Raw genomic sequence first — 54,001 nt, 5'->3', positions numbered from 1 at the left:
AGGTGGTCCGCTACGCCGACGCGCGGGCGCAGGTGCGGGCGGAGGCGGCCGCCGAGCACGGGTGAGCGCCTCCGCGCGTGCTCGGCCGCCGCGCCGGGAGCGGTGCGTACCCCGGCCCGACCCGGCGTCCTGACGAGGAGGGCGGCCACCGTGCACGCACGGTGGCCGCCCTCCCGCGTGCGGGTGAGGCCGGTGCCGCGGCCGTGTCGGCGCCGGACGCCCCGCGCCTACGCTGCGTCCGTGATCGCGCCGCGTGAAGAGGTCGTCCGCCGGGCGGCGCGGACCTTCCTGCGCGGCGACCGGATCGACACCACGACCCTGGCCGCCGACCTCGGCATCTCCCGGGTGACGCTGTTCCGCCGCGTCGGCAACCGCGACGCCATCCTGGGCGAGACCCTCTGGTACCTGGCCGAGCGGCAGCTGCAGCAGGCCGCCGAGGCGTACGACGCCCGGCCCGAGGGCGCCGAGCCCGCCGGCCGGCTGCGCAGCCTGGCGATCATCGAGGACTACCGGCACGCGCTGGGCACTGCGGCGCCGCTGCACCGCTTCATCGACGACGAGCCGACCACCGCGATGCGCATCCTCACCGACCCGCGCGGCCGGGTGCAGCCGCGGCTGGTCGAGGCCTACACCGCGCTGTTCGAGCGCGACGTCGAGGAGCGCGGGCTCACGCCGGAGGTGTCGCTGCCGGTGCTGGCCTACGCCGTCGTCCGGCTGGGGGAGTCGTTCCTCTACTCCGACGTCGTGGTCTCCCGCGACCCCGACCTCAAGGCCGCGACGACGGTCGTCGACGCGCTGGTGACCGGCGTGCTCGGCGTCCGCGGGGACTGAGCGCTCAGCCCAGGCCGAGGTCGCGGCGCAGCTTCGCGACATGCCCGGTGGCCTTCACGTTGTAGGCGGCCCGCTCGATGCGGCCCTCGGCGTCGACGACGAAGGTCGAGCGGATGACGCCCTGCACCTCCTTGCCGTACAGCTTCTTGGTGCCGAAGGCGCCGTAGGCGGTGAGCACGCGCTTGTCCGGGTCGGACAGCAGCGTGATGCCCAGGCCCTCCTGCTCGCGGAAGCGCTGCAGCTTCTCCGGCGGGTCGGGGGAGATGCCGATGATGTCGAGCCCGGCCTCGGCCAGCTCGCCGGCCGCGGCGGTGAAGTCGACGGCCTGGGTGGTGCAGCCCGGGGTGAGGGCGGCGGGGTAGCAGTAGACGATCACCCGGCGGCCGCGGCGGTCGGCGAGGGAGACCGGGGTGCCGTCGGCGTCGGGCAGCGTGAAGTCCGGCGCCGGGTCACCGGGCGCGAGGCGGACGGGTGCGGGCGCGGTCTCGGTCATGCCCGGCATGATGCCGTGCCCGCCCGACGGGGGAGGGGAGCAGGGGCGTCAGCCGCGGAGGAACGACAGCCGCACCTGCCGCTCGGGGTTGTCGCCGTTGGGGTCGACCAGGCAGATCCGCTGCCAGGTACCCAGCTGCAGCCGGCCCCCGAGCACCGGCACGCTCAGGTGCGGCGGCACGAACGCCGGCAGCACGTGGTCGCGCCCGTGGCCGGGGCTGCCGTGCCGGTGGCGCCAGCGGCCGTCGCGGGGCAGCAGCTCGTCGAGCTGGGCGAGCAGGTCGTCGTCGCTGCCCGCGCCGGTCTCGATGACCGCGAGCCCGGCCGTGGCGTGCGGGACGAACACGGACAGCAGGCCGTCGTCCTCCTGCCGGACGAAGTCCTCGCACTCGCCGGTCAGGTCGACCACCACCGGCTCGCCGCCGGTCCGCACCGTCCGCAGCTCCGATCGCACGGGCCGATCGTGGCATCTCGCCCGGAGGGCGGCGTGCCGACGTCGATAGGCTCGGTGCCCGTGACCCGCCCCGACGGCCGCGCGGCCGACCAGCTCCGCCCGGTGACCATCACCCGCAACTGGCTCGACCACGCCGAGGGCTCGGTGCTCGTCGAGTTCGGCCGCACCCGCGTGCTGGTCGCGGCCAGCGTCACCGAGGGCGTGCCGCGCTGGCGCAAGGGCTCGGGCCTGGGCTGGGTCACCGCCGAGTACGCGATGCTGCCGCGCGCCACGCACACCCGCGGCGACCGCGAGTCGGTCAAGGGCCGCATCGGCGGGCGCACCCACGAGATCAGCCGGCTCATCGGCCGCTCGCTGCGCGCCTCGATCGACCTCGCGGCGCTCGGGGAGAACAGCATCGCCGTCGACTGCGACGTCCTGCAGGCCGACGGCGGCACCCGGACGGCGGCGATCACCGGCGCCTACGTCGCCCTCGCCGACGCCGTCGCGTGGCTGGCCGACCGCCGGAAGCTGGCGAGGAAGACCGCGATCGTGCAGTCGGTGGCGGCGGTGAGCGTCGGGGTGATCGACGGCGAGCCGCGGCTGGACCTCGCCTACGAGGAGGACGTGCGCGCCGGCACCGACATGAACGTCGTCTGCACCGGCGAGGGCGGCTTCGTCGAGGTGCAGGGCACCGCCGAGGGCGCGGTGTTCGACCGGCCCACCCTCGACCGGCTGCTCGACCTCGCCGTCGCCGGGTGCGCCGAGCTCACCCGCGTCCAGCAGGAGGCGCTGCAGCGATGACCACCCGCCTGCTGCTGGCCACCCGCAACGCCGGCAAGCTCGCCGAGCTGCAGCGGCTGCTGTCCGACGCCGTCCCGGGGGTCGAGGTGGTCGGCCTGCGCGACGTCCCCGAGTACCCGGAGGCCCCGGAGACCGGCGCGACGTTCGCGGAGAACGCGCTGCTCAAGGCGCGCGAGGCGGTCCGGTACACGGGCCTGCCGGCGGTGGCCGACGACTCGGGCCTCGCCGTCGACGCGCTCAACGGCATGCCGGGGGTGCTCTCGGCGCGCTGGTCGGGCCGGCACGGCGACGACGCGGCCAACACCGCGCTGCTGCTCGGCCAGATCGGCGACGTCCCCGACGAGCGGCGCGGCGGGGCGTTCGTGTGCGCCGCCGCCCTGGTCACCCCGGACGGCGCGGAGTCGGTCGTCGAGCGGCAGTGGCGCGGCCGGGTGGTCCGCGAGCCGCGCGGCACCAACGGCTTCGGCTACGACCCGGTGTTCGTCGCCGACGGCCTGCACCGCACCGCCGCCGAGCTCGAGCCCGCGGAGAAGGACGCCCGCAGCCACCGCGGCCAGGCCTTCGCCGCGCTGGTCCCGGTGATCGCGCAGGCGCTCGGCGCGGCCTGACCGACGCGCCGCGGCGGCACCCCCGCGCCGCCCCGACGACGTAGGGTCCACGCCCGCGGCGGGCGGGGGCCCGCGGGAGGGGAGCGGGGTGCGCGCGGACGTCAGGGCGTGGAGGGTCGGGCTGCGGCCCTCGCCGGTGGGCTACCGCCGCTCGGAGGTGCTGCGCGGCGGGCTCGGCGCCCTGGCCGGCATCGCGCTGGCCGCGCTCACCGCCCACACGGTGCCCGGCGGGCCGGCCGGGCTGCCGTGGATCGTCGCGCCGATGGGCGCCACCGCGGTGCTGCTGTTCGCCGCGCCGGCCAGCCCGCTGGCCCAGCCCTATCCCGTGCTCGCGGGCAACACGGTGTCCACGCTGGTCGGCGTCGCGGCGGGCAAGCTCCTCGACGACGTCACGCTCGCCGCGGCGGTCGCCGTCGGCGTGGCGATCCCGCTGATGATGGTGCTGCGCTGCGTGCACCCGCCGGGCGGCGCGTGCGCGCTGTTCGCGGCGGTCGGCGAGGCGGCGGTGGCCGACCACGGCTGGGCGTTCGCGCTGTGGCCGGTCGGCGTCGACACGCTCGTGCTGCTGCTCGTGGCCGCGCTGGTGAACAACCTGACCGGGCGGCCCTACCCGCACGTGCCCGAGCCGCCGCGCACCGGCCCCGAGGCGCCGCCCACCGAGCGGGTCGGCCTGCAGGCCGAGGACGTCACGGCGGCGATGCAGCGGCTGGACCGCGGCCTGGACGTGCTGCCCGGCGACGTGCTGGCGCTGGTCCGCGACGCCGAGGCGCACGCCCTGGACCGCCGGCTCGGGCAGCTGCGCGTCGGCGCGCTCATGGAGCGCGACGTGCGGACCGTGCAGCCCGACGAGACGCTGTACCGCGCGCGGATGCTGATGAACCAGCACGCGGTGAAGGCGCTGCCGGTGGTCACGCCCGACCGGCGGGTCGTCGGCATCGTCACCGTCCACGACCTGTTCAACCTCGACGTCGTGGACTTCGACCCGGTCGCGAAGGTCATGACCAGCCCGGTCACCACCGTCGGCGCCGACACCCCGGTCTCCGAGCTGGTCGGGCTCATGGCCGACCGCGGGCTGCGGCACCTGCCGGTGGTCGACGCCGACGACCGGCTGGCCGGGATCGTCACCCGCGCCGAGCTGGTCGCCGTCCTGCACCGGGCGCTGGTCGGCTCCTGAGCTCAGGCGGCCGGCGGCGCCTCGCCACCGGCGTCGGCGGCCGCCCCGGTGCCCGCCTCGGCCTGCGGCTCGGTGCCCGAGCCGCTGTCCGAACCGGAGCCCGAGCCGGTGTCCGAGTCGCTGCCCGGGTCGCCCTCGGACCCGCTGCCCGAGTCGGTCCCCGGCGCCTGCGTCGACGGCTCGGCGGGCGCGGACTCCTCGGCGCCGCCGGTGTCCTCGCCGGTGCCGTCCCCGCCGTCCTCGTCGCTGCCGCTCTCGGTGGCGGGCGCGGACTCCCCGGGCGGCGTCGCACTCTCCCCGGCGTCCCCGGGCGTCCCCGTGGCCGGCGCCTCGGTCGTCGGCGTGGTCGGGTCGGAGTCCGACGGCGTCACGTCGCGCGAGGACGAGGCGTTGGACAGCTCGCCGATCGTGGTGGACGACGAGGAGTCCTCGGTCCCGCCGACCAGCGCCGACACCGGCTTCTGCCCGATCAGCTCGATCGCGGTGACGATCCCCATCGCCAGGACGAACACCGCGGCCGCGTACGCCGCCACGCGCGGCCAGCGGATCCGCCGGCGCGGCGCCGGGGCCCGCCGCGGGTCCAGGTGCGCGGGCAGCTCCCGGGTCGCCGTCTCGTCGGCCGCGGACCCGGCCGCGGGCATCGCCCGGGTCGGCGCCTCGCCGGCCGCCGGGGCGGGGCGGGTCGCCAGCTGCTCGCGGGCCTTGCGCAGCTTCTCGCTCGTGCGGTTCAGCGAGGTGCTGTAGAGCGCGGAGCCGACGGTGCTCACCACGCTGACCAGCGCCGCGCCGATCACCGTGCCGGCGACGCCGAAGAAGGAGGCGAGGACCGCCGCGGACACCGCGGCCAGGGCGCCGGCCGCCACCTGGGTGACGGTGAGCGACGTGCGGGGCTTGTCGGGGACCGGCTCGGGGTTCGTGCCGGGGGAGGGGCTGGTCTCGGTGCGCGGGGAGGTCATGGGCTCCGACGGGTCGTGTCCGGAGGACTGTGTGCAGGGGAAGAGGGCCGGCCCCGGGGCACCCCGTCGTGCGGCCGGCCGGTCGCCCCGAGGCTACGTCGGCTTCGCCGCGCGTGCAGCGGCCCTGGACGGAGTTCAGCGTGCTGACCTGCGGAAAGACAGTTGTGTGATCCGGCCCCGGCGGTCGCCCGCGTGAGGCCGCACCGGAGCGGGCACCCCGTCCCCGTGCGCGTCGACCTCACCGCCGTCCGCGGGCTCCGCTTCGACGACGGGACGCCGGTGACCGCGGCCTCGGGTCTCGCGCCGCTGGGCGACGGCTGGCTCGTGGCCCAGGACGACGCCACGTCCGCGGCCTGGCAGCGCCCGCGCGGCGTCGTCCCGGTGCGGCTGCTGCCGCCGGTCGAGGGGCACGACCGGTTCTCCGAGGCGGCCGGGACCAAGTCCCTCAAGCCCGACCTGGAGACGGCCTGCCCGGTGGAGGCCGACGGGCGGCCCGCGGTGCTGCTGCTCGGGTCGGGGTCCACGCCGCGGCGCACCCGCGGGGTGCTGGTCGTCCTCGACGGCGACCGGCCCTCCGTCCGGGCGGCCGACCTCGGGCCGCTGTACGCGGCGGTCGGCGACCGCCTCGGGGTGCCGGACGGGCAGCGGAACCTGGAGGGCGCCGCCCGCGTGGGCGACGTCCTGCGCTGGTACCAGCGCGGCAACCGCGCCGCCGGGGTGCCGAGCGCTGCCCTCGAGGTCCCGCTGGCGCCGCTGGTGGGGGCCGTGCTCGGGCGCGGGGACCCCGCCGCGGTGCCGCTGGGGCCGGTGCACGTCCTCGACCTCGGCGAGGTCGCCGGCGTCGGGCTCGCGGTCACCGACGCCGTCGCCCTGCCCGACGGCCGGGAGCTGCTGTCCGCGGCGGCGGAGGACACACCGAACGCCGTCGACGACGGCCCGGTGGTGGCCACCGCGCTGGTCCTGGTCGAGCACGGGCGGGTGCTGGCCGTCGCGCCGGTGCCGGAGGTGGACGGGCGGGTGGCCAAGGTGGAGGGCCTGGCGCTGCGCGGCGTGGACGGCGACCGCGTGGACCTGCTGGCCGTGGTCGACGCCGACGACCCGGGGCTCGCCTCGCCGCAGGTCGAGCTCACCGTGACCCTGAGCTGACCCGTCGCGTGCGGGAGAGGGGAGTCGAACCCCTACGCCCGAGGGCACCAGATCCTAAGTCTGGCGTGGCTGCCGTTACACCACTCCCGCGTGGCCGCCGAGTCTAGGGCGCATCGCCCGCGCGGGTGCCGCTGATCGCCGGAACGGGCCGGTCGCCGCGGTGTCTGGCAGGCTGTCGCCGTGCCTCGCGACCCTCGAGAGATCCAGCTGGAGATCGACGCCGCCCGTGAGTCGCTGGCGGCCACCCTGGACCAGTTGGCGTACCGGAGCAGCCCGACGCGGCTCCGCGCCCAGGGGCAGGCCGCCGTCGTGCGCTTCCTGCAGTCGACGGCGGGGCGCGCCACCGTCGGCGCCCTCGGCCTGCTGGTGACGCTGGTCGTCGTCCAGAAGGCCCGGCACCGCAACGACTGAGCCGCACCGTGCGCCCGCCGCGCCGCGACCCGGTCGGCCCGGGTCAGGAGTCGGTCTGGGACTACCCGCGCCCGCCGTCGGCGGAGGTGACGCCGCGCCGCGTCGTCGTCGAGCTGGGCGGGCGGGTGGTCGCGTCGACCGGCCGCGCGGTGCGGGTCTGCGAGACCAGCCACCCGCCGGTCTACTACGTGCCCCGCGAGGACGTCGCCCCCGGCGTGCTCGAGCGGGCCGCCGGCTCGTCGTGGTGCGAGTGGAAGGGGCGGGCCACCTACTGGGACGCCGTCGTCGACGGGCGGCGGTACCCGGCGGTGGGCTGGTCCTACGAGGACCCCACCCCGGGCTACGAGCACCTGCGCGGGGCGGTGGCGTTCTACCCGAGCCGGGTCGACCGGGCGCTGGTCGACGGCGAGCAGGTGCGCGCGCAGGCGGGGGACTTCTACGGCGGCTGGATCACCGCGGACGTCGTCGGCCCGTTCAAGGGCGAGCCGGGCACGCTCGGCTGGTGAGCGTCAGGCCCGGCGGACCAGCGGGAGCACCACGGTCTCGAGCACCGCGTCGGCGTAGGCGGCGTCCACCGGCTCGCGGGTGACCAGCCAGCGCTGCACCAGCAGCGCGGTGGTGGCCTCGGCGGGGATCGACTGCGGCAGCCCGGGGCCCACCTCGCCGCGCGCCTGGGCGCGGGTCCACACCTCGTCGTAGGCCCGCCGCCAGACGGCCAGCGGGCCCTCGCGGAACGCCTCGATCAGCGCCGGCTCGTGCTGCATCGCCGCGAGCAGCGAGCGGGTCGCGGCCCCGACCGGGCTGGCCATCATCTCCACCATGCGGTGCACGAGCTGGCGCAGGTCGCCCTCGAGGGACCCGGTGTCGGCGGTGACCGTCCAGGCCCGGTTGAGGTCGGAGACGGTGTCGACGACGAGGTCCTGCTTGGTGCGCCAGCGGCGGTAGATGGTCGCCTTCCCGACGCCGGCCTCCGCGGCCACGGCGTCCATGGTCAGCGCGCCGTACCCGACCTCCCCGAGCAGCCGGAGGATGGCCGCGCGGATGACGTCGTCACGGCTGGGGTCGCGCGGGCGGCCGCCGCGGCCATGGCGCGTCGGCGGCTCGGTGATCACAGCAGCCATGGATCGACAGTAGGGCCTCCGCGCCGCGTGCAGACCGGTCGGCCGCGCGGCATCCTGAACGGTCGGGACCCGTCCGCGCGCCTGCCCGCACCGGCCGGGCCGGTCGGTCATCCTGCTGCGCGTGGCGAGTCCGATCGGTGCGGCGCGGCGGCGCGAGCAGTGGCCCCTGCCCGAGGCCGCGACCCGCGTGCTGCTGGCGACCGCGGAGGAGAACGTGCTGCCCGCCGTGGCCGCCGCCGCCCGCGCGGCCGGGCTGTCGGTCTTCGCCGCCCCCGGGCTGCTCGACCTCTCCGACGAGCGCGACGGCGTCGGCGTGGAGGTCTTCTTCGACCGGCTCTCCCGCGCGCTGACCGGCGCCGAGGCCGAGGCGGTGCGGGTGGCCACCGACCCGGCCAACGAGTACACCGCGCTGACCCTCGGCCTGCTCACCGCGCCGACCCTGGCGCAGGAGCTGGCCCGCCGCGGGGTGACCGCCGAGGCCGGCGTGCTCGCCGAGGCCGAGCTGTGGTCGGCGTACCAGCCGATCGTGGCGCTGGCCGACCGCGCCGTCGTCGCCCACGAGGCGCTGCTGCGCGGCGACTCCGACGGGCGCACCGTCGACGGCGGGGACCTGTTCTTCGTCGCCGAGTCCGCGGGCTGGCTCACCCGGCTGGACCGGGTCGGCCGGGAGTGCGCCATCGCCGGCGCCGCGGGCTGGCTGGGCGGCGCCGACCTGTTCGTCAACACCCGGCCCACCTCGGTGCTGCACCCCGACGCCGACCTCGCCAGCACCGTCGAGGCGCTGGAGGCCGCGGGGCTGGAGCCGCGGCAGCTGGTGCTGGAGGTGGGGGAGCGGGCCGCCGTCGCCGACCGCGGGCACCTGCTCGCCGTCCTCGAGGCCTACCGGGAGCGCGGCTGGCGGGTGGCCCTCGACGAGGTGGCCGCCGGGTGGTCGAGCCGCTCGCTGCTCGACGTCGTCCGGCCCGACGTCGTCAAGCTCGGGCGGGCGCTGGTGTCCGCGCTGCCCGACGACGGCGCCCGCGCGTCGGTGCGCACGGTGACCGAGCACGCGCACCGGCTCGGGGCGGTCGTCGTCGCGGAGGGGGTGGAGACCGAGCAGGTGGCCGCGGAGGTGGCCGCGCTCGGCGCCGACCTCGCGCAGGGCTGGCTGTTCGGCCGGCCCGCCGCGCCCGCCGCCGCGGTCCAGCCGGCCGACCTCAGCCCAGTCCCCATCCCGTGAGCACCGGGCGCGCGTGCTCGTGCCCGAGCACGCCGTAGGCGCCGGCCGGCAGCGCGAACAGCGCCCCCGCGGCGGGCTCGAGGCCCAGCCAGCGCGCGGTGAGGACCCGCAGCACGTGCCCGTGCGCGACGAGGGCGACGTCGCCGTCGTCGAGCCGGGCCCGCGCCCGGTCCAGCACCCGGTCCACCCGCTCGCCGACCTGCTCGAGGGTCTCGCCGGGCGTCTCGCCCGCCACCACCGGATCGCGCCAGACCGACCACTGGCGGCCGAGCTCCTCGCTGATCTCAGCGGTGGTGCGGCCCTCGTAGCCGCCGTAGTCGAGCTCGACCAGGTCCTCGTCGACGGCCGTGGCGGTCAGCCCGGCCAGCTCGGCGGTGCGCCGGGCGCGCTGCCGGGGGCTCGTCCACACCTCGACGACGTGCCGCTCGGCCAGCGCCGGGGCCAGGGAGCGGGCCCGCTCCTCGCCCTCGGGCAGCAGCGGCAGGTCGGTCACGCCGGTGTGCTGGCCGCTCCTGCTCCACTCGGTCGCGCCGTGCCGCAGCACCAGGATCTCGCCCATCGCCGTCCTCTCGTTCGCGTGTCGCCGGTCACATCGTCGGCGCGCCGGGAAGAGCGGCGCGGACCGCCGTGCTGGCGGGGTGCGGGACCCCGGGCAGCCGGCCCGGGGCACACGCACCGGGAGGGTCCATGACCGCCACCGCACCTGCCGACACCTTCGCCATCGGCGGCGACCTCGCCGTCCACCGGCTGGGCTACGGGGCCATGCAGCTGCCCGGGCCGGGTGTCTGGGGCGAGCCGGCCGACCGCGACGCCGCCCTCCGGGTGGTCCGCGCCGCCGTCGAGCAGGGCGTCGACCTCATCGACACCGCCGACTCCTACGGGCCGTTCGTCAGCGAGCTGGTCATCGCCGAGGCGCTGCACCCGTACCCGGAGGGCCTGGTCATCGCCACCAAGGCCGGCCTGACCCGCCAGGGCCCGGGCATCTGGACGCCGGTCGGGCGCCCGGCCTACCTCAGGCAGCAGGTGGAGCTGTCGCTGCGCCACCTGCGGGTGGAGCGCATCGACCTCATCCAGCTGCACCGCATCGACCCCGAGGTGCCGCTGGCCGACCAGCTCGGCGCGTTCAAGGAGCTGCAGGACGAGGGCAAGGTCCGCCACATCGGCGTCTCCGAGGTCTCGGTCGAGGAGCTGCGGGCGGCGCGCGAGATCGTCGACGTCGTCAGCGTCCAGAACCTCTACAACCTGACCAACCGGCAGTCGCAGGACGTCCTGGACTACGCCACCGACCACGGGATCGCGTTCATCCCGTGGTTCCCGATCGCGACCGGCGACCTCGCCGCCCCGCACAGCCCGGTCGCCGACATCGCCCGCGAGCTGGACGCCACCCCGGCGCAGGTCGCGCTGGCCTGGCTGCTGCAGAAGTCGCCGGTGGTGCTGCCCATCCCGGGCACGAAGTCGGTGGACCACCTCACCGAGAACATGGGCGCGGCGCAGCTGACGCTGTCCGACGAGGACATGGCCCGCCTGGACGCCCTGGCCTAGTCGCACCCCCGTCGTGGCCCGGTCCGCCGCGTGCGGGCCGGGGCACCTGCGCGTCCGGCGTCAGCGCCAGCGGTCCAGCGGGACGGGGACACGGCGGCGGGACGCCCCGGCCGGTCCCCGCAGCGGGTGCGCCGCGGCGCGCGGCCGGCGGGCGTCCTCGAGCGCCGGGGCCGGCAGGTCCGCCGCGGCGGGCAGCGCCCCGACCGGCAGGGGCTGGGTGGGGCGCGGGTCGGTCACGGACTCCGGTGCCGGCCGCGGCAGGGGGCGCACCGGGTCGGCGCCGGTGAGCGGGCCGTCGAGCTCGAGGACGCCGGCGAGGCCGGCCTCGGCCACCTGGCGGCGGGTGGCCGCGGGCGCGCCGACCACCCGGCACCGCCGGCCGGCGGCGGTGAGGGTGTCGCTGAAGCCGGCGAGGGTCCGCAGCGCCGCGCGGTCGTGGAAGCGGACGCCGGCCACGTCGACGACGACGCTGGGGGTGCCGTGCTCGGCGGCGCGGGTCAGGCCGGCCGCCAGGCGGGGGAGGGTCGGACGGCCGGCGTCGCCGGTCAGGCGGACGACGACCTGGTCCGGTGCGGGCACGACGGCGACGGAGAGGTGCACGAGGGCTCCCGGGGGGAGGACGCGGCGCCGCTGGTTCGGGTGCCGTCCGTGACGCTAGTGCGGCTGACCGTGACCGGCAACGGGGTGTGTCCGGATCACGACGTTCCGTCCGCAGCCGTCCGTAACACCCTCCGCTGGGTGTTGCACCCCCGGCTCGTCGGGAGGCCGCCCCAGGCGGCACCATGGAGGCGTGGACGCCGAGGACTTCACGCAGATCCGGGACGCGGTGCGCCAGCTGGTGCGGGAGGTGGTCGTCCCGCGCGAGGAGGAGATCGACCTCGACGACCGCATCCCCGAGGAGCTGCGCGGCGCGGCGGCGGAGATGGGCCTGTTCGGCTACGCGCTGCCCGAGGAGTACGGCGGCCTGGGCGTCTCCATGAGCGAGGACGTCGAGCTGGCCTTCGAGTTCGGCTACACCACGCCGGCGTTCCGGTCGCTGTTCGGCACGAACAACGGCATCGCGGGGCAGGTGATCGCGAAGTTCGGCAGCGAGGGGCAGAAGAAGGCGTACCTGCCGCGGCTGGCGGCCGGCGAGCTGATCGGCTCCTTCGCGCTCACCGAGGCCGAGGCCGGCTCCGACCCGGCGGGCCTGCGCACCAGCGCCCGCCGCGACGGCGACGGCTGGGTGCTCAACGGCGCCAAGCGGTACATCACCAACGCGCCGCTGGCCGACCTGTTCGTCGTCTTCGCCCGCACCGACCCGGAGGAGAAGGGCGGGCGGGGGATCTCCAGCTTCGTCGTCGACGCGAAGGCGCCCGGCGTCTCGCTCGGCCCGAAGGACAAGAAGATGGGCCAGTCGGGGGCGTGGACCTCGGAGGTCTTCTTCGACGGCGTCCACGTGCCGGCCGACGCGCTGATCGGCGAGGAGGGGCGCGGCTACTCGAAGGCGCTCACCGTGCTGTCCCGTGGCCGGCTGCACATCGCGGCGCTGTGCGTCGGGATGGCGCAGCGGGTGCTCGACGAGTCGGTCGCCTACGCCGCCACGGCCAAGCAGGGCGGCGCCCCGATCGGCCGGTTCCAGCTGGTGCAGGCGCTGATCGCCGACATGCACGCCGAGACGCTGGCCGGGAAGGCGATGGTCCGCGAGGTGGCCGCCCGCTACGACTCCGGCGAGGACACCTCGATCGGGCCGTCGTCGGCGAAGCTGTGGTGCAGCGAGATGGTCGGCCGGGCCACCGACCGCGCCGTCCAGGTGCACGGCGGGCTGGGCTACCTGCGCACCACGCCGGTCGAGCGCTTCTACCGCGACGCCCGCCTCTACCGGCTGTACGAGGGCACCAGCGAGGTGCAGCGGGTGATCATCGGCGGTGGGCTGCTGCGCGCGGCCGGCATGCCCCGTGGCTAGGCCCTCCGCGGAGGAGCGGGCCGCCCGGCGGGTCGCCGTCGGGGAGCTGGGCGAGGCGCTGCGCGAGCTGGTCGACGCCGCCGTCCGCACGGAGGTGCCGGAGGCCGAGCTCGAGGCGGCCGCCGCCGTCGCGCGGGAGCTGGCGGCCCGGCTGCGGGTGGCCGGCCGCGGCCTGCACGAGATCGCCCGCGTCGACGACCCGGAGACCGGCGAGCGCTGGTACAGCCCGGTGTACGGGCCGGGCAGCCCGGTGGCGCCGCCGCTGGTGGCCACCGACACCCCCGACGGGACGGCGACCGGCCGGGTCACCGTGGGCAAGGCGCACGAGGGGCCGCCCGGGCTGGTGCACGGCGGCGTGGTGGCCACGCTGCTCGACCACGTCCTGGCCCGCGCGCTGCGCGCCGCCGGCCGCGGCGGGCTGACCGCGACCCTGACCGTGAGGTACCGGCGCCCGGTGCACCTCGGGGTGCCGCTGCTGCTGACCGCCGAGATGGGGGAGACCGTCGGCCGGCGCACCACCGCGCACGCCCGGCTGGTGGCCGAGGACAGCCCCGAGGTGGTGCTCGCCGAGGCGGAGGGGCTGTTCGTGGCGCTGCGCGCGGAGCAGGCCGCGGACGTCTTCGCGGCCACCGGCCGCTCGGTCGGCGCCTGGACGACGCGCGCCTGACCCGGAGCCGTCCCGCGGCTCAGGCGGTGCGGGGTCGCCAGGGCTCGTGCTCGTGCGCGAGCCAGACCAGCTCGGGGTCGAGCGCACGCACCAGCAGCTGGCCCTCGGTGTGCGGCTCGTCGAGCTCGCCGAACCGGACCGCCGTGTCGCCGCCGATGACGATCGGACGCCCGCCGGTCTCGACGACGACCACCTGGGTGCCGGGTGTGTGGCCCGGCGCCGGGACGAGCCGGAGCCCGGGGAGCAGCTCGAGCTCGCCGTCGACCGGCACGTACCGCACGCCGGGCGCGTCGACCCACTCGCGGATGGTGTAGCCGTCCTGGCTGCGCGCGTCGTCGAGCTCCCGACGCTGGACGTAGATGGGCTTCCCGGTGAAGAGGTGGTTGCCGCCGCAGTGGTCGAAGTGCAGGTGCGTGTTGACGACGACGTCGATGCCGGCCAGGTCGACGTCCTGCTCGCTGAGCGGCCGGAGGTGGGGGGCGAGGTCGGCTCCGGCCGGGTGCAGCTCCGTCATGCCGGTGTCGACCAGCACGCGCGCGTCGGGATGGTCGATCACGTGCACGTAGACCGGCATCCGCTCGCCCTCGGCGAGCAGGTCGGCGACGAGGACCGGCGTGGTGGTGACGGGAGCGGCGGCGTCCGTCGTGGACCGACCGCCGGGGTGGTGGGGGACGTGGGTCATGACGAGCTCCTCCGCCGTCTGCACGGCTGGTGGGTGAGGTCACGCTCATGCGTAGACGGCGCGAGCCGTCGTGACTCATCGGTGCGCTCAGCGGCCCGTTCGGGCCGACGGCCGAGCCTGCGCCGATCCGGTGCCGGGCGGTCAGTGCCTGGTCTCGTACCTGGTCAGGAGGACGCCGTCGGGGAACGTCCGGGTCTCCACCAGGGTGAGGTCCACCCAGTTGTCCAGGGCCGTGAAGAACGGCGTGCCGCCGCCCACCAGGACCGGGTGGGTGACGAGCGCGTACTCCTCGATCAGCCCGGCGCGCATGGCCGCCGCGGCGAGGGTGGCGCCGCCGATGTCCATGGGGCCGCCGTCCTCGGTCTTGAGCCGGGTGATCTCGGTGACCGCGTCGCCGGTGACCAGGCGGGCGTTCCCGTCGACCGCGCTGATCGTGGAGGAGAACACCACCTTCGGCATGTCCCGCCAGCGGCGGGCGTACTCGACCTGCGCCGGTGTGACGCCGGGCTGCTGGTCGGCGGTGGGCCAGTGGGAGCTCATCGCCTCCCACAGGCTGCGCCCGTACAGCGCCGTGCCCGTCGCCCCCACCCGGTCGGACCACCACTGGAACAGCTCGTCGCTCGGCACGCTCCAGCCGAGGTCGTCGCCGGGCGCGGCGATGTAGCCGTCCAGGCTCACGTTCATGCCGAAGGTCAGTGTCCGCATGGCGTCATGCCTCTCGTGAGTCGGTGATAGGCGTGCGGACCGGCACCGCGCGGGGAAGTCATCGGTCAGGCCGCGCGGGTCGCCGCCGGGGTCAGCACGGCGGCGGGGTGGTCGCGGCGGTGAGACCGGACGGCGTCGTGACGACGACGGTCGCGTCCGGGGCGGGCCGGTACGTCCAGCCGGGAGCCTGTGCCTGCCGCGGTGGTGCGTGGTGCAGCAGCCGGCGAGGTCCGCTGCCGACGTCGGGCCCTCGGGGCCGGCGCGGACGTGGTCGAGCCCGCCGTTCCTGGGACGCGGCGGCGGCAGCCGGGGAACCGGCAGCGCCGGTCGCGGGCGCGGACGTGACGGTCGAGCGCGGTGCCGGGCCGGTAGCCCCCCTCAGCCCGGGCGGTGGTCCGGCACGTTGGCCGGGTCGCCGGCCGGGTCGTGCTCCTTCCCGCCGGTCGCGGACAGCAGCGGGCCGGGCCCGCCCTCACCGCGGCCGAGGGCGGCCACGAACTGGCGCAGGACGTCGTCGCCGCGGTAGGCGGGCTGCCAGTCCAGCTGGGTGCGGGCGCGGGCGGTCTCGAGCACCGGCGACTGCAGGGCGAGGTCCAGCCAGCCCGGCTCGGTCGGCACCAGGCGCGCGTGGAAGGCCGCGCTCAGCCCGGCGCGCAGCACCGCCGCCGGCACCGGCACGCGCACGGTGCCGAGCGCCCGGGCGATCCCGTCGGCGTCGAGGGCCGGGTCGGCGGAGAGGTTGAACGGGCCGGGCGCGCGCCGGTCGAGCATGCGGGTGATGGCGTCGGCGACGTCGTCGGCGTGGATGAACCCGACCCGCAGCGACGGAAGGGGCAGCGGCAGCCGAGAGGCCACCTGCCCGGGCACGAGCCGGGCGGCGCCGAGCAGCAGCGGCCCGAGGAAGTAGCGGCCGATCTCGCTGGCCGCCTCCGGCTGCATGACCAGGGTCGGGCGGACGACGGTCAGCGTGACGTCCCGCCGCCGTCCGACCACCTCGCGCACCACCCGCTCGGCCTCGGACTTCTGCCGGCTGTACTGCGAGCTCGGGATGCCGGTGACCGGCCAGTCCTCGGTCACCGGCCGGTCCCCGCCCCCGGCGGCGTAGGCGCCGAGCGAGGACATGTGCACCACGTGCCGCACCCCCGCCGCCACCGCGGCGCGCACCACCCGGCGGGTGCCGTTGACGTTCGCCTCGTGCAGCTCGTCGGGCTTGCGGCCCGGCTGCAGCACCCAGGCCAGGTGGACGACGGCGTCGACGTCCTCGAGCAGGTTGGTCAGCGCCTGCTCGCTGGAGGTGTCACCGAGGTCGGCGGTGTACCAGGTGACGGCGTCGTAGGGGGCGGTGTCCGGCGGCTGCCGCCGGGCCAGCCCGCGGACCTCGGCCACCCCGCTGCCCGGGGCGGTCAGCCGCCGCAGCAGCGCCGTCCCGACGTTGCCGCTCGCGCCGGTGACGGCGACCCGGAGGCCCTTCAGGTGGTCGCGGGGGAGATCAGCCATGCCCCGCCGCTACCCGCGCTGCCGCGAGGCAACCGGGGCGGCCGGCCCGGACGGGGCCGTCGCGCCGGAGCGCAGCTCCAGCGACACCGCCGCGACGGCGAGCAGCGCCCCGGCGGCCACCCAGAACCCGGTCGCGGTGCCCAGGGCGTCGGCCAGCCGCAGCACCAGCAGGCTGGCGAGCAGGCCGCCGACCTGCAGCGTCAGGGACGACGCCGAGAGCGCGGTCGCCCGCTGCCCGGCGGCCACCCGCGCGTGCAGCGCGTCCTTCCACAGCGGCCAGGCCGCGGCGTTGCCCACGTGGAAGACGGTGAACAGCCCGCCCAGCGCCAGCGGCCCGCCGAGGGGGACGACCGCGACGGCGAGCGCGCCGAGCAGGGCCAGCCCCGCCGTCGCCGCGCCCGCCGACCCCCGCGCCGCCCGGCGGGCGAGCGGCGCGAGCAGCGCCCCGACCCCGGCCGCCGCGTACGACACCGCCATCACCACGCCGAAGACCGCGGCGCCCTCGGCGTCGTCGCCGGTGAGCGCGGCGACGTGCAGCGGCCCCACGAGCTCCAGCGTGCTCAGCGTGCAGCCGACCAGCAGCGAGATCGCCAGCAGCCGGCGCAGCACCCGGTCGCGGACGACCAGCCGAGCGGTGTCCCGGACGACCGCGGGCACGTCCCGCACGCCGGCGCGCAGGGCGGCCGCCCCGGCGTGCCGCGCGGTGCCCACCGGGACGACGAGCGCCGCGACGGCGGCCACCGACAGCAGGGCCACCACGGTGGCGGCCAGCACCGGCAGCACGAGCACCGCGTCCCCCGAGCCCACCGCCACCAGGGGCAGCAGCCCGCCGAGCACCGCGCCCAGGCACAGGCCGGCCCCGTCGGCGGCGCCCGCGCGGGACAGTCCCGGGGTCACGTCCGCGGCCGGGTCGGCGGCGTGGACGGCGTCGACGTACCAGGCCTCCAGCGGGCCGGAGTCCAGCGCCCGGCCGACGCCTTTGAGCGCCCACGCCACCGCGAACGCCGCGACGGAGTGGGCGAGGGCCGAGGTGACCAGCCCTGCGGCGGTCATCAGCCCGGACAGCACGAGCACCTGCCGGGTGCCGATCGCGTCGGCCAGCCCGCCGGTGGGCAGCTCCAGCAGCAGGGTGACCAGCGAGTAGACCGCGACGACGACGCCGACGTCGGCCGGCGACAGCCCGCGCGAGGCGGCCAGCAGCACCGACACCGGCGCGGCGAGCCCGATCGGCAGCCAGCGCAGCGCGGTCAGCCCGACGAACCGGCGGCCGGCCGAGCGCACGGTCAGCGGCGCGCTCACGCCGGGTCCTCGGTGAGCGGGAAGAGGTCCAGCAGCACGTGGACCAGCGGCTGGCCGGGCTCCTCGCGCTCGGCCCGCCAGCGGGCGAGCACGCCGTTGAGCTCCTCGGTGAGCGCGGCGGTGGCCCCCGGTGACAGGTGCAGCGCCCAGTCGTTGAGGGAGACGGCGTCGCGCCACACGGGCTCGAGGGCCTCGCGCTGCTCGGCGTGCGCGGCGAGCATCCGGCGCTGCCGGCCCAGCGACTGGTGGGTCAGCTCCTCGACGACCTCGCGGCCGCCGGGCTGCCCGACCAGGTCCTCGGTGCGCCACCGGGTGCTGCGGTGCCGGGCGCGCCACCAGCGCTCGCGCGCGGTGCCCTGGCCGGCCACCTCCTCGACGAAGCCGAGGTCGGCGAGCTGGCGCAGGTGGTAACTGGTCGTCCCGCTGCTCTCGCCCAGGCGCTGGCCCAGCCGGGAGGCCGTGGACGGGCCCTCCGACCGCAGCAGCGCGAGCAGCCCGGTGCGGATCGGGTGCGCCAGCGCCCGCAGCGTCCGCGGGTCGGTGACGTCGACGGTCTCCTCGGGGGCGTTCTCGGGCACGCCCCCAGGCTAGGGATGCAGAGACCTCTTTGCAAAGAGGTCTCTGCATCCGGCGCCGTCAGCCGTCGGAGTCCTCGCCGTCGGTGGCGTCCTCGACCTCCTGCTCGGCCTCGTCGACGCCCTCCTCGACGTTCTGCTCCACCTCGTCGTTCACGACGTCGGAGCCGCAGGCGGCGACGGTCAGCGGGGACGCGGCGAGAACGAGGCCGACGGCGGTCAGGCGCCAGCTGCGGCGGCGGGGCGTGGTGGCGAGCGACATGGCGGCTCCCTGGGGATCGGGGGTGGGGGCACGGGGTGCCCCGGACCGGCGGCGTCCATGCGCGCGGGCCCGCCGCCCGGGGTGATTGACAGCCCGCGACCGGCGGGGCGAGGCTCGCGCCCACAGGCATCCGCCGACGTCGCCGGGCCCCGGAGCAGCGCAGTCGCGCTGCCCGGCACCGGTGGGGGATCGAGGTGGCGCTCAGGTGACGTCCCGGGTGCAGCCGACCCCGGCGGAGGGCCTGCGGATGGGCACCCCGCGGGGGCGGTGGGTGCTGCTGACCACCGTCCTGGGGTCCAGCCTCGCGCTCCTGGACAGCACCGTGGTCAACGTGGCCCTCGAACGCATCGGGGCCGACCTCGGCGCCGGGTTCACCGGGCTGCAGTGGACGGTGAACGCCTACACCCTCACCCTCGCCTCGCTGATCCTGCTCGGCGGCTCGCTGAGCGACCGGTTCGGCCGGCGGCGCGTGTTCGTCGTCGGCGTCGTCTGGTTCGCCGCCGCGTCGCTGCTGTGCGGGCTGGCGCCGGACACCGGGACGCTCGTCGTCGCCCGCGCGCTGCAGGGGGTCGGGGGAGCGCTGCTGACCCCGGGCAGCCTGGCGATCATCTCGGCGTCCTTCGCCGGGGAGGACCGGGCCGCGGCGGTCGGCGCGTGGTCGGGGCTGGGCGGGGTGGCCGGCGCGGTCGGGCCCTTCGTCGGCGGCTGGCTGGTGGAGTGGAGCTGGCGGGCGGTCTTCCTGGTCAACATCCCGCTGGCCGTCGTGATCGTCTTCGTGGCGGCCCGGCACGTGCCCGAGACCCGCGACCCCGCCGCCGCGCCCGGCCTGGACTGGACGGGGACCGTGCTGGTGGTCGTCGGCCTGGGCGGGCTCACCTACGCGCTCACCGCCGCCGGCGCGCCCGACCCCGGCCCGGCGGTCTGGGCCTGGGGGATCGCCGCGGTGGCCGCGCTCGCCGCCTTCGTCGTCGTGCAGCGCCGCTCCCCCCACCCGCTGGTGCCGCCCGTGCTCTTCCGCAGCCTGCAGTTCACCTCAGCCAACGTGGTGACGCTGCTGGTCTACGCGCCGCTCGGCGTCGTCTTCGTGCTGCTGGTGCTGCAGCTGCAGGTCGTGTCCGGCTACAGCCCGCTGCTGGCCGGGACCGCGCTGCTGCCGGTCACCGTGCTCATGCTGCTGTTCTCCTCGAGGGCCGGCGCTCTCGCCCAGCGGATCGGGCCGCGGCCGCTGATGACCCTCGGGCCGCTGCTGTCGGCGGCGGGCCTGCTGCTCATGCTGCGGATCGGCGAGGACGCCTCCTACCTGCTCGACGTCCTGCCGGCGACCGTCGTGTTCGGCGCCGGGCTGACCCTGCTGGTCGCCCCGCTCACCGCGACCGTCCTCGACTCCGCCGACGACCGGTACGCCGGCGTCGCCTCCGGGGTCAACAACGCCGTCGCGCGGGCCGCCAGCCTGCTCGCGGTGGCCGTGGTCCCGGTGGTGGCGGGCATCGGCGGCGACGACTACACCGACCCCGCCGCCTTCGGGGCCGGCTTCCGGACGGCGGTGCTCGTCTGCGCCGCGCTGCTCGTCGCGGGCGCGCTCGTCGCCCTCGCCGGGATCCGCCGGCCGCTGCGGACGGCGGCGGCCGAGGGGCGGCTGCCGGTCGAGGAGTACCCGCACTGCAACGTCGAGGGCCCGCAGCTGTACCCGCGCGAGCCCGTGGGCTCGCACCCGGCCCGCGGGGACGGTCCCCGCGGCCCCGACTTCCTGGAGGACCAGTGACCCAGGCCCCCGAGGCCGCGGGGCGGGCCCGTCCCGTCCTGCTCACCGTCGACGACGACCCCGGGGTGTCCCGGGCGGTGGCGCGCGACCTGCGCCGCCACTACGGCGAGCGGTTCCGGGTGGTCCGGGCCTCCTCCGGCGAGGAGGCGCTCGGGGCGCTGCGGGAGCTCAAGCTGCGCGGGGACCGGGTCGCGGCGGTGCTCGCCGACTACCGGATGCCCGGGATGAACGGCATCGAGTTCCTCGAGCAGGCGATGGACCTGTTCCCGCGGGCGCGCCGCGCGCTGCTCACCGCCTACGCCGACACCGACGCCGCCATCCAGGCGATCAACCTCGTCGACGTCGACCACTACCTGCTCAAGCCGTGGGAGCCGCCGGAGGAGAAGCTCTACCCGGTCGTCGACGCCATGGTCGCGTCCTGGGAGGCCAGCCCCGACACCGCCGTCGAGGACGTCAAGCTGGTCGGTCACCACTGGTCGGCGCCGTCGTTCGCCGCCCGCGACTTCCTGGCCCGCAACGCCGTCCCGTACCGCTGGTACAGCGTCGAGGAGCCGGAGGGGCGGCGGCTGCTCGCCGCGGCCGGCGCAGGTCCCGACGACGTCCCGGTCGTGGTGCCGCCGGGCGGGGAGGCCCTGCTCGCGCCGACCGAGGCCGAGCTCGCCGCCGCGGTCGGGCTCACGGTCGAGCCGAGCACCGACTTCTACGACCTCATCGTGGTGGGCGGCGGCCCCGCCGGGCTCGGGGCCGCCGTCTACGGCGCCTCCGAGGGGCTGCGCACCGTGCTGGTCGAGCGGCAGGCCACCGGCGGGCAGGCCGGGCAGAGCAGCCGGATCGAGAACTACCTCGGCTTCCCCGACGGCGTCTCCGGCGGGCAGCTGGCCGAGCGCGCCCGGCGGCAGGCCATCCGGTTCGGCACCGAGGTGCTCACCGCGCGCAAGGTGACCGCGCTCGAGGTCCGCGGCTCGGCCCGGGTGGTGCACTTCGCCGACGGCGGCAGCATCGCCGGGCACGCGGTCGTGCTGGCCACGGGCGTCGCCTACCGGACGCTGCCGGCCCCGGGCGCCGACGGGTTCACCGGCCGCGGCGTCTACTACGGCTCGGCGATCACCGAGGCCGAGGCCTGCGCCGACCAGCCCGTCTACGTCGTCGGCGGGGCGAACTCGGCCGGCCAGTCGGCGGTGTTCTTCTCCCGGCACGCCAGCTGCGTCACGCTGGTGGTCCGCGGCTCCTCGCTGGAGGCGTCCATGTCGCACTACCTGGTGCAGCAGCTGGCCGCGATCCCGAACGTGGTCGTCCGGACCGGCACCACCGTCACCGCCGTACTGGGCGACGACCACCTGGAGCAGGTCGAGCTCACCGACCGCTCCGGCCGGGTGGAGACCGTGCCGACGTCGCACCTGTTCGTCTTCATCGGCGCCGAGCCGCGCACCGACTGGCTCGACGGCGTCCTCGCCCGCGACGAGCGCGGCTTCGTGCTCACCGGGCCGGAGCTGCTCGTCGACGGCGAGCGCCCCCCGGGCTGGCGGCTGCAGCGCGACCCGTTCTTCCTCGAGTCCAGCGTCCCGGGCGTGTTCGTCGCCGGCGACGTCCGCGCGCAGTCGGTGAAGCGGGTGGCCTCCGCCGTCGGCGAGGGCGCCATGGCGGTCACGTTGGTGCACCGGTACCTGGAGGACCGGTGACCGCGCCCACCCGCCTGGAGCCCGCGCGGCTGCGCGAGCTGTTCCTGTTCACCGACCTCGACGAGGCGCAGCTGGCGTGGGTGTCGGAGACCGGCGACGTCGTCGCGTTCCCCGCCGGCAGCGACGTCTCGACCGAGGGCGAGCCGGCCGAGTGCTTCTACGTGCTCCTGACCGGCACCCTGCGGATGGTCCGGCGGGTGGGCCGCGACGAGGTGGAGACCACGCGCACCGACCAGCCGGGCGTGTTCAGCGGCGCCGTGCAGTTCTACCTCGGCGACCAGGTCCCGCAGGTCTACCCGGCGACGGTGCGCGCGGTCACCGACTGCACCTTCCTGGCGCTGCCCGCGGCCGAGTTCGCCGCGGTGTTCCGCCGCTGGTACCCCATGGCCGTCCACCTGCTGCAGGGCCTGTTCCTGGGCACCCGCAACTCCGAGGAGCTGGTCGGCCAGCGGGAGCGGCTGCTGGCGCTGGGCAAGCTGACCGCGGGGCTCACCCACGAGCTCAACAACCCGGCCGCGGCCGCGTCCCGCGCCACCGCGGCGCTGCGCGAGCGGGTCGTGGGCATGCGGCACAAGCTCGCGCTGCTGGCCGACGGCACCTTCGACGGCTCGCAGCTGCGCCGGCTGACCGAGCTGCAGGAGCGGTTCGTCGCGGGCATCGGCAGCGCGGCCGAGCTGAGCGCGCTGGAGCGGTCGGACCGGGAGGACGAGCTCGGCGACTGGCTCGAGGACCACGACGTCGACCGGCCCTGGGAGCTGGCGTCGGTGTTCGTCCCGGCCGGGCTGGACCCGGCGGCGCTGGAGGCGGTCGCCGACGCCGTCGAGCCCGACTTCCTCGAGCCGGCGCTGCGCTGGCTGGCCTACACCGTCGAGACCGAGATGCTGCTCGCCGAGATCCTCGACAGCACCTCGCGGATCTCCCACCTGGTGGGCGCGGCCAAGCAGTACTCGCAGGTCGACCGCACGCCGCACCAGCTCACCGACCTGCACGCCGGGCTGGACGCGACGCTGGTCATGCTCAGCGCGAAGACCGGCCCGGGGATCCGCGTGGTCAAGGAGTACGACCGCTCGCTGCCGCCGGTCCCCGCCTACGCCGCCGAGCTCAACCAGGTGTGGACCAACCTCATCGACAACGCCCTCGACGCGATGGCGGGGGAGGGCACGCTCACCCTGCGCACCGCCGTCGACGGCGACAACGCCGTCGTCGAGGTCGCCGACACCGGCCCGGGCATCCCGGAGACCATGCGGCGCCGGGTGTTCGAGCCCTTCTTCACCACCAAGCCGGTGGGGCACGGCACCGGCCTCGGGCTGGACGTCGCCTGGCGCATCGTCACCAACCGGCACGGCGGGGTGATCAAGGTGCGCTCGGAGCCGGGGAACACCCGGTTCGTGGTGCGGCTGCCGCTGTCCGAGCCGCCGGAGGGCTGAGCCTCAGGCCGCCGCCCGGGTGTGCTCGACGACCAGGTCGGCGGTGCGCTCGGCGGCGAGCTCGGGGATCCAGTGCGGCACGTCCTCGAGCACCTCGAGCCGGTAGGGGCCGCGCACGTGGTCGCGGGTGCGCTCGGTGGCGGCGCGGCCGAGGAACGTGTCGCCGGTGCTCCACACGTGCAGCGCCGGCGCGGTGACCTCGCCGACGGCGTCCCGGGCGCCGAACGGCACCGCCCGGTACCAGGCCAGCGCGCTCGACAGCGCCCCCGGCTCGCGCATGCGGTCCACGTACCGGTCGACGGCGTCCGCGGGCAGCCCGCCGTTCTCCAGCACGCCGCGCAGCGCCGCGCCGTCGCGGGCGAGCAGCAGCCGCTCGGGCAGCAGGGGGAGCTGGAAGGCGGCCATGTAGGACGAGCGCAGCCCCTGGTCGCTGGTGAGCACCGCGCGCGCCACCGCGGCCGGGTGCGGGGTGGACAGCGAGGTCAGCGTGCGCACCCGGTCCGGGTGCCAGGCGCCCAGCGCCCAGGCGACCGCGCCGCCCCAGTCGTGCCCGACCACGTGCGCGCTCTCCAGCCCCGCGGCGTCCAGCAGGGCCAGGACGTCGCCGGCCACCGCGCGCAGCCGGTAGGCCGACCGCCCGCGCGGGCGGGCGCCGGGGCTGTAGCCGCGCTGGTCGAACGCCAGGGTGCGCAGGCCCGCGGCGTGCAGCAGCGGCGCCATGCGGTCGAAGGCGCTCGCGTCCTGCGGGAAGCCGTGCAGGAGCACCACCGGCTCGCCGCCGGGCGGGCCGTCGTCGCGGACGTCGAAGGTCAGGCCGTCGTTCCGGAACCCCTGCATGCCCCTCCGGTGCCCGCCCGGCGGCTGCCGGAACCCCCGGTGTCGGGGAGGATGGGCCGGTGACGGTGACCGCGGCGGAGCTGATCGTGCTGGTCGACGACGACGGGACGCCGATCGGCACGATGCCCAAGCCGCTCGTGCACCACGGCGAGACGCCGCTGCACCGGGCGTTCTCCGCCTACCTGTTCGCCGACGACGGCCGGCTGCTGGTCACCCGCCGCGCCGCGGACAAGCAGACCTTCCCGGGCATGTGGACCAACACCGTCTGCGGCCACCCCGGCCCCGGCGAGGACGACGGCGCCGCGATCGCCCGCCGCGCCTCGCAGGAGCTGGGCCTGCAGGTGGCCGACCTGCGCCCGGCGCTGCCCGGCTACCGCTACCGCGCCGAGTTCCGCGGCGTCGTCGAGAACGAGGTCTGCCCGGTCTACCTGGGCCGCTTCACCGGCACGCCCGACCCCGACCCGGCCGAGGTGGGGGAGTGGGAGCTGCTGGAGTGGGCCGCGTTCCGCCGCCGCCAGGAGGACTCCGAGCGCGACGAGTGGTCGCCCTGGTGCCGCGAGCAGGCGCGCCTCATCGAGCAGGCGGGCCTGGTCCCCGCGGCCTGAGACCGCCTTCCGCGCGCGGAAGGCGGTAGTCACCGGGACACGGACGGTGGCGGGCGCGCCCGTCCGCTCGTGTCGCTGCGCCGGACGCGCCGGAGCGCCCTCCTAGCGTCCGCCGCGTGGACCGCCGGGGCTTCCTCCTCCTGCTCGCCACCGGACTCGCCGGGGCCGCCGTCGGGCGCGGCGCCGCCGAGATGGACCTGGGGGCACCCGACCTCGTCGCCCCGCCGCCGGCCGCGGCCGCCGAGCCCACGGGCCCGGGCGGGCTGGTCGCCGTCCCCGCCCCGGCCGGCGTCGTCGACCAGATCCCCGGCAGGGGCAACCAGCTGGCCCTGACCATCGACGACGGCAGCAACGGCGAGGTGGTCGCGGCGCTGGTCACCCTCGCCCGCGAGACCGGCACCCGGCTGACGTTCTTCCCCAACGGCAGCTACCGCACCTGGGGCGACAACGCCCGCGACCTGTGGCCGCTGATCGAGTCCGGCCAGGTCGCCTTCGGCAACCACACCTGGTCGCACCCGGACCTCACCACCGTCTCCGACGCCGAGGTGGCCGAGGAGCTGCGGCGCAACCAGGAGTTCATGCGCCGCACCCTCGGCGTCACGGACACCCCGTTCTGGCGGCCGCCGTTCGGCTCGCACGACGAGCGCGTCGACGCCATCGCCGCCGACCTCGGCCACCCGACCACGGTCATGTGGAACGGCACCTTCGACGACGCCCGCCCGATCGGCCCCGAGGAGCTCATGGCCGCCGCGGAGCAGTGGTTCGCCGCCCGGGCGATCATCGTCGGCCACGCCAACCAGCCGGCCATCACCACAGTGCTCGACCGGATGCTGGAGCTGATCGATACCCGGCGACTGCAGACGGTGACCCTCGCCGACGTCTGGTCCTCCCCGGCCTGACCGCTCCGACCTGCGGGCCGCGCGGACCTCGGCGAGAGTGGCGGGGACGCATCGTGATCACGGTCCCCGCGCGGGCCGGAGGACGGAGGAACGGGTGGCAGGGGAGTTGAAGGGCCGCGTGGCGCTGGTCACCGGCGGGGCCAGCGGGCTCGGCCGGGCGACGTGCGTGTCGCTGGCCGAGGCCGGCGCGCACGTCGTCGTCGCCGACATCGACGCCGACGGCAGCGAGCGCACCCGCGAGCTGGTCACCGACGCCGGCGGCAGCGCCGAGGTCGTCCCGCTGGACGTCACCGACGACGCCAGCCGCCGCGAGGTCGTGGCCCGCCTCTTCGACCAGCACGGCGACGCCTTCGACGTCCTGGTCAACGTGGCCGGCATCGACCGCCCCGGTTACATCACGGACATCGACCTCGACGACTACCGCCGGGTCATGGCGGTCAACTGCGAGGGCCCGATCTTCCTCACCAGCGAGTTCGTGAAGCGGGTGCAGCACCTGCCCGAGGGCCGCACCGCCGACGTGGTGCACGTGGTGTCGCTGTCGGCGATCACCTCGGGCAGCGGCGCGATCGCCTACAACGGCTCCAAGGCCGGTTTCCTCAACGCCACCCGCTGCATCCAGCGGGAGCTGCGGGAGAAGGCCGTGAGGCTCGAGGACGGCAGCGAGCGACCGTTCCCGGCGCGGGTCATGAGCGTCATCCCGGCGGCGATGGACACGCCGATGATGGAGCAGTGGGGCATCCCGGGGCACCTGATGATGCCGCCGTCGGCGGTGGCGGACACCGTCCGCACGCTGCTCCTGCTGCACCCCTCGGCGTTCGTGCCGGAGATGCAGGTGGTGCCGCGCCTCGAGCCGAACTTCCCCCGATGACCGACCCGGACCTCCCCGACAGCGGCATGGCCTCCGGCTCCGACGCCGGCCAGCCGGGCGAGCACCTCGGCTCCGGTGACCTGCGCCCCGACGAGGAGCGCCTGCTCGCCGAGCTGACGCGCGGCGTCGACGCCCCGTCCGGCGGCAGCGAGGCCGAGGTGCGCGCGGCCGAGGACGAGGCGCCGCTGCCCGACGACGGCGGTCCCCAGGACGACGGCCTGGCGGCCGGCTTCTCGGACCCGCAGTAGGGGACGAGGCCCCTCCCGGATCCCGGGAGGGGCCCGCTCACTCCCCGGGGCTACTCCTCGGGGGCCAGGCGGACGGCGACCAGGGCGACGTCGTCCTCGGCGCCGTCGGGGACCATCCGCGCCAGCACCTCGTCGCAGACCTCGTGCACCGGCCGGTCGCGCAGCTCGGCGAGGGCCTGCGCGAGCCGGTCGACGCCGTCGTCGAAGCCGTCGGCCCGGCGCTCGACCAGGCCGTCGGTGAACAGCAGCACCGTGGAGCCACGGGCGAGGACCGCCTCGGCGTCGGCGCGGACCGCCTCGGGGCTCACCCCGAGCAGCAGGCCCGGCCGGCCGCCGTCGAGCGGGGCGCTGGTGCCGTCGGGGGCGGCGACCAGCGGGGGCAGGTGGCCGGCGCTGGCCCACCGCAGGCGGGTGACCCCGGCGGCGCGGTCGTCGTCGGCCTGCTCGAGCCGGCCGACCAGCACGGTGGCCATGGCGCCGAGCTGCAGCCCCTCGATCGCCGCGTCCAGCCGGGTGAGCACCGCCGCGGGGCTGTCCCCGCTGTCGTAGGCGATGCCGCGCAGCAGCCCCCGCAGCTGGGCCATGCAGGCGGCGGCCTGGACGTCGTGGCCGACGACGTCGCCGATGACCAGCATCGTCGAGCCGTCGGGCTGGACGAACACGTCGTACCAGTCGCCGCCGACCTGGGCCTCGCGGGTGGCCGGCACGTAGCGCACCGCCATCTGCAGGTGGTCCCGCTGCGGCGGCTCGGACAGCAGACTGCGCTGCAGCGTCTCGGCGGCGCGGACGATGCTGCGCGACCGCGCGTACAGCGCCTCGAGCAGGTGGCTGCGCAGCTGCACCACCTCGGCGCGCTCCTGCGGGGTCCACGGGTGCGAGCGCTCGCGGACGGTCTCCCGCCAGCGGTCGAAGCTCTTCCGCGGGCTGAGCCGGACGTCGTCGCCCTCCCGCTCGGCGATCGCCTTGTTGTGCGGGTCGCCGCCCCAGTCGACGTGCCGCACGGCCTCGCGCCGGTGCCACAACACGTACTGGCCCTCGGGCAGCGGCAGCACGAGCACGCCGCAGGCGACCTCGACCGGGACGCCGAGCCCGGGCGCCTCGCGCTGCAGCGCGTCGGTGGCCACCACGTCCTCGCCGCGCTCGGCCGCCCAGGCCACCAGCCGCTCGAGGACGTCGGCCGGCAGCGCCGTGCCCTTGGTGCCGCGGCTGCCCTGCAGGCAGACGGCCACGCCGTCGGCGGGCAGGACGTCGAGCAGGCTGGTGGTGCCGAGCAGCGTGTCGGCCAGCGCGCGGTCCTCGTCGAGGGTGGCCGCGGTCAGCCAGGCCAGCGTGGAGCGGACCTGCAGCGCCCGGTGCACCTCGTCCTCGGCGGTGCGGTCGACCAGCCGCAGCGACAGCGTCGAGCCGAGGAACTCGGCCGCGGCGCGGGTGGCGTAGGGCGGCTGGTGCGGGCCGGAGTAGTGGTGGCAGGCGATGAGGCCCCAGAGCCGGTCGTCCTGCAGCAGCGAGATGGACATGGAGGCGCGCACGCCCATGTTCTGCAGGTACTCGACGTGGATCGGCGAGACGCTGCGCAGCGTCGAGTAGGTGAGGTCCAGCGGCCGGCCGGTGGCCGGGTGCGCGGTCGGCTGGATGCGGCTGGGGACGTAGTCGACGTCGCTGATCAGCCGGATCCAGTTCTTCTCGTACAGCGCCCGGGCCTGCGCCGGGATGTCCGAGGCCGGGTAGTGCAGGCCGAGGAAGGGGTTGAGGTCCGCGGCCTTCGCCTCGGCCACGACCTCGCCGTTGTAGTCGGCGTCGTAGCGGTAGACCATCACCCGGTCGAAGCCGGTGAGCGCGCGGATCGCCCGCGCGGTGATGTCGTAGAGCTCCTGCAGCGTGGAGGCCCGGTTGAGCTCGGCGACGGTCCCGCGCACCGCCTGGTAGGTGTTCGGGAAGGAGAACGGCCGCGGCCCGCGCGCCGGCTCCAGCTCCACGACGAGGTTGGTCAGCGGCGGGTCGCCGTCCGCGGGCTGCCCGTGCCCGTCCCGGGCGCCGCCCAGCACCGCCCGGTGCAGGATCGCGTCCACGGGCACGGGGTCGCCGTCGACGTCGAGGGTGACCTCCACCGGGTTGCGCTCGCGCAGGTCGCCGAACGCGCTGGCCGAGCGGACGACGGCCTCGGTCTGCGCCACCCCGATGACGTCGGCGAGCGGGCGGCCGAGCGCGTCGGACCAGACGACGCCGGTCAGCCCGGCGAGGTTCTCCGACGCCTGGACGACGACGAGGTCGGGCTCGCTGACCGCCAGCAGCACGCCGCGCGGCTGGACGCTCCCCGGGACGTGGATCGGCTCGCGGGCGCAGTTGTCCAGGTCGACCGGCTCACCCGGCGACAGCCACGCGACGTCTGCCCCGGCGGTGTCCGCCCCGGAGGTGGCGTCGACGTCGGTCACGCGGTCGCCCCCTGCGCCGCCGGGGCGCACCAGTCGGCGAGGACGGCGAAGGTCTGCCGGGCCGCGGCGACCACCCGCCCGGCGTCCCCGGCGCCCGCGACGTGCGCCCGGGTGACCCGGCGGAACGCGGCCCACATCGCGCCGGTGTCCTCGCCGTAGGGGGTGAAGCAGCGCAGCCGGGACAGCCCCGGCAGGCCCGCCAGGTGGCGGTCGATGAAGGTGCCGCCGAGGGTCGAGCCCTCCATCACGTACAGCCTGCCCAGCGCCTCGTCGGTGCCCGGAACGGCGGGCAGGTCCGGCCGGCCGGCGTCGGCCGAGCCGCCCAGCTCGGCCAGGTCGGCGGCGTAGAGACCGGTGCGGCGGCGGCGGTCCCAGTCGAGGGCGGCGGCGTCGCCGGGGTGGCGGGCGGCCCAGTCGTCCAGCCCGGCCTCGGCCGCGGCCCAGAAGGCGTGCAGCCGCGCCAGGACGGTGACCAGGCGGCCGCGGTCCAGTGCGGGGTCCATCAGGTCGAGGGTGGCCTCGACCTGTCCGTGCTCCACGGCGGTGGCCGTGCGCAGGTCCCGGAGGACGTCGCCGGCGCCGCCCGCGTCTCGAGGCAACGCCTCTCCTCCCGCAGCCATCAGCCCTTCGAGCGTAGGTCACGCCCCGGACAGCGTCGCGGGAGAGAAGGTGCGGTGCGCAACAGTCCCCTCCGACGGTCAGGACGTCCGTGGCGGGCGGTCCAGCAGCAGGTCGGCGGCGCGGGCGAGGACCTGCGCCCGGGTGCGCTCGCCGTGGCCGGTGGCGAGGAAGTGCTCGCCGATGGCCAGGCAGAAGGCGATCAGGGCGCGCGCCTCCACCTCGTCGGGGTCGGCGCAGAACGTGCCGATCAGCTCGCGCAGCAGCCCCATGCGCCGCTCGTCGACCCGGCGCAGGCGCGCGGCGACCGCCTCGTCCCGGCGGGCCCAGTCGCGGACGGCCAGGTCGACGGGGAGCAGGCGGTCGCCGGAGAAGGTGAGGACGCCGGCCCGCTCGATGCGGGTCCGCGGGTCGCCGCCCTTGCGCTCGACGCGCGCGAGCACCTCGTCGGTGCTCTCCCGCTCCCAGGTGTCGAGCATCGCCTCGAGCAGGGCGTCCCGGTCGGCGAAGTGCCCGTAGAAGCCGCCCTTGGTGACGCCGAGGTCCTTGGCCAGCACCTCGACGCGGACGGCGTCGGGGCCGCCCGCGGCCAGCGCCCGCAGGCCCTGCTCGACCCACCGCTCGCGCGGGGTTCGCACGACCGCCACGCCCACCTCCTGTACGCCACCGTACACATCTGCTACCGTCATCTGTACGGCACCGTATACGAGAGGGGACCGCCATGACCCTGCTCGACAGCACCGGCGTGCTCCGCGGGATCACCGCGTCCGCGCGGGAGGTCTGCTCGCTGCCCGGGATCGACTACGCCGACCGGTGCACCCTGGTCACCGACGGGACCGCGACGCCGGAACGGTGGGCGCGGGCGATGTTCGGCGACGTCCCGAGCCCCGCGGAGCGGTTCGTCTGGCAGGGGCTGCTCGCCTTCCGGCTGGACCCGCGGCGCTCCCCGGACACCGTGGGCGGCTGGCGGGTCGGCGGGCGCGGCGAGGACTGGATCCGGCTGGAGACCGCGTCCCGGTCGTTGCGCGCGAACATGCTGGTGCAGACCGCCGGGCGCCGGGTCACCTGGACGACGTGCCTGTCCTACGCGCGGCCCTGGGGCCGGCTGCTGTGGCCGCCGCTGTCGGCCGTGCACCGCCGGCTGGTGCCGCGGGTGCTCGCCGCCGCCGGGCAGCGGCTCCGGGCGGCGGACGGTCAGGGCAGCCGGGCGTGGCGCAGCGAGGCGTGCACCAGCAGCCGGGTGTCGCCGTCGGCGAGGTCCAGGCCGGTCAGCGCGGTGATCCGGCCCAGCCGGTAGTACAGCGTCTGCCGGTGGATCGACAACGCCGCCGACGTCCGCGCGACGCTGCCGGCCGCGTCGAGGTAGGCCTCGGCCGTGGCGGAGAGCAGCGGGTCGGCGAGCAGCGGCGCGACCGCCGGGTCGGGCGCGGGCAGCGCCGCGGCGACCCGCCAGCCGCCGAGCTCGGACCAGCGGGCCACCGGCGCGAGCCCCGGCGCCACGGCCGCGACCCGGGCCGCGGTGCGGGCCTGTGCCCAGCACGCGGGCAGGCCGGCGGGCCCCGCGGCGGGGTCGGACACCCCCGCGGCCGCGCCGCCGGGCAGCCGGGCGAGGGCCGCGGACGCGGTGGTCGCGGCCGGGCGCAGGTCGCCGGGGCGGGCCAGCCGGACGAGGACGGCGACCTCGCGGCGGTCCTCGCCGAGCACCGCCGCGGCCGGCGGGAGCCGCCGGCCCTCGGGGGGCACGCCGCGCAGCGCGACCAGCGCCAGCGGCGTGTCCGCGCCGAGCCGGGCGGTCAGGGTGCGCGTCGCCCGCTCCCGCACCGGCGCGGACCCGGTGAGCGCCGCGGCGAGGGCCTCGCCGAGGTCGCCGTCGTCGTCCCCGCCGGCCAGCAGCCGTCCGGCGCGGGCGGCGAGGTCGACCGCCGCGGCGAGGGCCGGGTCGGCGTCGTCGTCGGGGTCGGTGCGGCCGCCGTCGAGCAGCCACAGGTAGCCGAGGGTGCGGCCACCGTGCCGGACCGGCAGCAGCAGGCGGGTGAGGATCCCCGCGGCCGGGTCGGCGGGGGTGCGCACCGGCCGCTGCGCGGTGGCGATGCCGAGGTCCTCGAACCAGCGGCGGGTGTCCGGGGTGGAGCCGCGGCCGAGGATGGAGCGGGTGCGGACGGCGTCCATCGCGGTGTCGCCGTCGTCGAGGGGGTGCGCGGCGAAGGCCAGCAGCGTGAAGTCGACGTCCTCGAGCGTGGCCGGGGCGCGCAGCAGCCGGGCGACCTCGTCCACCACGTCCTGCAGGTCGTCGCGCACCGTACGACTGTATGAAACCGGAGGTCCGGAGTCCGTACGTCCGTCCCTGGTGGACCCGATCGGGCGCTCCTAGCGTTCGAGGCCAGTTCCGACGACGGAGGTGGCCGGTGCTCACCACGAAGACCCTGCTGCTGGGGGCCTCCCGCCGCCCGGCGCTGCGCCGCGCCCTCGTGGGCACCCCGGTGACCCGGCGCGTGGTCGAGCGGTTCGTGGCCGGCGAGACGCTGCCCGACGCGCTGGCCGTCGTCGGCCGGCTCACCGGCGAGGGCATCGCGGTGACCCTCGACCACCTGGGCGAGGACGTCACCGACCCCGCCGAGGCGCGCGCCTCCCGCGACGCCTACCTCGCCCTGCTCGAGGCGCTGGCGCCGCTGGACCTCGGCCCGCGCGCCGAGGTGTCGGTGAAGCTGTCGGCCTTCGGGCAGGTGCTGCCCGGCGGGGAGGACCTCTCGCTGGAGCTGGTCCGGCCGGTGGTCGAGTGCGCGGCGCGCATCGGCACCACGGTCACCCTCGACATGGAGGACTCCTCGACCGTCGACGCCACCCTCGCCGTCCTCGCCGAGCTCCGCCGCGACCACCCGCAGACCGGCGCGGTCCTGCAGGCGGCGCTGCACCGCACCGAGGACGACGTGCAGGCCCTGGCCACGCCGGGCTCGCGGGTGCGGCTGGTCAAGGGCGCCTACGACGAGCCGCCGTCGGTCGCGCACCAGGGCCGCCGCGACGTCGACGCCGCCTACGCCCGCTGCCTCGGCGTGCTCATGCGGGGGCCGGGCTACCCGATGGTCGGCAGCCACGACCCGGCGATGATCGCGCTGGCCCAGCGGCTGGCCGCCGAGTACGGCCGCGCCGCCGACTCGTGGGAGGTGCAGATGCTGCACGGCATCCGGGTCGACGAGCAGCTCCGGCTGGCCGCCTCCGGCACCCGCGTGCGCGCCTACGTGCCCTACGGCCGCGACTGGTACGGCTACTTCGTCCGCCGGCTGGCCGAGCGCCCGGCGAACCTCCGCTTCTTCCTCCGCGCCCTCGTCTCCCGCTGACCCACCCTGGCGGAAATGGCCATTTCTGCCGCATTCGATCCGGAGGTCCCCGATGGACGGCACCACCCGCGTCCCCCCGCCGCACAACGAGCCGGTGCTCGGCTACGCGCCCGGCTCGCCCGAGCGGACCGAGCTGGAGAACCGCCTCGCCGAGCTCGCCGCCGCCCCGGTCGAGCTGACCGCGACCCTCGGCGGGCGGCAGCGCATGGCCGGCGGCGAGCGCTTCGACGTCGTCCAGCCGCACCGGCACGCCGCCGTCCTCGGCACCTCCGCGCACGCCACGCACGCCGACGCCGAGGAGGCGCTGCGCTGCGCGAAGGACGCCGCCCCGGCCTGGCGCGACCTGTCGATCGACGACCGCGCCGCGGTCTTCCTCAAGGCCGCCGACCTGCTCGCCGGGCCCTGGCGGCAGACGCTCAACGCCGCGACCATGCTCGGCCAGTCGAAGACCGCCCAGCAGGCCGAGATCGACAGCGCCTGCGAGCTCGCCGACTTCTGGCGCTACAACGTGCACTTCGCCCGCCAGGTGTACGCCGAGCAGCCGCAGTCCTCGCCCGGCACCTGGAACCGCATCGACCACCGGCCGCTGGAGGGCCCGGTCTACGCGGTGACGCCGTTCAACTTCACCGCGATCGCCGGCAACCTGCCCACCGCGCCGGCGCTCATGGGCAACACCGTCGTCTGGAAGCCCGCGCCCACCCAGCAGTTCGCCGCGCACTTCCTCATGCGGCTGCTCGAGGCCGCCGGACTGCCCCCCGGGGTCGTCAACATGCTGCCCGGCGACGGCGTCGCCGTCTCCGAGGTGGTCCTCGCCGACCGCGACCTCGCCGGCATCCACTTCACCGGGTCGACGGCGGTCTTCCAGCACCTGTGGCGGACGGTGGGGGAGAACATCGCCTCCTACCGCGGCTACCCGCGGGTCGTCGGCGAGACCGGCGGCAAGGACTTCGTCGTGGCCCACCCCTCTGCCGACCTCGACGTGCTGCGCACCGCGCTGGTCCGCGGCGCCTTCGAGTACCAGGGCCAGAAGTGCTCGGCCGCCTCGCGCGCCTACGTGCCGCGCTCGGTGTGGCGGCGGCTGCGCGACGACCTGGTCGCGACGACGGAGTCGCTGACGATGGGCGACGTCACCGACCTGTCCCACTTCATGGGCGCGGTCATCGACCGGAAGTCCTTCAGCAAGCTCTCCGGCGTGCTCGACCGGGTGGAGGACGACCCCGCGCTGTCGATCGTGGCCGGCGGCAAGGCCGACGACAGCGAGGGCTTCTTCGTCCGCCCGACGATCGTCGAGGGCACCGACCCCGGGCACGAGGTGTTCACCACCGAGTACTTCGGCCCGGTGCTGGCCGTGCACGTCTACGAGGACACCGAGTACGACGCCGTGCTCGAGCAGATGGAGTCGGTGGCGCCCTACGCGCTCACCGGCGCCGTCATCGCGCAGGACCGCGCCGCCATCGCGCACGCCGAGCGGTTCCTGCGGTTCGCGGCGGGCAACTTCTACGTCAACGACAAGCCCACCGGCGCCGTGGTCGGGCAGCAGCCCTTCGGCGGCGGCCGGGCGAGCGGGACCAACGACAAGGCCGGCGCGGCGCAGAACCTGCTGCGCTGGACGTCGACGCGGGTGGTCAAGGAGACCTTCGTGCCGCCGACCGACCACCGTTACCCGCACATGGGCTGACCGGCTCCACCGCGATCACGGCGCCGTGACCGCCTCCCGGGCCCCTCCGGGTGGTCCCGGCGCCGTGATCGCGGCACGGTCAGCCCGGCCAGCGGACGAGGCCGTCGGCGCCCAGCACCGCCCCCTCCGCCGGGCGGTGCGGGGTGAGCCGGCCGTCGGGCATCGAGTGGGTGACCGGCACGCCGCGGGCGAGGACGGCGACGTCGGCGACCAGCCGCCGGTGGCAGCGCCACCACACGCCCTCGCTGCACATCACCGCGACCGTCGCGTGCGCCGCCTCGGCGAGCACGCCGTCGAGCGCGGCCGCGAACGCCGGCGTCCGGGTGTGCGCGGCGTAGGCGGCGAACTGGGCGACGGTCCACCACCCGTCGGCCACCGGCTCGCCGGGCGGCAGCCGGCGGCGCCCGCCGAGCCGCTCCTCCCACCGGTAGCCGATCCCGGCGGCCGGCAGCCACTCCTCGAGCGCCTCCCGCCGCACGTCGGGGTTGGCCCGGCTGCCGGGGAAGCGGCGGACGTCGACCACCAGGTCCACCCCGGCACCGGACAGGCGGGCGGCGAGGGCGGTCCGGTCGTCGGCCCCGTGGCCCACGGTGAGCAGCACGGGCACCCCCCACCCGGCAGCCGCCGGTCCCCCGGTCATGCTGGGCGGCCGGGCGACGACGCCCGCGGAGGGGAGCGGTGTGAGCAGGGGGACGACGGACCGGGTGTCGCTGTGGCGGCTGCCGGCGATGCGGGCGCTGGTGGGGGCGACGACGCTCGGCTTCGCCAGCTACTGCCTGACCCTCGCCTCGCTGCCGGCCCACGCGGTGGCGGGCGGTGCGTCGCCCGATACCGCCGGCGTGGTGACCGCGGTCTTCCTGGTGGTGACCATCGCGGTGCAGTCGGTCGTCCCGCCGCTGACCGCGCGGTTCGGCCTGGGCCCGGTCCTCGCCGCCGGCCTGCTCGCCCTGGGCGCGCCCTCGCCGCTGTACGCCCTCGGCGACGGCGTCCCGTGGCTGTCGGCGGTGTCTGCGGTGCGCGGCGCGGGCTTCGCGGTGCTCACCGTGCTCGGCGCGGTGCTGGCCGCGCAGGTGGCGCCGCCCGAGCGCCGCGGCGAGTCGATCGGGCTGTACGGGCTGGCGATCGCGGTGCCCAACCTGGTGGCGGTGCCGGCCGGGGTGGCGCTGGTGCTCGACGGGCACCCCGGCTGGCTGGCGTGGCTGGCCGCCTCGCCGGTGCTCGCGCTGCCGCTGGTGCCCGGGCTCGCCCGCTCGGTGCACTGGGAGGGCGGCGCCGGCACGTCCTCGCGCGCCGCGGCCCGCGCCGCGCTGGCGCCGTCCGCGGTGCTGTTGCTGGTCACCCTCGCCGGCGGCGGCGTGGTCACCTTCCTGCCCATCGAGCGTCCCGACGGCGTCCTCGCGACGGCCGCGCTGCTCCTCTTCGGCATCACCGGCGCGCTCACCCGCTGGCGCGCGGGGCTGCTGGCCGACCGGCTCGGGAGCCGCCGGCTGCTGCCCGCCGCCCTGGTCGCGGGCGCGGTCGGGCTGGCCGCCGTCGCGCTGGGCCTGGTCACGGGCGACGCCGTCGTGCTCGTCGGTGCGGCGGTCTTCGGTGCCGGCTACGGCGCGGTGCAGAACCTCACGCTGGTCACCGCCTTCGCCCGCGCCGGGGAGGGCGGCTCGACCGCGGCGAGCGCGCTGTGGAACGCCTCCTTCGACGCGGGGACGGCGATCGGCGCGCTGGTCCTCGGGCTGGTCGCGGCCGGCGTCGGGCTGCCCTGGACCTACGTGCTCGTCGCCGGCGTCCTGCTGGCCGGGCTGCCGCTGGCCCGGACGGCGACCCGCGCGGCCTGAGCGCTCAGCGCAGGACGGAGGTCAGCAGCAGGCTCGTCTGGCTGTTGATCACCCCGGGCACCGACCGGATCCGGTTGAGCAGCCGGTCGAACTCCACGAGGTCGGTGGTGCGGTGCTCGGCGACGAGGTCCCACGCGCCGTTGGTCGAGTGCATCGACTCGATCTCCGGGAAGCCGCGCAGCCGCCGGATGACGTCGTCGGTGGAGCGGCCCTCCACCTCGACCAGCGACACTGCCCGGACCCCGCCCGCGGCGGCCTCGTCCCGCACCCGGACGGTGAACCCGACGATGACGTCCTCGGCCACGAGCCGGTCCAGGTGGCTGGTCACCGTCGCCCGGGTGACCCCGAGCCGGCGGGCCAGTTCGGCCACCGGCGCCCGGCCGTCCTCGCGCAGCGCCGAGAGCAGACGGCGGTCGAGGTCGCTGAGGTCGGCCATGCGCAGAACGTACAACTGATCTTGCTGGAGTGGTCGGTCCCTGGGCACAACGCGCGCCGTTCGCTCATTGTGTGTGCAGATCGCCCAGCAATACCGTTCCGGCATGACCGCGTTCGTCGACGTGCGCAACATGGTCCGCTGGACGGCCGAGACCGGGCCGGAGCGGATCATCACCGGGATGTCCCGCTACATCGAGGACGACTTCCGCCGGTGGGAGTCCTTCGACAAGATCGCGCGCGTCGGCAGCCACACGCCCTGGGGCGTGATCGAGCTGATGCCGACCAGCGACGGCGAGACGTACGCCTTCAAGTACGTCAACGGGCACCCGAGCAACCCGGCGCGCGGCTTCCAGACGGTGAGCGCCTTCGGGGCGCTGGCCGACGTCTCCAACGGCTACCCGGTCTTCCTCGCCGAGATGACCCTGCTGACCGCGCTGCGGACGGCGGCGACGTCGGCGATGGTCGCCCGCCTCCTGGCCCGGCCGGACTCCCGGCGCCTGGCGCTCATCGGCGCCGGCAGCCAGTCGGAGTTCCAGGCGCTGGGCATGCGCGGGGCGCTCGGCGTCAACGACGTCACGGTCTGGGACACCGACCCGGCCGCGATGGCCAAGCTGGTCCGCAACCTCGAGCCGCTGGGCTTCGACGTGACGGTGGCGTCCTCCGGCCGCGAGGCGGTGCGCGGCGCGGACGTCGTCACCACCTGCACGGCCGACAAGGCCCGGGCCACCGTGCTGCAGGCCGACTGGATCGAGCCGGGCGTGCACCTCAACGCCATCGGCGGCGACTGCCCGGGCAAGACCGAGCTGGACCCCACGATCCTGCTGCGCGAGGACGTCGAGGTGTTCGTCGAGTTCCCGCCGCAGACCCGCGTCGAGGGCGAGATCCAGGCGATGCCCGCCGACTTCCCGGTCACCGAGCTGTGGCAGGTGCTCACCGGCCGGGCGGCCGGGCGCACCTCGGCGGCCCAGGTGACGCTGTTCGACTCCGTCGGCTTCGCGGTCGAGGACCTGTCGGCGCTGCGCTACGTGCGCGACGCGGTCGCCGGCACGCCGTGGGTCGACGACATCGACCTGGTCGCCGAGCCGGACGACCCCAAGGACCTGTTCGGGATGGTCGCGGCGTTCACGCCGATCCCCTCGTGACGCCGGGGGGGCCGCCGCCCAGGCCCCCCCGGCCGTCGTCCTCGTCCGCCCGCACACCTTCTCGCCCAACCCGCTGACGCTCGGGGACAACGCCTTCCAGGTGCCCGTCGTCCGCGAGGACCCGGGCGTGCTCGCCCGGCGCGCGTACGACGAGGTCACCGCGCTGGCCGAGGCGCTCACCGCCGCGGGCGTCACGGTGCACCTGTTCGACGACCCCGAGCCCGGCCGGCCCGACAGCGTCTTCCCGAACAACTGGCTGTCCACCCACGCCGACGGCCGGGTCGCGCTGTTCCCGATGTACGCGGCCAACCGGCGCGGGGAGCGGCGCGGCGACGTCGTCGAGTTCCTCGAGGCCGCCTGCCGGGTGCACGGGGTGGTCGACCTCTCCGGCCTGGAGCACGACGGCCGCTACCTCGAGGGCACCGGCGCGATGGTGCTCGGCCACGTGGCGCGCACGGCCTACGTCGCGCGGTCGCTGCGGGTCGACCCGTGGGCGCTGGACCGCTTCTGCCGCGGCTTCGGCTACGAGCCGGTGGTCTTCGACGCCGTCGAGGCGGCCGGCCGGGGGGTCCACCACACCAACGTGATGATGAGCGTGGCCGGCGAGTTCGCGCTGGTCGGGCTGGAGCTGCTGCCGTCGGCGGCCGAGCGGGCGGAGCTCGTCGCCCGGCTGGAGGCGACCGGGCGCACCGTCGTCCCGCTCACCGCGCGGCAGGTCGGGGAGTTCGCCGGCAACGCCATCGAGGTGCGGGGCGCCGACGGCCCGTGCTGGCGCTGTCCGCGCGGGCCGTGGCGAGCCTGGACGCCGGCCAGCGGCGGGTGATCGAGGCGTCGGCCCGGCTGCTGCCGGTCGCCGTCCCGACGGTCGAGCTGGCCGGCGGCTCGGTGCGCTGCACGATCGCCGGGGTGCACCTCGAGCCGCGCAACGCGGCGGTACCGGCCGCGGTCTGAGCCCCCGGCGTCAGGGATGCGGGGTCAGGAGACGCGGTCGGCCGCGGCCTGCAGCGAGCGGATGAGCAGCAGTTCCTCGCCGGAGCGGCGCAGCCACTGCCGCAGCGCGGCGACGTCGGTGCGGGCGGCGTCCCGGACCGCCCCGAGCCGCAGCTGCCGGGTGTTGGCCTGCGCCCGCTGCGCCGGCGGCAGCGCGCGTCCCTCGGCCCGGGCCCGCGCGGTGAGCGCCGCGCCGACGTAGACCAGGTCGCGCACCTCGTCGACCTCGGCCAGCAACGAGTCGGCGCCGGCGTCGTCACCGGTCTCGAGGCGGGTCAGCAGCAGGTCGGCGCGCTCGCGCCCCAGGGCGGCGGGATCGGGGGAGGTCACCCCTCCACGGTGCCAGCCCGCCCCCTCCGTCCCGGACGGAGGGGGCGGGCCGGCGCGCGGGTTCAGGCGTCGCGGCGGGTGAAGGCCACGGCCGCGACGGCGAGGACGACGGCGACCTCGGCGGCGAAGACGGCGAACCCGGTCCACGGCTCGAGCAGCAGCGGGTTGAACGACTCCGGCATGGCGATCCGCGAGCCGGCGTTGCCCGGCATGAGCTTGGTCAGCCACTCGCCGAGGGCGCCGGGCAGCAGCATCACCAGGTTGCCGACGAGGAACACCAGCGCGAGCACCACCGACACCGCGGCGGCGGTGGAGCGCACCAGCAGCCCGACGGCCATCGCGAACAGCCCGAGACCGGCCATGTAGAGGCCGCTGCCGAGCAGCGAGCGCAGCACCCCGTCGTCGCCGAGGGACAGGCCGATGCCCTCCGCGGACAGGAACGCGTTGCCGCCGAGCCAGCCGAGCGTCGCGGTGACCACCCCGGCGACGAACAGGACGGCGCTGAGCACGACCGCCTTGGCCACGAGCACGGTGCCGCGGCGCGGGGTGGCGGCCAGGGTCGCGCGGATCATCCCGGTGCCGTACTCGGCGGTGACGACGAGCGCGCCGAGGACGACGGCGGTGACCTGGGCGAACAGCAGCCCCCAGGTGATGAACGCGCCGACCGGCTCGCCCGTCTCGCCGGCGGCGAGGTCGGGGGCGACCAGCGCGCACACCAGCGTGGTGAGCCCGGCGCCGAGGGCGACCATGGCGGCCACCGACCAGCCGGTGGAGCGCACCGACCACAGCTTGATCCACTCGGCGTGCAGGGCGCGGGGCAGCCCGGCGGTCGCGGCCGGGGCGGGGGCGGACGCGCGGGGCGCGGCCAGGGTGGAGGCGGTCACCGGGTCACCTCGGCGGGGCGGGCGGCGGCGTACTCGACGCTGCCGGCGGTCAGGGTCATGAAGGCGTCCTCGAGGGAGGACCGGACGAGGCCGAGCTCGTGCAGCACCAGGCCGGCGCCGGCGGCGAGCTCGCCGGTGGCGGCGGCGTCGACGCCCTGGACGCGCAGCTCGTCGCCGTCGCGGGTGACGTCGGCGCCCGAGCGCCGCAGCAGCTCGGCGAGGTCGGCCGGCCGGGGGGTGCGGACGCGCACGTGGGAGGCGGCGTGCTCGGCGATGAAGTCCGCCGTCGGGCAGTCGGCGAGCACCCGGCCGCGGCCGATGACGACGAGGTGGTCGGCGGTCAGCGCCATCTCCGCCATGAGGTGGCTGGACACCAGCACCGTGCGGCCCTCGGCGGCGAGGTCGCGGGCCAGGGTGCGCACCCAGCGGATGCCCTCGGGGTCCAGCCCGTTGACCGGCTCGTCGAGGACGACGACCGGCGGGTCGCCGAGCAGCGCGGCCGCGATGCCCAGCCGCTGGCCCATGCCGAGGGAGAAGCGGCCGACCCGCTGACCGGCCACCGCCTCCAGCCCGACCAGGCCGAGCACCTCGTCGACGCGGGCGGCGGGGATGCCGTTGGACGCGGCCATCCAGCGCAGGTGCGCCCAGGCGGTGCGGCCCGGGTGCAGCGCGCGGGCCTCGAGCAGCGCGCCGACCGCGCGCAGCGGCGCGGGGCAGTCGAGGTAGCGGATGCCGTCGACGGTGACCGAGCCCTCGGTGGGCCGGTCCAGGCCGATGACCATCCGCATCGTCGTCGACTTGCCGGCGCCGTTGGGGCCGAGGAAGCCGGTCACCCGGCCCGGGCGGACGGTGAAGGAGACGCGGTCGACGGCGACCCGGTCGCCGTAGCGCTTGGTGAGTCCGCTGGCGACGATCACGGGGTCACCGCCGGGGGAGGGGAGGGCTGCGAGGTCATGCCGGGAAGGCTCTCGGCAGCGGGGTGCCCCGCACATCGGGGAGGACCCCCGCCCCGACCCTGGACCGTCCCCCACCCGGCGCTGGGGGACGCCCCCGGTCAGGCGCTGCGGGGCAGGTCCGCGGCGAGCAGCCGGCGCAGGGTCACCGCCGCCGTCCGGCCGGCCCGGTTGGCGCCGATCGTGCTCGCGCTGGGCCCGTAGCCGACCAGCTGCAGGCGCGGCTCGCCGACGGCGGAGGTGCCGTCGAGCCGGATGACGCCGTCGCGGGTGCGCAGCCGCAACGGGGCCAGGTGGCCGACCGCGGCGCGGAAGCCGGTGGCCCACAGGATCACGTCGGCGGCGACGGACCGGCCGTCGTCCCAGGCGACGCCGTCGGGGGTGATCCGGTCGAACACCGGCAGGCGGGCGAGGACGCCGTCGTCCAGGGCGCGGCGCACCCACGGGGTGACCACCAGCCCGGTCGCGCCGACGACGCTGCCGGGCATCCGGCCGGCGCGGACCGCCGCCTCGACGCGGGCCACCGCCTCCCGGCCCTGCTCCTCCCCGAAGGGGCCCTCGCGCCAGACCGGCGGGCGGCGGGTCACCCAGGTCGTGCGGGCGACCGGCGCGATCTCGCCGAGCAGCTGCACCGCCGAGGCGCCGCCCCCGACGACGACGACCGACAGCCCGGCGAGCTCCTCCGCGCCGCGGTAGCCCACGGTGTGCAGCTGCCGGCCGCGGAAGGTCTCCTGCCCCGGGTAGTGCGGCACGAACGGTCGCGTCCAGGTGCCGGTCGCGTTGACCACGCCGCGGGCCCGCCAGGTCCCCTCGGGCGCCTCGACCAGGAACCGCCCGTCGCCGGTGCGGCGCACCGCGGACACCCGCACCGGCCGCTGCACCGGCAGGGCGAAGCGCCGCTCGTACCCGGCGAAGTAGGCCGGCACCGCCTCGGCGGCGGGCAGGTCCTCCGACGCCGGCGCGAACGGCAGGCCCGGCAGCTCGTGCACCCAGTGGGTGGTCGCCAGGGTCAGCGAGGGCCAGCGGTGCTGCCACGCCCCGCCGGGTGCGGCGTCGGCGTCGAGGACGACGAAGCCGCGGCCGGGCGCGAAGCCCTGGCGGGCCAGGTGGTACGCGGCGGACAGGCCGGCCTGGCCCGCGCCGATGACCACGACGTCGACGTCCCGCGGGCTGCTCACGCCCGCGGAACGCTCCCCGGCCCGCCGCTATGCCGGGGTGAGCCGGCCGAGGTCCGCGCCGGCCGGCGGCACCGACGCCGGGTCGTACCCGAACCGCACCACGACCGCCCCGGGGCGGGCCTCGACCAGCCACGCGGTGCGCGGCTCGCCGGTCTCGGGCGTGTAGGTCCAGCGCCCGGCGAGCAGCGCCAGGCCGCGCTCGCGCAGGAAGGCGACCGCCTGCTCGCGGCTGGGGAACCGCCGCAGCGGCATGCCGGGGACGGCGTGCGCCGTCCACCCGTCCCGGCCGTGGGCGGCGGTCAGGTGGCCGACGAGCTCGCCGTCCTCCGGACGGTGCACCGGCTCGAGCCCGGGGGTGGTCGTCATGCCCTCCATGCTGGCGACCGGATCAACCGGTTTCCGGCCGCCAGGCGTCGGCGTGGTCCTCCACGAACCGGCGCAGGGGAGTCGGCTCCCGGCCCAGCAGGCGGGCGAGGTCGTCGGTCGTGCGCGCGGCCAGGCCGAGCCGGGTGGTCGTGAACAGCAGGGTCATGACCAGCACCAGTCCGGGAGGCGTGCCCTCGGCCAGCTGCTGGCGCACGAAGACGACCGCTCCCGGCCGCGGGTAGACGACCGGGCGGCCCAGCACCGCCGACAGGGTCGCCGCGATCTCGGCGAAGGTCGGCGCCTCCTGGCCGGTCAGCTCGTAGGCCCGCCCCTCGTGGCCCGGCTCCGTCAGCGCCGTGGCGGCCACCTCGGCGAGGTCGCGGACGTCGACGTGGGCGGTCCGCCCGTTCCCGGCCGGCACCGAGATCCGCGACCGGTCCCGGATCTCCTCGCGGTGCACGGTGAGCAGGTTCTGGAGGAAGTTGGCCGGCCGCAGGTGGGTCCAGGCCAGGCCGGTGGCCTCCACCCGCTTCTCCAGGGCCCGGTGGGGGAGCAGCGGGTTGCGCCCGGCGGCCTGCACGGACAGCAGGACGACCCGCCGCACCCCGGCGGCGACGACCGCGTCGAGGAAGGGCTGCAGGCGCTCGACCCGGGCGACGTCGGGCGGGCGGAGCAGGAACAGCGCCTCGGCGCCGTCGAGGGCGGCCGGCCAGGAGGCGGGGTCCTCCAGGTCGAGCCATACGGCGGGGACGCCGGCCGGGAGCGCCGCGACCGCCCGCTGTGGGTCGCGCGCGCCGGCCCGGACGGAGGCCCCGCGGCGGGCCAGCCGGCGGACGACCTCGCTCCCCACCGTGCCGGTGGCCCCGGCGACGAGCACGGTCACCGGTCGCCGGCCACGACGAACGGCGCCGCCGAGAGCCAGTCCCGTCCCTCGGCCAGTTCCACCAGGGCGAGGGCGGCGTCCGCCTTGGCCAGCGGAGCCGCGCGCAGCCCCGGCGCCTCGGTCGTCAGCCGGTACCGGCCGGTGCCCGGCCGGTCGGCCAGCCGCGGCGGGCGCACCTGGGTCCAGTCCAGGTCCGAGCCGGCGAGCACCCGGTACTCGCCCTCCTTGTCCTCGACGACGTCCCGCGCCAGCCGGTGGGTCAGACCCGAGACGAGGCGGGCGCCGCGCCCCTTGCGGTCGCCGGGCAGGTCCGCCCCCGCGCCGGAGATCCCCGCGAACCGCTGCACCCCGGCCCCGCGCATGGCCGCGACCACCCCGGGCAGCGCCGTCCGGCCGACGTCGCCGCCCGAGGACCGGGTGACCCCGACGCACCACAGGACGGCGTCGGCGCCGCGTACCGCCCCGGCGACCAGGGCGGCGTCGCGGACGTCCCCGGGGCACTCGACGGCCGCCGGCAGGCCCGTCGCCCGGCGGGCAACCGCGACCACGGCGTGCCCGCGCCCGGCCGCCAGCCGCACGGCGTGCCGGCCGACGCCGCCCGCCGCTCCGAACACCACGATCCGCACTCCGGCCTCCTGTCGTCAGGTTCCCTGTCGACAGGGTGTCAGGTAACCTGACGACCGTGCAACGGCGGGACGAGCTGCCGCTGGCCTACCTGCTGCTGCAGGCCGGCCGGTCCTTCGACGCCGTCCTCCGGGAGGAGCTGGCGGCCCGGGGGTGGCCGCGGCTGTCGGCGGCGCAGTCCCTGGTCTTCGCCTTCCTCGAGCCGGACGGGGTCGCCCCGGCGGAGCTGGCCAGGCGGCTGGGCACCACCCGGCAGGCCCAGCAGGACCTCGTCGCCGGCCTGGTCCGCCTGGGCCTGGTCGAGACGGTCGCGGACCCCGCCCGGTCCCGTGGGCGCCTGGTCCGCCTGACCGGCGCCGGCCGGCGACTCGCACGCGACGCCGGCGCCGTCCTCGCCGGGCTGGAGGAGGACCTCGGCGAGCACGCCGCGGACCTGCGCCGGCTGCTCGACGGCGTCACCCGTGCCACGGAGCGGAGGCGGTCCCCGGGCGCCCGGGCGCCCGGCGCGACGACCGCCTGAGCGGTCCGCGGCCCCTCGGGCGACCGGAACCGTTTCCGGCCGGCGGGCGCCGGGCACGGCTGGGGCGGCGCCGGTGTGCAGGGCCCGGCACGAGGAGAGGGGCGCTGCGTGCGTGCGATGGTCTACCGCGGGCCGTACAAGGTCCGGGTCGAGGACAAGGACGTCCCGTCGATCGAGCACCCGAACGACGCGATCGTCCGGGTCACCCTGGCGGCGATCTGCGGCTCGGACCTGCACCTCTACCACGGGCTGATGCCGGACACCCGGATCGGGCACACGTTCGGCCACGAGTTCATCGGCGTCGTCGAGCAGGTCGGTCCCTCGGTGCGGAACCTGCAGGTCGGCGACCGGGTGATGGTGCCGTTCAACGTCTTCTGCGGGTCGTGCTGGTTCTGCGCCCGCGGCCTGTACTCCAACTGCCACAACGTGAACCCGAACGCGACGGCGGTCGGCGGCATCTACGGCTACTCGCACACCACCGGCGGCTACGACGGCGGCCAGTCGCAGTACGTGCGCGTCCCGTTCGCCGACGTCGGCCCGGTGCGGATCCCCGACTGGTTGCACGACGAGGACGCCGTCGTCATGACCGACGCCGCGGCCACCGGCTACTTCGGCGCGCAGCTCGGGGAGATCGCCGAGGGGGACACGGTCGTGGTCCTGGGGGCCGGGCCGGTCGGGCTGGTCGCCGCCCAGTCCGCCTGGCTCATGGGCGCCGGCCGGGTGATCGTCGTCGACCACCTGTGGGAGCGGCTGGAGAAGGCGCGGACCATGGCCCACGCCGAGACGATCGACTACGACGAGCACGACGACGTCGTGGTCGAGATGAAGAAGCAGACCGACTACCTGGGCGCCGACGTCGTCATCGAGGCGGTCGGCGCGGAGGCCGACGGCAACCTCCTCCAGCACGTGACCGGGACCAAGCTCAAGGTGCAGGGCGGTTCGCCGGTCGCGCTCAACTGGGCGATCGACGGCGTGCGCAAGGGCGGCACGGTGTCGGTCGTCGGCGCCTACGGGCCGATCCCCAACGCGGTGAAGTTCGGCGACGCGCTGAACAAGGGCCTCACGCTCCGGATGAACCAGACGCCGGTGAAGCGGCAGTGGCCGCGGATGTTCGAGCACGTCCGCAACGGCCACCTGACCCCGCGCGAGGTGGTCACCCACCGCTTCCCGCTGGAGCACATCGCGGAGGCCTACCACGTGTTCTCCAGCAAGCTCGACGGCTGCATCAAGCCGGTGATCCTGCCCGACGCGGCCTGAGGGGCGACCATGACCGAGTCCGACATCCCGAGCGCGTACGTCCGCGACAAGCGCACCCCGCCGCCGAGCCGCGAGGAGCTGCGGGCCCGCATCCCCGGGTGGGGGGCCGACCTCGACCCGGCCGACCGGCCCTCGTACCCGAAGCTGCAGTACCCGGCCGACACCGGCGCCCACTGGGACTTCCCCGAGCGCCAGCCGGGCGCCGAGGGCCGGGAGCGGTCGATCGAGCACGCCTTCGTGACGCCGGTGTTCGGCACCGCGCAGCCGCTGCGCGGCCTGTCCGGGGCGATCCGCCGGTACGCCTACGCCCGCTTCAGCGAGGGCCGGCTCGCGCACTGGCTGCTGCTCGTCGTCGGCGACCGGGTGGACGCCTGGGAGCACCACCTGCGGTCGTTCGCCTCCGGCCGGCCCGACGTGCCCGCCACCGGCCTGCGGACCGAGTTCACCCGCGGCGGCCTGCGCTCGCGCCGCGGGCGCTCGGACGTCCGGCACCAGCTGCTCGACCCGGTGGTCGTCGCCGGGCCGTGGCTGGCCGGCGCGGGCGCCGCGGTGCTCGGCGTCCGCCGGGTGGTGCGCGCGGTCCGCGGCTGACCCTCCGGCCCGCCCGGGGCCGCTACGGTCCCGGGCGTGACGCCGCTCGACGAGCTGCCCCGGATCGGTGCGCCGGCCACCCGCGCCCTGCAGCAGGCCGGGTACCCGGACCTCGCCTCGCTCGACGGTGTCCCGCGTGCGGCGCTCGCCGCGCTGCACGGCGTCGGCCCGAGGGCGCTGCGCCTCCTCGACGAGGCGCTGGCCGGGCACGGGCTGCGGCTGGGCTGAGCCGGAGGTCCGGACCGGCGTGTTCGTGCGGATCTGGGAGTACGACGTCGCGCCCCCGGCCGTGGACCGGTTCGTCGCGGCCTACGGGGCGGACGGGGACTGGGCGCGGCTGTTCCGGCGGGCCGCCGGCCACGCCGGCACCGAGCTGTTCCGCGACGCGGAGGACGGCGGCCGCTTCCTCACCGTCGACCGCTGGCGGGACCGGGGCGCCTGGACGGCGTTCCTCGCGCGGGAGGGGGAGGCCTACCGGGCCCTCGACGCGGAGCTCGCCCCGCTCTCGACGCGCCAGCGGCCGCTGCTCGAGGGGACGGTCCCCGGCGACGGCCCGTGAGACGACAGCGGCGGCCCCTCCCGCCGGGGAGGAGCCGCTCTCGTGTGCTGTGCGCCATCAGGGACTCGAACCCCGAACCCGCTGATTAAGAGTCAGCTGCTCTGCCAATTGAGCTAATGGCGCGTGTCTCCCGGCTGCCCGGGTCACGAGGGAGAACGATACCAGCGGTCGACGGCGTCCCGCTCGGGGGTCCCCGGGTGGCGGACGCCACGGTTCCGTGATCCGCGGGGACACTGAGCGGGTACTGCCGTGCCCTGGGACCGGGCACGACCACGGGGAGACGAGGGGGCGACACGGTGCGACGGACAGCTGCGCTGGTCACGGCGGGGGCGCTGGTCCTGCTCAGCGGGTGCCAGGGTGACGGCGGCGGGTCGGCGTCCGCGTCGTCGACGTCCTCCGCGGCCCCGACCTCGGCGGACGCGGACCCCGCGCAGCTGCGGCTCGCGCCGGCCGACGGCGCGGTCGACGTCGCCCCGGCCGACCCGGTGGAGATCTCCGTCACCGACGGCGACCTCGCCGACGTCACCGTCACCGACGGGGCCGGCGCGGACGTGCCCGGCCAGGTGGCCGACGGCGAGACCGAGGGCACCGAGGTCTGGACGCCGGTCGAGGACCTCACCTACGGCAGCACCTACACGCTCACCGCCGTCGCGACGAACGCCGACGGCGAGCGGGCCGAGGCGACCAGCACCTTCACCACCGTGGACCCGGAGACGGTCACCACCCCCTCGATCGGCCCGCTGGACGGCCAGACGGTCGGCGTCGGCATGCCGATCCGCGTGTACTTCGAGCAGCCGGTCGCGGACAAGGCCGCCGCCGAGAGCCACCTGCTGGTCACTAGCTCGAACCCGACCGACGGCGTCTGGAGCTGGATCAGCGACACCGAGGTGCACTTCCGCCCGTCGCAGTACTGGCCGGCGCAGACCGACGTGACCCTCGAGGCCGACCTCTACGGCGTCGACCTCGGCGACGGCGTCTGGGGCGAGAAGGACCGCACGGTCTCCTTCCGCATCGGCGACCGGCACGTGTCGATCGCCGACGCCGCGACCCACCGCATGCAGGTCTACGACGGCGACACGCTGGTGCAGGACTGGCCGATGAGCGCCGGCAGCCCGGACAACCCGAGCTACAACGGCCCGCACGTGGTCACCGAGCTCAACCCGGACCGGGTCATGGACTCGAGCACCTACGGCGTGCCCGTCGACAGCCCCGAGGGCTACCGCACGCCGGTGAAGTGGGCCGTGCGGCTGTCCGACAGCGGCGAGTTCGTGCACGGCGCCCCCTGGTCGGTGGCGCAGCAGGGCCGGGAGAACGTCTCCCACGGCTGCATCAACCTCTCCGACGAGAACGCCCGCTGGTTCTACGAGTTCTCCCAGCCGGGGGACGTCGTCGAGATCGTCAACTCCGACGCGGGCCCGCTCACCTCGCCGATCGCGGACTGGACCATCCCGTGGGACCAGTGGCAGGCGGGCTCCGCGCTGAAGTGATCTCGGTTTCCCGGGCCGCTCACCAGGGCACTCCCGAGTCGATCTCGGGAGGGAGAGCGTCGTGGACACCTGGTTGATCGTTCTTCTCGTCGTCGTGGCGGTCGTCGTGCTGGCGCTGATCGGGCTCGCCCTGGCCAAGCGCAGCCGGGTGGCCGGCGCACGCCGCCGCGAGCAGCAGCGCGCCCAGGCGCGCGAGCACCTCGAGGAGGCCCGGCTGCGCGGCGTGCAGGCGGAGAAGGAGCAGGCGCTGGCCGACGAGCAGGCCGCCCGCGCCCGCCGCGAGCGCGCCGAGGTCGAGGAGCGCACCCGCCTGGCGGAGCAGGAGGCCCGGCAGCGGGCCGAGACGGCCCAGGAGCACGCCTCGGCGGCGGACAAGCTGCGGGCGGAGGCCGAGCGGCTGGCCCCGGGCCTCGCCGACCGGCACGCCGACGGGCACCCCGGCCGGACCGCCGAGGGCTCGGAGGGCTCCACGCGCCTCTGAGCGGGCCCACCGCTCAGTTCCGGCGCCCGCCGCGGTCTGCAGTGCCGGGAGGGACCCGCCGGGTCCCGCGGACGCCGCGGAGGCACCGTGACCGACCTGCTCGCCATCGGCACGCGCAAGGGACTGTGGCTGGCCCGCAGCGACGACGGCCGCCGCACCTGGACCCTGGACGGGCCGCACCTGCTCGCGCAGGAGGTGGCGGCGGTCGGCGTCGACACCCGGGGGCCGGCGCCGCGGGTGCTGGCCGGGGTCCAGTACGGCCACTGGGGCCCGACCGTCACCTGGTCCGACGACCTCGGCCGCACGTGGACCGAGACCGAGCAGGGCGCGATCCGCTTCCCGGCCGACACCGGGGCCGCGCTGGCCCGCGTCTGGCAGATCCGCCCGGACGCCGCCGGCCGTCCCGGCGTCGTGTGGGCCGGGTGCGAGCCGCACTCGCTGTGGCGCAGCGACGACGGCGGCCGCACCTTCGCGCTGGTCCGCGGCCTGTGGGACCACCCGCACCGGCCGACCTGGGAGCCGGGCGGCGGGGGCGGCGCGGTGCACACCGTCCTGCCGCACCCCACGACCGACCGGGTGCTGGTGGCCATGAGCGCCGGCGGCGTCTACGCCAGTGACGACGGCGGGGCGACGTGGGCGCCGCGCAACGCCGGCATCACCGCGCCGTTCCTGCCCGACCCGTCGCCGGGGTACGGGCAGTGCGTGCACAAGGTCGCCGCCGACGCGGGCGACCCCGACCGCTTCTACGCGCAGAACCACTTCGGCGTCTTCCGCACCGACGACGGCGGCGCGTCCTGGACCTCGATCGCCGCCGGCCTGCCGGTGGACTTCGGCTTCCCGGTGGCCGCCTCGCCGCGCACCCCGGGCACCGCCTGGGTGGTGCCGCTGGTCGCCGATGCCGAGCGGGTGCCGCCGCACGGGCGGCTGCGGGTGCACCGGACCCGCGACGCCGGCGCCACCTGGACCGAGCTCGGCGCGGGGCTGCCCGACCGGTCCTGGACCTCGGTGCTGCGCGACGCCGTCTGCGTCGACGAGGGCGACCCGACCGGCGTCTACGTGGGCACCCGGGACGGCTGCGTCTACGCCAGCGCCGACGAGGGCGACACGTTCACCACGGTCGCCGAGCACCTGCCCGACGTCCTGTGCGTCCGCGCGGCGGTGCTGCCGTGAGCGTCGAGGTGCTGCTGCCGGGCGTGCTGGCCGACCTGGCCGGCGGCTCCCGGCGGCTGCAGGTGGACCCGGGCGACGCGACGCTGGCCGGCCTGCTCGACGCGCTGGCGGCCACCCACCCGGTGCTGGAGCGGCGGATCCGCGACGAGGCGGGGGAGGTGCGCCGCTTCGTCAACGTCTACGTCGACGGCGACGACGTCCGCTTCTCCGCGGGCCTGGCGACCCCGGTGCCCGCCGGGTCGGTGGTGCAGGTGCTGCCCTCGGTCGCGGGCGGCTGAGGGCAGCTCAGAGGCGGGCCAGCTCCGCGCAGTCCTGGCAGAGCTGGTGCTCCTCGTACTCCTCCGGCGGCCACTCCGTCTGCTCGTCCACCGCCACGTACGCGCCGCACAGCGACTTGCGGCTGCGGCCGGTGACCCGGCCGATCGTCGCGTGAGCCGGACCGATCTGCCGGGGCTGCAGGCCCTCGGGGCTGCCGACCGAGCCGACCATCACGACCGCGTGCGCGGTCCCGTAGGAGAAGGCAGTGGTCATGCCGCCAGGGTCCGAGGCGGCGCGGCGGCGGGCCAGCACCGCCCGGTGCGTGTCCGGATCGGGGCGGCGCACCCGCCCCTGCCGTCACAGGCGGCACACCGGGGTCAGGCGCCCGGGGCCCCGTCCGGGGTCGCGGTGATCCGCGCGGCGGCCGCGTCGATCCACGGCTGGCCGGTGTCCAGGCCCTCCGCCGTCGCGACGGCCCGCACCGCCGCCGTCGTCACGTCCAGCGGCTGCCCGGGCACCCGGTCGGAGGCCAGCTCGTAGACGAGCAGGGCCTTGAGCCGGCTCTCCAAGGGCATGCCGTCCAGCTGTTCCCGCCAGTCCCCCACGGGGGAGCGGTGCCCGGTCCGGGCCCGGTCCATGCGCGGTTCCGGAACGGGGCGAGGGACCATGGCCGGGTGACCGCCTCCCCGCGGGCGCTGGCGCCGCTGCGCTCGGCGGCCTACCGCCGGCTGGCGCTCTCCCTGGCCCTGTCGCTGGTGGCCAACGGCGCCTGGGCGGTGACCGCCGTCTGGCAGGTGGTGGCCCTCGGCGGCGGCCCGGCGGAGCTGTCGCTGGTGACCGGCGCCTCCGCGGTCGGGACGCTGGCGATGGCGCTGCCCGGCGGGGTGCTCGCCGACCGGGTGCCGCAGCGCCACCTGCTGGTCGCCGTCACCCTGCTGGCGGCGGTGCCGGTGGGCCTCGCCGGGGCGCTGTCGGTGGCCGGCGCGCTGCCGCTGCCGCTGCTCGCCGTCGCCGGGCTGCTCGGCGGGGCGGGGCTCGGGCTGCACTACCCGGCCTACTCGGCGCTGGTGCCCGCGCTGCTGCCGGAGGAGCAGCTGCTGGCCGCGAACGGCCTCGAGGGCGCGATGCGGCCGCTGCTCTACCAGGTCACCGGGCCCGCGCTGGCCGGGCTGCTGGTGGCGGCGGCCTCCCCGGGCGCGGCGCTGCTGGCCACGGCGGCCACCTCGCTCGCGGCCACCGTCTGCGTCCTCGGGTTGCCGCTGCTGCCCGTGCACCGCGCCGCGGACGGGCCGGCGCACCCGGCGCGGGCGCTGCTGGCCGACCTGCACGAGGGTCTGGGCTTCCTCGTGCGCACCCGCTGGCTGCTCGCCACGCTGCTGTTCGGGGCGCTGATGCTGCTGGTCACCACCGGGCCGCTGCAGGTCCTGACGCCGTTCGCCCTGCGCGAGCGCGCCGGCGGCGGCCCCGTCGAGCACGCCCTGGTCCTCGCCGGCTCCGGCGTCGGCGGCGCGCTGAGCTCGCTCGTCGTCGCCTCACGGCCCCTGCCGCGCCGCTACCTCACGACGACGGTGCTGCTGTGGGCCGCCGGCTGCCTGCCGCTCGTCGCGTTCGGCACCGCGACGTCGGTGCCGGTCATGATCGCCGCCGCCGTCCTCGTCGGTGCCGGGGTGCACGGCGGGATGACGATCTGGGGCACCCTGCTGCAGCGTCGCGTCCCGCCCGCGCTGCTCGGGCGGGTGTCCAGCCTCGACTTCGTCGTCTCGGGCGCGCTGGTGCCGGTGTCGGTGGCCCTGGCCGGGCCGCTGGGCGAGGGCGCCGGCCTGCAGGCGGCGTTCCTCGTGGCCGGGCTGGCGCCGCCGGTGCTGGCGGCGGTCACCCTCCTGGTCGCCCGGCTGCCCGCCGACGAGCGCGCCCACCCGCTGGACTCATCCGTTCCGGAACCGGAGTCCGGCCGCTGAGCGAGCGGCGTCGGCTACCGTCGGGGGAACGACCAGGTGTCCAGCCCCGGGCACCCCGTGTCCCGGCTCTTCCGCCCCGCCCGCACGGAGGCCCCCGGTGGCCGACCACCTCCCCGCGGAGCCCCCGCCGCTCGACCCCGGCGCCCGCGCCGACCACCGGTCGCGCCCCTCGCCCCGCGAGACCTCGACGGCGGTCGCCGCCGCCCTGCAGCGGTCCGCCGACGAGGTGGCCCGCATGGAGAAGAACCTGCTCACCGCCGACGAGCAGCTGACGCACCTGCGCGTCGCGCTCGAGTCGAACCGGCGGATCGGCATGGCGATCGGCATCCTCATGGCGCTGCGCAAGGTCGACGAGGAGGCCGCGTTCGGCCTGCTCCGGACCGCCAGCAGCCACCGCAACGTCAAGCTGCGCCAGGTGGCCGAGGAGGTCATCCGCACGGGGACGGTTGACTGACCGCTCCCCGCGCTCAGTGGTCCTGCGCCCGGTCGACCGCGGCCTGCTCCCGGTCCGCCCGGGCGGTGACCCGGTCGCGCGCCGCCGCGTCCCGGTCGGCGGCGGCCGCCTCGCGGTCACGGGCCGCGGCCTTGCGGTCGGACTCCTGGGCGTCGCGGTCGGCGCGGGCGGCGTCCCGGTCGGCCGCGGTGTCCCGGTCGGCCGTCACGAGCCGGTGCCCCGCGGCCGCCGTGCGCTCGACGGCGCGCTCGTCGCGGTCCTCCGCGTCCCGGTCGCGCTCGCGGGCGTCGGCGTCCCGCTCGGCGGCCGCCTCGTCGCGGTCCCACCCGGCCGCGAGCGGGTCGCGGGCGCCGGGTCGCGGTCGCCCGGCGCGGGGTGGCGGGGTGTCCGGCACGGCGTCCCTCCTCGGCTCGACGGGGCGCGGGGCCATCCTGGTCCGCCCGCCGCGCCGACGCACCCCCGGGAACGACAGGGGCCCTGGCCGGGGATCCCGGCCAGGGCCTCTGTGCGCAGGGTGAGTGACGGGGCTCGAACCCGCGAGGGAGGCCGGTCCCGGGCCTGGTGACCCGGCGAACGCGCAGGCTACGCGTGTCCTCGGACGATCCCGAGCGGTCCTGAGCGGTCTGCAGCGGTCCTGAGCGGCCGGTTGCCCCCCGATCTGCCCCCCACTTCGGACGGTGCCGCGGGGCCGCGCCGAGTCGGTGCCGGTCCTGAGCCGCGGGTGTCCCTGCGCAGTGCGGCAGGTGCGGAGCATGGGGAGCAGTCCCGGGGGGGGGGGGGGGGGGGGGGGGGGGGGGGGGGGGGGGGGGGGGGGGGGGGGGGGGGGGGGGGGGGGGGGGGGGGGGGTGGGTGGTGGGGGGGGCGGCGCCCGCCGCGGGGGGGGGGGCGGGTG

At 76.7% G+C, this 54,001-nt stretch carries 66 protein-coding genes and 2 tRNA genes (1 of these 68 cut by a window edge); 37 read left to right on the top strand and 31 right to left on the bottom strand.

Annotated elements, in window-relative coordinates:
* Both ACI8AA_RS15445 and ACI8AA_RS15440 read left to right on the top strand, forming a co-directional pair.
* Positions 1-65: the end of a low temperature requirement protein A gene (locus ACI8AA_RS15445; protein ID WP_457045284.1), read on the top strand. The gene continues 1,177 nt to the left of window position 1, outside the view; 65 of the gene's 1,242 nt are visible here — the last part of the coding sequence; its start codon lies beyond the left edge, outside the window; the stop codon is at positions 63-65.
* A 175-nt stretch (positions 66-240) separates the two neighbouring features.
* Positions 241-831 (top strand): QsdR family transcriptional regulator, encoded by a 591-nt coding sequence (locus ACI8AA_RS15440; RefSeq protein ID WP_457045283.1) that lies wholly within the window; start codon positions 241-243, stop codon positions 829-831.
* Between the two features lie 4 nt (positions 832-835).
* Here the strand turns inward: ACI8AA_RS15440 and bcp are convergent, their stop codons facing one another.
* On the bottom strand, positions 836-1,324 hold the full coding sequence (bcp, locus tag ACI8AA_RS15435) for a thioredoxin-dependent thiol peroxidase (RefSeq protein WP_457045282.1): 489 nt from the start codon (positions 1,322-1,324) through the stop codon (positions 836-838).
* Between the two features lie 48 nt (positions 1,325-1,372).
* Entirely contained in the window at positions 1,373-1,777 is a 405-nt protein-coding gene (locus tag ACI8AA_RS15430) for a YjbQ family protein (RefSeq protein ID WP_387985754.1), read from the bottom strand.
* Positions 1,778-1,837: 60 nt separating this feature from the next.
* Here ACI8AA_RS15430 and rph point away from each other — a divergent pair, with 60 nt between their 5' ends.
* The 3 genes from rph (at position 1,838) to ACI8AA_RS15415 (ending at position 4,342) form a co-directional block, all read left to right on the top strand.
* Entirely contained in the window at positions 1,838-2,560 is a 723-nt protein-coding gene (rph, locus tag ACI8AA_RS15425; RefSeq protein ID WP_457045281.1) for a ribonuclease PH, read from the top strand.
* A complete protein-coding gene (rdgB, locus tag ACI8AA_RS15420; RefSeq protein WP_457045280.1) occupies positions 2,557-3,168 on the top strand; it encodes an RdgB/HAM1 family non-canonical purine NTP pyrophosphatase in 612 nt (203 codons plus the stop codon). Before rph ends, rdgB begins: the two co-directional genes overlap by 4 nt.
* 88 nt (positions 3,169-3,256) lie before the next feature.
* On the top strand, positions 3,257-4,342 hold the full coding sequence (locus tag ACI8AA_RS15415) for an HPP family protein (protein WP_457045279.1): 1,086 nt from the start codon (positions 3,257-3,259) through the stop codon (positions 4,340-4,342).
* 2 nt (positions 4,343-4,344) lie between these two features.
* On the opposite strand, the gene ACI8AA_RS15410 is transcribed toward ACI8AA_RS15415, so the two are convergent.
* The gene (locus ACI8AA_RS15410; protein ID WP_457045278.1) at positions 4,345-5,298 is read right to left on the bottom strand and encodes a hypothetical protein; all 954 of its coding nucleotides are present in this window, start codon (positions 5,296-5,298) and stop codon (positions 4,345-4,347) included.
* Between the two features lie 225 nt (positions 5,299-5,523).
* On the opposite strand from ACI8AA_RS15410, the gene ACI8AA_RS15405 reads away from it, so the two are divergent.
* On the top strand, positions 5,524-6,444 hold the full coding sequence (locus tag ACI8AA_RS15405; RefSeq protein ID WP_457045277.1) for a DUF6910 family protein: 921 nt from the start codon (positions 5,524-5,526) through the stop codon (positions 6,442-6,444).
* A gap of 9 nt (positions 6,445-6,453) precedes the next feature.
* On the opposite strand, the gene ACI8AA_RS15400 is transcribed toward ACI8AA_RS15405, so the two are convergent.
* Positions 6,454-6,534: transfer RNA gene (locus tag ACI8AA_RS15400), tRNA-Leu, on the bottom strand.
* Positions 6,535-6,624: 90 nt separating this feature from the next.
* Between ACI8AA_RS15400 and ACI8AA_RS15395 the strand changes: the two genes are divergently transcribed.
* Positions 6,625-6,855: a DUF3618 domain-containing protein gene (locus tag ACI8AA_RS15395; RefSeq protein WP_387985736.1), complete on the top strand. Its 231-nt coding sequence runs from the start codon at positions 6,625-6,627 to the stop codon at positions 6,853-6,855.
* Positions 6,856-6,863: 8 nt separating this feature from the next.
* Positions 6,864-7,361 carry a DUF427 domain-containing protein gene (locus tag ACI8AA_RS15390; protein WP_457045276.1) on the top strand — a complete coding sequence of 166 codons (498 nt, stop codon included), beginning with the start codon at positions 6,864-6,866 and terminating at the stop codon, positions 7,359-7,361.
* A 3-nt stretch (positions 7,362-7,364) separates the two neighbouring features.
* Here ACI8AA_RS15390 and ACI8AA_RS15385 read toward each other — a convergent pair whose 3' ends face one another.
* Entirely contained in the window at positions 7,365-7,976 is a 612-nt protein-coding gene (locus tag ACI8AA_RS15385) for a TetR/AcrR family transcriptional regulator (RefSeq protein WP_457045275.1), read from the bottom strand.
* 121 nt (positions 7,977-8,097) lie between these two features.
* Here ACI8AA_RS15385 and ACI8AA_RS15380 point away from each other — a divergent pair, with 121 nt between their 5' ends.
* Entirely contained in the window at positions 8,098-9,195 is a 1,098-nt protein-coding gene (locus ACI8AA_RS15380) for an EAL domain-containing protein (protein ID WP_457045274.1), read from the top strand.
* On the opposite strand, the gene ACI8AA_RS15375 is transcribed toward ACI8AA_RS15380, so the two are convergent.
* Positions 9,173-9,754, bottom strand: coding sequence for a histidine phosphatase family protein (locus ACI8AA_RS15375; protein ID WP_457045273.1), 582 nt, complete (start codon positions 9,752-9,754; stop codon positions 9,173-9,175). The genes ACI8AA_RS15380 and ACI8AA_RS15375 overlap by 23 nt on opposite strands.
* Before the next feature lie 128 nt (positions 9,755-9,882).
* Here ACI8AA_RS15375 and ACI8AA_RS15370 point away from each other — a divergent pair, with 128 nt between their 5' ends.
* Entirely contained in the window at positions 9,883-10,737 is an 855-nt protein-coding gene (locus tag ACI8AA_RS15370; protein ID WP_457045272.1) for an aldo/keto reductase, read from the top strand.
* A 60-nt stretch (positions 10,738-10,797) separates the two neighbouring features.
* Here ACI8AA_RS15370 and ACI8AA_RS15365 read toward each other — a convergent pair whose 3' ends face one another.
* The gene (locus ACI8AA_RS15365; RefSeq protein ID WP_457045271.1) at positions 10,798-11,337 is read right to left on the bottom strand and encodes an STAS domain-containing protein; all 540 of its coding nucleotides are present in this window, start codon (positions 11,335-11,337) and stop codon (positions 10,798-10,800) included.
* A gap of 190 nt (positions 11,338-11,527) precedes the next feature.
* On the opposite strand from ACI8AA_RS15365, the gene ACI8AA_RS15360 reads away from it, so the two are divergent.
* The gene (locus ACI8AA_RS15360) at positions 11,528-12,682 is read left to right on the top strand and encodes an acyl-CoA dehydrogenase family protein (RefSeq protein ID WP_457045270.1); all 1,155 of its coding nucleotides are present in this window, start codon (positions 11,528-11,530) and stop codon (positions 12,680-12,682) included.
* Positions 12,675-13,349, top strand: a complete 675-nt coding sequence (locus ACI8AA_RS15355; protein ID WP_457045269.1) for a PaaI family thioesterase — start codon at positions 12,675-12,677, stop codon at positions 13,347-13,349. The genes ACI8AA_RS15360 and ACI8AA_RS15355 overlap by 8 nt, the downstream gene beginning before the upstream one ends.
* A gap of 19 nt (positions 13,350-13,368) precedes the next feature.
* Here ACI8AA_RS15355 and ACI8AA_RS15350 read toward each other — a convergent pair whose 3' ends face one another.
* The 6 genes from ACI8AA_RS15350 to ACI8AA_RS15325 all read right to left on the bottom strand — a co-directional run bounded on the left by ACI8AA_RS15350 (position 13,369) and on the right by ACI8AA_RS15325 (position 18,369).
* Positions 13,369-14,031, bottom strand: a complete 663-nt coding sequence (locus ACI8AA_RS15350; RefSeq protein ID WP_457045268.1) for an MBL fold metallo-hydrolase — start codon at positions 14,029-14,031, stop codon at positions 13,369-13,371.
* A gap of 141 nt (positions 14,032-14,172) precedes the next feature.
* The gene (locus tag ACI8AA_RS15345) at positions 14,173-14,736 is read right to left on the bottom strand and encodes a dihydrofolate reductase family protein (RefSeq protein WP_457045267.1); all 564 of its coding nucleotides are present in this window, start codon (positions 14,734-14,736) and stop codon (positions 14,173-14,175) included.
* 378 nt (positions 14,737-15,114) lie between these two features.
* Positions 15,115-16,233: an NAD-dependent epimerase/dehydratase family protein gene (locus ACI8AA_RS15340; RefSeq protein ID WP_457045266.1), complete on the bottom strand. Its 1,119-nt coding sequence runs from the start codon at positions 16,231-16,233 to the stop codon at positions 15,115-15,117.
* Positions 16,234-16,242: 9 nt separating this feature from the next.
* A complete protein-coding gene (locus ACI8AA_RS15335; RefSeq protein ID WP_457045265.1) occupies positions 16,243-17,532 on the bottom strand; it encodes an MFS transporter in 1,290 nt (429 codons plus the stop codon).
* Positions 17,529-18,110: a helix-turn-helix domain-containing protein gene (locus ACI8AA_RS15330; RefSeq protein ID WP_457045264.1), complete on the bottom strand. Its 582-nt coding sequence runs from the start codon at positions 18,108-18,110 to the stop codon at positions 17,529-17,531. Before ACI8AA_RS15330 ends, ACI8AA_RS15335 begins: the two co-directional genes overlap by 4 nt.
* Positions 18,111-18,168: 58 nt before the next feature.
* Positions 18,169-18,369, bottom strand: a complete 201-nt coding sequence (locus tag ACI8AA_RS15325; RefSeq protein ID WP_457045263.1) for a hypothetical protein — start codon at positions 18,367-18,369, stop codon at positions 18,169-18,171.
* 205 nt (positions 18,370-18,574) lie between these two features.
* Between ACI8AA_RS15325 and ACI8AA_RS15320 the strand changes: the two genes are divergently transcribed.
* From ACI8AA_RS15320 to ACI8AA_RS15310, 3 genes are read left to right on the top strand one after another with little or no spacing between them, the layout of a single operon-like run.
* Positions 18,575-20,131 (top strand): MFS transporter, encoded by a 1,557-nt coding sequence (locus ACI8AA_RS15320; RefSeq protein ID WP_457045262.1) that lies wholly within the window; start codon positions 18,575-18,577, stop codon positions 20,129-20,131.
* Positions 20,128-21,810, top strand: a complete 1,683-nt coding sequence (locus tag ACI8AA_RS15315; RefSeq protein WP_457045261.1) for an FAD-dependent oxidoreductase — start codon at positions 20,128-20,130, stop codon at positions 21,808-21,810. Before ACI8AA_RS15320 ends, ACI8AA_RS15315 begins: the two co-directional genes overlap by 4 nt.
* Positions 21,807-23,237, top strand: coding sequence for an ATP-binding protein (locus ACI8AA_RS15310; protein ID WP_457045260.1), 1,431 nt, complete (start codon positions 21,807-21,809; stop codon positions 23,235-23,237). Before ACI8AA_RS15315 ends, ACI8AA_RS15310 begins: the two co-directional genes overlap by 4 nt.
* Before the next feature lie 3 nt (positions 23,238-23,240).
* Here ACI8AA_RS15310 and ACI8AA_RS15305 read toward each other — a convergent pair whose 3' ends face one another.
* Positions 23,241-24,074, bottom strand: a complete 834-nt coding sequence (locus tag ACI8AA_RS15305; RefSeq protein WP_457045259.1) for an alpha/beta fold hydrolase — start codon at positions 24,072-24,074, stop codon at positions 23,241-23,243.
* Between the two features lie 59 nt (positions 24,075-24,133).
* On the opposite strand from ACI8AA_RS15305, the gene idi reads away from it, so the two are divergent.
* The 4 genes from idi to ACI8AA_RS15285 all read left to right on the top strand — a co-directional run bounded on the left by idi (position 24,134) and on the right by ACI8AA_RS15285 (position 26,694).
* Positions 24,134-24,679 carry an isopentenyl-diphosphate Delta-isomerase gene (gene idi, locus ACI8AA_RS15300; RefSeq protein ID WP_457045258.1) on the top strand — a complete coding sequence of 182 codons (546 nt, stop codon included), beginning with the start codon at positions 24,134-24,136 and terminating at the stop codon, positions 24,677-24,679.
* Between the two features lie 116 nt (positions 24,680-24,795).
* Complete coding sequence (locus tag ACI8AA_RS15295; protein ID WP_457045257.1) at positions 24,796-25,578, top strand: polysaccharide deacetylase family protein; 783 nt, start codon at positions 24,796-24,798, stop codon at positions 25,576-25,578.
* A 94-nt stretch (positions 25,579-25,672) separates the two neighbouring features.
* Complete coding sequence (locus ACI8AA_RS15290) at positions 25,673-26,446, top strand: SDR family NAD(P)-dependent oxidoreductase (RefSeq protein ID WP_457045256.1); 774 nt, start codon at positions 25,673-25,675, stop codon at positions 26,444-26,446.
* Positions 26,443-26,694, top strand: coding sequence for a hypothetical protein (locus ACI8AA_RS15285; RefSeq protein ID WP_457045255.1), 252 nt, complete (start codon positions 26,443-26,445; stop codon positions 26,692-26,694). The genes ACI8AA_RS15290 and ACI8AA_RS15285 overlap by 4 nt, the downstream gene beginning before the upstream one ends.
* 50 nt (positions 26,695-26,744) lie before the next feature.
* Here the strand turns inward: ACI8AA_RS15285 and ACI8AA_RS15280 are convergent, their stop codons facing one another.
* The 3 genes from ACI8AA_RS15280 to ACI8AA_RS15270 all read right to left on the bottom strand — a co-directional run bounded on the left by ACI8AA_RS15280 (position 26,745) and on the right by ACI8AA_RS15270 (position 30,391).
* A complete protein-coding gene (locus ACI8AA_RS15280) occupies positions 26,745-29,126 on the bottom strand; it encodes a SpoIIE family protein phosphatase (RefSeq protein ID WP_457045254.1) in 2,382 nt (793 codons plus the stop codon).
* On the bottom strand, positions 29,123-29,725 hold the full coding sequence (locus ACI8AA_RS15275; RefSeq protein ID WP_457045253.1) for a biliverdin-producing heme oxygenase: 603 nt from the start codon (positions 29,723-29,725) through the stop codon (positions 29,123-29,125). The genes ACI8AA_RS15280 and ACI8AA_RS15275 overlap by 4 nt, the downstream gene beginning before the upstream one ends.
* A 99-nt stretch (positions 29,726-29,824) precedes the next feature.
* Positions 29,825-30,391 (bottom strand): TetR/AcrR family transcriptional regulator, encoded by a 567-nt coding sequence (locus ACI8AA_RS15270; RefSeq protein ID WP_457045252.1) that lies wholly within the window; start codon positions 30,389-30,391, stop codon positions 29,825-29,827.
* A 74-nt stretch (positions 30,392-30,465) separates the two neighbouring features.
* Here ACI8AA_RS15270 and ACI8AA_RS15265 point away from each other — a divergent pair, with 74 nt between their 5' ends.
* Positions 30,466-31,041, top strand: coding sequence for a hypothetical protein (locus ACI8AA_RS15265; protein WP_457045251.1), 576 nt, complete (start codon positions 30,466-30,468; stop codon positions 31,039-31,041).
* On the opposite strand, the gene ACI8AA_RS15260 is transcribed toward ACI8AA_RS15265, so the two are convergent.
* Positions 30,939-32,042, bottom strand: a complete 1,104-nt coding sequence (locus tag ACI8AA_RS15260; protein WP_457045250.1) for a PucR family transcriptional regulator — start codon at positions 32,040-32,042, stop codon at positions 30,939-30,941. The genes ACI8AA_RS15265 and ACI8AA_RS15260 overlap by 103 nt on opposite strands.
* A 107-nt stretch (positions 32,043-32,149) precedes the next feature.
* On the opposite strand from ACI8AA_RS15260, the gene ACI8AA_RS15255 reads away from it, so the two are divergent.
* Together ACI8AA_RS15255 and pruA are read left to right on the top strand one after the other, a co-directional pair.
* On the top strand, positions 32,150-33,079 hold the full coding sequence (locus ACI8AA_RS15255) for a proline dehydrogenase family protein (protein WP_457045249.1): 930 nt from the start codon (positions 32,150-32,152) through the stop codon (positions 33,077-33,079).
* A gap of 52 nt (positions 33,080-33,131) precedes the next feature.
* Positions 33,132-34,757: an L-glutamate gamma-semialdehyde dehydrogenase gene (pruA, locus tag ACI8AA_RS15250; protein ID WP_457045248.1), complete on the top strand. Its 1,626-nt coding sequence runs from the start codon at positions 33,132-33,134 to the stop codon at positions 34,755-34,757.
* A gap of 79 nt (positions 34,758-34,836) precedes the next feature.
* Here the strand turns inward: pruA and ACI8AA_RS15245 are convergent, their stop codons facing one another.
* Positions 34,837-35,358 (bottom strand): DUF488 domain-containing protein, encoded by a 522-nt coding sequence (locus ACI8AA_RS15245; protein ID WP_457045247.1) that lies wholly within the window; start codon positions 35,356-35,358, stop codon positions 34,837-34,839.
* A 79-nt stretch (positions 35,359-35,437) separates the two neighbouring features.
* On the opposite strand from ACI8AA_RS15245, the gene ACI8AA_RS15240 reads away from it, so the two are divergent.
* On the top strand, positions 35,438-36,589 hold the full coding sequence (locus ACI8AA_RS15240) for an MFS transporter (protein ID WP_457045246.1): 1,152 nt from the start codon (positions 35,438-35,440) through the stop codon (positions 36,587-36,589).
* 4 nt (positions 36,590-36,593) lie between these two features.
* Here ACI8AA_RS15240 and ACI8AA_RS15235 read toward each other — a convergent pair whose 3' ends face one another.
* The gene (locus ACI8AA_RS15235) at positions 36,594-37,025 is read right to left on the bottom strand and encodes an Lrp/AsnC family transcriptional regulator (RefSeq protein ID WP_456925970.1); all 432 of its coding nucleotides are present in this window, start codon (positions 37,023-37,025) and stop codon (positions 36,594-36,596) included.
* A gap of 103 nt (positions 37,026-37,128) precedes the next feature.
* Between ACI8AA_RS15235 and ACI8AA_RS15230 the strand changes: the two genes are divergently transcribed.
* The 3 genes from ACI8AA_RS15230 (at position 37,129) to ACI8AA_RS15220 (ending at position 39,117) form a co-directional block, all read left to right on the top strand.
* Positions 37,129-38,166, top strand: a complete 1,038-nt coding sequence (locus ACI8AA_RS15230; RefSeq protein ID WP_457045245.1) for an ornithine cyclodeaminase — start codon at positions 37,129-37,131, stop codon at positions 38,164-38,166.
* 73 nt (positions 38,167-38,239) lie between these two features.
* Complete coding sequence (locus ACI8AA_RS15225) at positions 38,240-38,989, top strand: arginine deiminase-related protein (protein ID WP_457045344.1); 750 nt, start codon at positions 38,240-38,242, stop codon at positions 38,987-38,989.
* Positions 38,956-39,117, top strand: a complete 162-nt coding sequence (locus ACI8AA_RS15220; protein ID WP_457045244.1) for an arginine deiminase-related protein — start codon at positions 38,956-38,958, stop codon at positions 39,115-39,117. Before ACI8AA_RS15225 ends, ACI8AA_RS15220 begins: the two co-directional genes overlap by 34 nt.
* Before the next feature lie 24 nt (positions 39,118-39,141).
* Here the strand turns inward: ACI8AA_RS15220 and ACI8AA_RS15215 are convergent, their stop codons facing one another.
* The 7 genes from ACI8AA_RS15215 to ACI8AA_RS15185 form a co-directional block, all read right to left on the bottom strand.
* A complete protein-coding gene (locus ACI8AA_RS15215; protein ID WP_457045243.1) occupies positions 39,142-39,486 on the bottom strand; it encodes a hypothetical protein in 345 nt (114 codons plus the stop codon).
* Between the two features lie 62 nt (positions 39,487-39,548).
* Positions 39,549-40,370 (bottom strand): ABC transporter permease subunit, encoded by an 822-nt coding sequence (locus ACI8AA_RS15210; RefSeq protein ID WP_457045242.1) that lies wholly within the window; start codon positions 40,368-40,370, stop codon positions 39,549-39,551.
* Positions 40,367-41,287 carry an ABC transporter ATP-binding protein gene (locus tag ACI8AA_RS15205; RefSeq protein ID WP_457045241.1) on the bottom strand — a complete coding sequence of 307 codons (921 nt, stop codon included), beginning with the start codon at positions 41,285-41,287 and terminating at the stop codon, positions 40,367-40,369. Before ACI8AA_RS15205 ends, ACI8AA_RS15210 begins: the two co-directional genes overlap by 4 nt.
* A 137-nt stretch (positions 41,288-41,424) precedes the next feature.
* The gene (locus tag ACI8AA_RS15200) at positions 41,425-42,501 is read right to left on the bottom strand and encodes an FAD-dependent oxidoreductase (protein ID WP_457045240.1); all 1,077 of its coding nucleotides are present in this window, start codon (positions 42,499-42,501) and stop codon (positions 41,425-41,427) included.
* Positions 42,502-42,528: 27 nt separating this feature from the next.
* Complete coding sequence (locus ACI8AA_RS15195) at positions 42,529-42,867, bottom strand: hypothetical protein (RefSeq protein ID WP_457045239.1); 339 nt, start codon at positions 42,865-42,867, stop codon at positions 42,529-42,531.
* A 22-nt stretch (positions 42,868-42,889) separates the two neighbouring features.
* The gene (locus tag ACI8AA_RS15190; RefSeq protein ID WP_457045238.1) at positions 42,890-43,750 is read right to left on the bottom strand and encodes an SDR family oxidoreductase; all 861 of its coding nucleotides are present in this window, start codon (positions 43,748-43,750) and stop codon (positions 42,890-42,892) included.
* The gene (locus tag ACI8AA_RS15185) at positions 43,747-44,376 is read right to left on the bottom strand and encodes an NAD(P)-dependent oxidoreductase (RefSeq protein WP_457045237.1); all 630 of its coding nucleotides are present in this window, start codon (positions 44,374-44,376) and stop codon (positions 43,747-43,749) included. The genes ACI8AA_RS15190 and ACI8AA_RS15185 overlap by 4 nt, the downstream gene beginning before the upstream one ends.
* A 56-nt stretch (positions 44,377-44,432) precedes the next feature.
* Between ACI8AA_RS15185 and ACI8AA_RS15180 the strand changes: the two genes are divergently transcribed.
* The 5 genes from ACI8AA_RS15180 (at position 44,433) to ACI8AA_RS15160 (ending at position 47,301) form a co-directional block, all read left to right on the top strand.
* Entirely contained in the window at positions 44,433-44,894 is a 462-nt protein-coding gene (locus tag ACI8AA_RS15180; protein ID WP_457045236.1) for a MarR family winged helix-turn-helix transcriptional regulator, read from the top strand.
* 117 nt (positions 44,895-45,011) lie between these two features.
* Positions 45,012-46,151, top strand: a complete 1,140-nt coding sequence (locus ACI8AA_RS15175; RefSeq protein WP_457045343.1) for a zinc-dependent alcohol dehydrogenase — start codon at positions 45,012-45,014, stop codon at positions 46,149-46,151.
* Between the two features lie 9 nt (positions 46,152-46,160).
* A complete protein-coding gene (locus tag ACI8AA_RS15170; protein WP_457045235.1) occupies positions 46,161-46,742 on the top strand; it encodes a hypothetical protein in 582 nt (193 codons plus the stop codon).
* A gap of 36 nt (positions 46,743-46,778) precedes the next feature.
* Positions 46,779-46,970 (top strand): DNA-binding protein, encoded by a 192-nt coding sequence (locus ACI8AA_RS15165; protein WP_457045234.1) that lies wholly within the window; start codon positions 46,779-46,781, stop codon positions 46,968-46,970.
* Between the two features lie 19 nt (positions 46,971-46,989).
* Positions 46,990-47,301 (top strand): antibiotic biosynthesis monooxygenase family protein, encoded by a 312-nt coding sequence (locus tag ACI8AA_RS15160; protein WP_457045233.1) that lies wholly within the window; start codon positions 46,990-46,992, stop codon positions 47,299-47,301.
* A 50-nt stretch (positions 47,302-47,351) separates the two neighbouring features.
* Here the strand turns inward: ACI8AA_RS15160 and ACI8AA_RS15155 are convergent.
* Positions 47,352-47,424: transfer RNA gene (locus tag ACI8AA_RS15155), tRNA-Lys, on the bottom strand.
* Positions 47,425-47,597: 173 nt separating this feature from the next.
* Between ACI8AA_RS15155 and ACI8AA_RS15150 the strand changes: the two genes are divergently transcribed.
* The 4 genes from ACI8AA_RS15150 to ACI8AA_RS15135 all read left to right on the top strand — a co-directional run bounded on the left by ACI8AA_RS15150 (position 47,598) and on the right by ACI8AA_RS15135 (position 50,717).
* Positions 47,598-48,788 (top strand): L,D-transpeptidase, encoded by a 1,191-nt coding sequence (locus ACI8AA_RS15150; protein WP_457045232.1) that lies wholly within the window; start codon positions 47,598-47,600, stop codon positions 48,786-48,788.
* Positions 48,789-48,849: 61 nt separating this feature from the next.
* Complete coding sequence (locus tag ACI8AA_RS15145; RefSeq protein WP_457045231.1) at positions 48,850-49,269, top strand: hypothetical protein; 420 nt, start codon at positions 48,850-48,852, stop codon at positions 49,267-49,269.
* 87 nt (positions 49,270-49,356) lie between these two features.
* The gene (locus tag ACI8AA_RS15140) at positions 49,357-50,439 is read left to right on the top strand and encodes a WD40/YVTN/BNR-like repeat-containing protein (protein ID WP_457045230.1); all 1,083 of its coding nucleotides are present in this window, start codon (positions 49,357-49,359) and stop codon (positions 50,437-50,439) included.
* The gene (locus ACI8AA_RS15135) at positions 50,436-50,717 is read left to right on the top strand and encodes a ubiquitin-like small modifier protein 1 (protein WP_457045229.1); all 282 of its coding nucleotides are present in this window, start codon (positions 50,436-50,438) and stop codon (positions 50,715-50,717) included. The genes ACI8AA_RS15140 and ACI8AA_RS15135 overlap by 4 nt, the downstream gene beginning before the upstream one ends.
* Positions 50,718-50,724: 7 nt before the next feature.
* Here ACI8AA_RS15135 and ACI8AA_RS15130 read toward each other — a convergent pair whose 3' ends face one another.
* Together ACI8AA_RS15130 and ACI8AA_RS15125 are read right to left on the bottom strand one after the other, a co-directional pair.
* Entirely contained in the window at positions 50,725-50,970 is a 246-nt protein-coding gene (locus ACI8AA_RS15130; protein WP_457045228.1) for a hypothetical protein, read from the bottom strand.
* 104 nt (positions 50,971-51,074) lie between these two features.
* On the bottom strand, positions 51,075-51,335 hold the full coding sequence (locus ACI8AA_RS15125) for a hypothetical protein (RefSeq protein ID WP_457045227.1): 261 nt from the start codon (positions 51,333-51,335) through the stop codon (positions 51,075-51,077).
* A gap of 36 nt (positions 51,336-51,371) precedes the next feature.
* On the opposite strand from ACI8AA_RS15125, the gene ACI8AA_RS15120 reads away from it, so the two are divergent.
* On the top strand, positions 51,372-52,655 hold the full coding sequence (locus tag ACI8AA_RS15120; protein ID WP_457045226.1) for an MFS transporter: 1,284 nt from the start codon (positions 51,372-51,374) through the stop codon (positions 52,653-52,655).
* A gap of 97 nt (positions 52,656-52,752) precedes the next feature.
* Entirely contained in the window at positions 52,753-53,109 is a 357-nt protein-coding gene (locus ACI8AA_RS15115; protein ID WP_457045225.1) for an ANTAR domain-containing protein, read from the top strand.
* A 13-nt stretch (positions 53,110-53,122) separates the two neighbouring features.
* Here the strand turns inward: ACI8AA_RS15115 and ACI8AA_RS15110 are convergent, their stop codons facing one another.
* Positions 53,123-53,503, bottom strand: coding sequence for a hypothetical protein (locus tag ACI8AA_RS15110; protein ID WP_457045224.1), 381 nt, complete (start codon positions 53,501-53,503; stop codon positions 53,123-53,125).
* Positions 53,504-54,001 lie beyond the last annotated feature (498 nt).

The organism is Geodermatophilus sp. SYSU D01180 (assembly GCF_054050415.1).
Note: the sequence above shows the minus strand (reverse complement) of the source record. Positions and strands in the feature narration are given on the sequence as shown.

Coding starts and splice junctions, on each gene's coding strand:
- ACI8AA_RS15345 (WP_457045267.1), bottom strand. CDS start 14,736: ATGCGGACACTGACCTTCGGCATGAACGTGAGCCTGGACGGCTACATC.
- ACI8AA_RS15125 (WP_457045227.1), bottom strand. CDS start 51,335: ATGGACCGGGCCCGGACCGGGCACCGCTCCCCCGTGGGGGACTGGCGG.
- ACI8AA_RS15385 (WP_457045275.1), bottom strand. CDS start 7,976: ATGGCTGCTGTGATCACCGAGCCGCCGACGCGCCATGGCCGCGGCGGC.
- ACI8AA_RS15305 (WP_457045259.1), bottom strand. CDS start 24,074: ATGCAGGGGTTCCGGAACGACGGCCTGACCTTCGACGTCCGCGACGAC.
- ACI8AA_RS15235 (WP_456925970.1), bottom strand. CDS start 37,025: ATGGCCGACCTCAGCGACCTCGACCGCCGTCTGCTCTCGGCGCTGCGC.
- ACI8AA_RS15410 (WP_457045278.1), bottom strand. CDS start 5,298: ATGACCTCCCCGCGCACCGAGACCAGCCCCTCCCCCGGCACGAACCCC.
- ACI8AA_RS15285 (WP_457045255.1), top strand. CDS start 26,443: ATGACCGACCCGGACCTCCCCGACAGCGGCATGGCCTCCGGCTCCGAC.
- ACI8AA_RS15350 (WP_457045268.1), bottom strand. CDS start 14,031: ATGACCCACGTCCCCCACCACCCCGGCGGTCGGTCCACGACGGACGCC.
- ACI8AA_RS15340 (WP_457045266.1), bottom strand. CDS start 16,233: ATGGCTGATCTCCCCCGCGACCACCTGAAGGGCCTCCGGGTCGCCGTC.
- ACI8AA_RS15130 (WP_457045228.1), bottom strand. CDS start 50,970: ATGACCACTGCCTTCTCCTACGGGACCGCGCACGCGGTCGTGATGGTC.
- ACI8AA_RS15325 (WP_457045263.1), bottom strand. CDS start 18,369: ATGTCGCTCGCCACCACGCCCCGCCGCCGCAGCTGGCGCCTGACCGCC.
- bcp (WP_457045282.1), bottom strand. CDS start 1,324: ATGACCGAGACCGCGCCCGCACCCGTCCGCCTCGCGCCCGGTGACCCG.
- ACI8AA_RS15370 (WP_457045272.1), top strand. CDS start 9,883: ATGACCGCCACCGCACCTGCCGACACCTTCGCCATCGGCGGCGACCTC.
- rdgB (WP_457045280.1), top strand. CDS start 2,557: ATGACCACCCGCCTGCTGCTGGCCACCCGCAACGCCGGCAAGCTCGCC.
- ACI8AA_RS15265 (WP_457045251.1), top strand. CDS start 30,466: ATGACCCTGCTCGACAGCACCGGCGTGCTCCGCGGGATCACCGCGTCC.
- ACI8AA_RS15175 (WP_457045343.1), top strand. CDS start 45,012: ATGGTCTACCGCGGGCCGTACAAGGTCCGGGTCGAGGACAAGGACGTC.
- ACI8AA_RS15375 (WP_457045273.1), bottom strand. CDS start 9,754: ATGGGCGAGATCCTGGTGCTGCGGCACGGCGCGACCGAGTGGAGCAGG.
- pruA (WP_457045248.1), top strand. CDS start 33,132: ATGGACGGCACCACCCGCGTCCCCCCGCCGCACAACGAGCCGGTGCTC.
- ACI8AA_RS15195 (WP_457045239.1), bottom strand. CDS start 42,867: ATGACGACCACCCCCGGGCTCGAGCCGGTGCACCGTCCGGAGGACGGC.
- ACI8AA_RS15170 (WP_457045235.1), top strand. CDS start 46,161: ATGACCGAGTCCGACATCCCGAGCGCGTACGTCCGCGACAAGCGCACC.
- ACI8AA_RS15230 (WP_457045245.1), top strand. CDS start 37,129: ATGACCGCGTTCGTCGACGTGCGCAACATGGTCCGCTGGACGGCCGAG.